At 39.3% G+C, this 57,671-nt stretch carries 44 protein-coding genes and 1 riboswitch (2 of these 45 cut by a window edge); of the genes, 19 read left to right on the forward strand and 25 right to left on the reverse strand.

The annotated features are described in order from the left end of the window. Positions 1–1,300, reverse strand: the 5' portion of a protein-coding gene (gene gltX, locus EHO65_RS15450; RefSeq protein WP_135775458.1) for a glutamate--tRNA ligase. It extends 263 nt beyond the left edge of the window; only the first 1,300 of its 1,563 coding nucleotides appear in the window; it begins with the start codon at positions 1,298–1,300; its stop codon lies off the left edge, out of view. Next, positions 1,287–2,237, reverse strand: a complete 951-nt coding sequence (locus EHO65_RS15455; protein ID WP_135775459.1) for an LIC_13346 family putative lipoprotein — start codon at positions 2,235–2,237, stop codon at positions 1,287–1,289. The genes gltX and EHO65_RS15455 overlap by 14 nt, the downstream gene beginning before the upstream one ends. 227 nt (positions 2,238–2,464) lie before the next feature. On the opposite strand from EHO65_RS15455, the gene EHO65_RS15460 reads away from it, so the two are divergent. The 3 genes from EHO65_RS15460 to EHO65_RS15470 all read left to right on the forward strand — a co-directional run bounded on the left by EHO65_RS15460 (position 2,465) and on the right by EHO65_RS15470 (position 6,946). Next, positions 2,465–3,850, forward strand: coding sequence for a DNA gyrase subunit A (locus EHO65_RS15460; RefSeq protein WP_135775460.1), 1,386 nt, complete (start codon positions 2,465–2,467; stop codon positions 3,848–3,850). Next, the gene (locus tag EHO65_RS15465) at positions 3,847–5,991 is read left to right on the forward strand and encodes a toprim domain-containing protein (RefSeq protein ID WP_135775461.1); all 2,145 of its coding nucleotides are present in this window, start codon (positions 3,847–3,849) and stop codon (positions 5,989–5,991) included. The genes EHO65_RS15460 and EHO65_RS15465 overlap by 4 nt, the downstream gene beginning before the upstream one ends. A gap of 178 nt (positions 5,992–6,169) precedes the next feature. Next, positions 6,170–6,946 (forward strand): alpha/beta fold hydrolase, encoded by a 777-nt coding sequence (locus EHO65_RS15470; RefSeq protein WP_135775462.1) that lies wholly within the window; start codon positions 6,170–6,172, stop codon positions 6,944–6,946. 28 nt (positions 6,947–6,974) lie between these two features. On the opposite strand, the gene EHO65_RS15475 is transcribed toward EHO65_RS15470, so the two are convergent. Then, on the reverse strand, positions 6,975–8,315 hold the full coding sequence (locus EHO65_RS15475; protein ID WP_135775463.1) for a flavin monoamine oxidase family protein: 1,341 nt from the start codon (positions 8,313–8,315) through the stop codon (positions 6,975–6,977). A 239-nt stretch (positions 8,316–8,554) separates the two neighbouring features. Further along, positions 8,555–8,681, forward strand: a riboswitch (adenosylcobalamin (AdoCbl) riboswitch). Between the two features lie 192 nt (positions 8,682–8,873). On the opposite strand from EHO65_RS15475, the gene EHO65_RS15480 reads away from it, so the two are divergent. The 6 genes from EHO65_RS15480 (at position 8,874) to EHO65_RS15505 (ending at position 14,174) form a co-directional block, all read left to right on the forward strand. Then, a complete protein-coding gene (locus EHO65_RS15480; protein WP_135775464.1) occupies positions 8,874–9,455 on the forward strand; it encodes an LIC13354 family exoprotein in 582 nt (193 codons plus the stop codon). Positions 9,456–9,492: 37 nt separating this feature from the next. Next, positions 9,493–10,350 (forward strand): LIC_13355 family lipoprotein, encoded by an 858-nt coding sequence (locus EHO65_RS15485; protein ID WP_135775465.1) that lies wholly within the window; start codon positions 9,493–9,495, stop codon positions 10,348–10,350. A gap of 71 nt (positions 10,351–10,421) precedes the next feature. Beyond that, positions 10,422–11,465: a nicotinate-nucleotide--dimethylbenzimidazole phosphoribosyltransferase gene (gene cobT / locus EHO65_RS15490; protein WP_135775466.1), complete on the forward strand. Its 1,044-nt coding sequence runs from the start codon at positions 10,422–10,424 to the stop codon at positions 11,463–11,465. A 55-nt stretch (positions 11,466–11,520) separates the two neighbouring features. Beyond that, the gene (locus EHO65_RS15495; RefSeq protein WP_135775467.1) at positions 11,521–12,333 is read left to right on the forward strand and encodes an adenosylcobinamide-GDP ribazoletransferase; all 813 of its coding nucleotides are present in this window, start codon (positions 11,521–11,523) and stop codon (positions 12,331–12,333) included. Beyond that, on the forward strand, positions 12,318–12,959 hold the full coding sequence (cobC, locus tag EHO65_RS15500; RefSeq protein WP_135775468.1) for an alpha-ribazole phosphatase family protein: 642 nt from the start codon (positions 12,318–12,320) through the stop codon (positions 12,957–12,959). Before EHO65_RS15495 ends, cobC begins: the two co-directional genes overlap by 16 nt. A 93-nt stretch (positions 12,960–13,052) precedes the next feature. After that, on the forward strand, positions 13,053–14,174 hold the full coding sequence (locus EHO65_RS15505) for a vWA domain-containing protein (protein ID WP_135775469.1): 1,122 nt from the start codon (positions 13,053–13,055) through the stop codon (positions 14,172–14,174). Positions 14,175–14,178: 4 nt separating this feature from the next. Here the strand turns inward: EHO65_RS15505 and EHO65_RS15510 are convergent, their stop codons facing one another. The 7 genes from EHO65_RS15510 to EHO65_RS15540 form a co-directional block, all read right to left on the reverse strand. Then, positions 14,179–15,837 (reverse strand): mucoidy inhibitor MuiA family protein, encoded by a 1,659-nt coding sequence (locus EHO65_RS15510; protein WP_135775470.1) that lies wholly within the window; start codon positions 15,835–15,837, stop codon positions 14,179–14,181. A gap of 8 nt (positions 15,838–15,845) precedes the next feature. Beyond that, positions 15,846–17,951, reverse strand: coding sequence for a mucoidy inhibitor MuiA family protein (locus EHO65_RS15515; protein WP_135775471.1), 2,106 nt, complete (start codon positions 17,949–17,951; stop codon positions 15,846–15,848). A 118-nt stretch (positions 17,952–18,069) separates the two neighbouring features. Beyond that, positions 18,070–19,362 (reverse strand): sterol desaturase family protein, encoded by a 1,293-nt coding sequence (locus EHO65_RS15520; protein ID WP_135775472.1) that lies wholly within the window; start codon positions 19,360–19,362, stop codon positions 18,070–18,072. Between the two features lie 136 nt (positions 19,363–19,498). After that, positions 19,499–21,064 carry an OmpP1/FadL family transporter gene (locus tag EHO65_RS15525; protein WP_135775473.1) on the reverse strand — a complete coding sequence of 522 codons (1,566 nt, stop codon included), beginning with the start codon at positions 21,062–21,064 and terminating at the stop codon, positions 19,499–19,501. Between the two features lie 279 nt (positions 21,065–21,343). Then, a complete protein-coding gene (locus tag EHO65_RS15530; RefSeq protein WP_135775474.1) occupies positions 21,344–23,185 on the reverse strand; it encodes a chloride channel protein in 1,842 nt (613 codons plus the stop codon). A gap of 9 nt (positions 23,186–23,194) precedes the next feature. Continuing rightward, positions 23,195–23,989, reverse strand: coding sequence for a hypothetical protein (locus tag EHO65_RS15535; protein WP_135775475.1), 795 nt, complete (start codon positions 23,987–23,989; stop codon positions 23,195–23,197). After that, the gene (locus EHO65_RS15540) at positions 23,989–24,849 is read right to left on the reverse strand and encodes a CPBP family intramembrane glutamic endopeptidase (protein WP_135775476.1); all 861 of its coding nucleotides are present in this window, start codon (positions 24,847–24,849) and stop codon (positions 23,989–23,991) included. Before EHO65_RS15540 ends, EHO65_RS15535 begins: the two co-directional genes overlap by 1 nt. A gap of 79 nt (positions 24,850–24,928) precedes the next feature. Between EHO65_RS15540 and EHO65_RS15545 the strand changes: the two genes are divergently transcribed. Together EHO65_RS15545 and EHO65_RS15550 are read left to right on the forward strand one after the other, a co-directional pair. Next, the gene (locus EHO65_RS15545; RefSeq protein WP_135775477.1) at positions 24,929–25,843 is read left to right on the forward strand and encodes a peptidoglycan DD-metalloendopeptidase family protein; all 915 of its coding nucleotides are present in this window, start codon (positions 24,929–24,931) and stop codon (positions 25,841–25,843) included. After that, the gene (locus EHO65_RS15550) at positions 25,843–26,943 is read left to right on the forward strand and encodes an SMP-30/gluconolactonase/LRE family protein (protein ID WP_135775478.1); all 1,101 of its coding nucleotides are present in this window, start codon (positions 25,843–25,845) and stop codon (positions 26,941–26,943) included. Before EHO65_RS15545 ends, EHO65_RS15550 begins: the two co-directional genes overlap by 1 nt. Before the next feature lie 44 nt (positions 26,944–26,987). Here EHO65_RS15550 and EHO65_RS15555 read toward each other — a convergent pair whose 3' ends face one another. The 6 genes from EHO65_RS15555 to EHO65_RS15580 are packed head-to-tail and all read right to left on the reverse strand — an operon-like array spanning position 26,988 to position 32,963. After that, positions 26,988–28,673, reverse strand: coding sequence for an NADPH-dependent assimilatory sulfite reductase hemoprotein subunit (locus EHO65_RS15555; RefSeq protein ID WP_135775479.1), 1,686 nt, complete (start codon positions 28,671–28,673; stop codon positions 26,988–26,990). Positions 28,674–28,703: 30 nt separating this feature from the next. Further along, positions 28,704–29,303, reverse strand: coding sequence for a precorrin-2 dehydrogenase/sirohydrochlorin ferrochelatase family protein (locus tag EHO65_RS15560; protein ID WP_135775480.1), 600 nt, complete (start codon positions 29,301–29,303; stop codon positions 28,704–28,706). After that, positions 29,300–30,076 (reverse strand): uroporphyrinogen-III C-methyltransferase, encoded by a 777-nt coding sequence (gene cobA / locus EHO65_RS15565; protein ID WP_135775696.1) that lies wholly within the window; start codon positions 30,074–30,076, stop codon positions 29,300–29,302. The genes EHO65_RS15560 and cobA overlap by 4 nt, the downstream gene beginning before the upstream one ends. Positions 30,077–30,085: 9 nt before the next feature. Continuing rightward, on the reverse strand, positions 30,086–31,327 hold the full coding sequence (locus tag EHO65_RS15570) for a sulfate adenylyltransferase subunit 1 (RefSeq protein ID WP_135775481.1): 1,242 nt from the start codon (positions 31,325–31,327) through the stop codon (positions 30,086–30,088). Then, on the reverse strand, positions 31,327–32,235 hold the full coding sequence (gene cysD / locus EHO65_RS15575; RefSeq protein WP_100704992.1) for a sulfate adenylyltransferase subunit CysD: 909 nt from the start codon (positions 32,233–32,235) through the stop codon (positions 31,327–31,329). The genes EHO65_RS15570 and cysD overlap by 1 nt, the downstream gene beginning before the upstream one ends. Then, a complete protein-coding gene (locus EHO65_RS15580; RefSeq protein WP_135775482.1) occupies positions 32,232–32,963 on the reverse strand; it encodes a phosphoadenylyl-sulfate reductase in 732 nt (243 codons plus the stop codon). Before EHO65_RS15580 ends, cysD begins: the two co-directional genes overlap by 4 nt. Positions 32,964–33,575: 612 nt before the next feature. Between EHO65_RS15580 and EHO65_RS15585 the strand changes: the two genes are divergently transcribed. Beyond that, entirely contained in the window at positions 33,576–35,543 is a 1,968-nt protein-coding gene (locus EHO65_RS15585) for a phosphoethanolamine transferase (RefSeq protein WP_135775483.1), read from the forward strand. On the opposite strand, the gene EHO65_RS15590 is transcribed toward EHO65_RS15585, so the two are convergent. Continuing rightward, positions 35,544–36,527: a lysophospholipid acyltransferase family protein gene (locus EHO65_RS15590; RefSeq protein ID WP_135775484.1), complete on the reverse strand. Its 984-nt coding sequence runs from the start codon at positions 36,525–36,527 to the stop codon at positions 35,544–35,546. It abuts the gene before it with no gap. A gap of 178 nt (positions 36,528–36,705) precedes the next feature. Between EHO65_RS15590 and EHO65_RS15595 the strand changes: the two genes are divergently transcribed. From EHO65_RS15595 to EHO65_RS15620, 6 genes are all read left to right on the forward strand, one after another. After that, positions 36,706–37,815, forward strand: coding sequence for a lipocalin-like domain-containing protein (locus EHO65_RS15595; protein ID WP_135775485.1), 1,110 nt, complete (start codon positions 36,706–36,708; stop codon positions 37,813–37,815). Between the two features lie 103 nt (positions 37,816–37,918). Beyond that, positions 37,919–38,932 (forward strand): ABC transporter permease subunit, encoded by a 1,014-nt coding sequence (locus tag EHO65_RS15600; protein WP_135678241.1) that lies wholly within the window; start codon positions 37,919–37,921, stop codon positions 38,930–38,932. Beyond that, complete coding sequence (locus EHO65_RS15605; RefSeq protein ID WP_135775486.1) at positions 38,929–39,969, forward strand: ABC transporter permease subunit; 1,041 nt, start codon at positions 38,929–38,931, stop codon at positions 39,967–39,969. Before EHO65_RS15600 ends, EHO65_RS15605 begins: the two co-directional genes overlap by 4 nt. Then, entirely contained in the window at positions 39,966–40,958 is a 993-nt protein-coding gene (locus tag EHO65_RS15610; protein ID WP_135775487.1) for an ABC transporter ATP-binding protein, read from the forward strand. Before EHO65_RS15605 ends, EHO65_RS15610 begins: the two co-directional genes overlap by 4 nt. Beyond that, complete coding sequence (locus tag EHO65_RS15615; RefSeq protein WP_135775488.1) at positions 40,955–41,917, forward strand: ABC transporter ATP-binding protein; 963 nt, start codon at positions 40,955–40,957, stop codon at positions 41,915–41,917. Before EHO65_RS15610 ends, EHO65_RS15615 begins: the two co-directional genes overlap by 4 nt. A 1-nt stretch (position 41,918) precedes the next feature. Continuing rightward, positions 41,919–43,979: an AsmA family protein gene (locus tag EHO65_RS15620; protein ID WP_135775489.1), complete on the forward strand. Its 2,061-nt coding sequence runs from the start codon at positions 41,919–41,921 to the stop codon at positions 43,977–43,979. A gap of 1 nt (position 43,980) precedes the next feature. On the opposite strand, the gene EHO65_RS15625 is transcribed toward EHO65_RS15620, so the two are convergent. From EHO65_RS15625 to EHO65_RS15635, 3 genes are all read right to left on the reverse strand, one after another. Next, on the reverse strand, positions 43,981–45,951 hold the full coding sequence (locus EHO65_RS15625; protein WP_135775490.1) for an LTA synthase family protein: 1,971 nt from the start codon (positions 45,949–45,951) through the stop codon (positions 43,981–43,983). Between the two features lie 80 nt (positions 45,952–46,031). After that, the gene (locus EHO65_RS15630; protein WP_135775491.1) at positions 46,032–47,942 is read right to left on the reverse strand and encodes a MutS family DNA mismatch repair protein; all 1,911 of its coding nucleotides are present in this window, start codon (positions 47,940–47,942) and stop codon (positions 46,032–46,034) included. Then, the gene (locus EHO65_RS15635) at positions 47,939–48,172 is read right to left on the reverse strand and encodes a hypothetical protein (RefSeq protein WP_135775492.1); all 234 of its coding nucleotides are present in this window, start codon (positions 48,170–48,172) and stop codon (positions 47,939–47,941) included. The genes EHO65_RS15630 and EHO65_RS15635 overlap by 4 nt, the downstream gene beginning before the upstream one ends. Before the next feature lie 163 nt (positions 48,173–48,335). Here EHO65_RS15635 and EHO65_RS15640 point away from each other — a divergent pair, with 163 nt between their 5' ends. Next, the gene (locus EHO65_RS15640; RefSeq protein ID WP_008594093.1) at positions 48,336–48,542 is read left to right on the forward strand and encodes a hypothetical protein; all 207 of its coding nucleotides are present in this window, start codon (positions 48,336–48,338) and stop codon (positions 48,540–48,542) included. Positions 48,543–48,614: 72 nt separating this feature from the next. Here EHO65_RS15640 and EHO65_RS15645 read toward each other — a convergent pair whose 3' ends face one another. The 5 genes from EHO65_RS15645 to EHO65_RS15665 form a co-directional block, all read right to left on the reverse strand. After that, on the reverse strand, positions 48,615–50,237 hold the full coding sequence (locus tag EHO65_RS15645; protein ID WP_135775493.1) for a caspase family protein: 1,623 nt from the start codon (positions 50,235–50,237) through the stop codon (positions 48,615–48,617). 317 nt (positions 50,238–50,554) lie between these two features. After that, a complete protein-coding gene (ilvC, locus tag EHO65_RS15650) occupies positions 50,555–51,556 on the reverse strand; it encodes a ketol-acid reductoisomerase (protein WP_086447694.1) in 1,002 nt (333 codons plus the stop codon). 92 nt (positions 51,557–51,648) lie between these two features. Beyond that, positions 51,649–54,420, reverse strand: a complete 2,772-nt coding sequence (locus EHO65_RS15655) for a SpoIIE family protein phosphatase (RefSeq protein WP_135775494.1) — start codon at positions 54,418–54,420, stop codon at positions 51,649–51,651. A gap of 82 nt (positions 54,421–54,502) precedes the next feature. Beyond that, on the reverse strand, positions 54,503–56,071 hold the full coding sequence (locus EHO65_RS15660) for a methyl-accepting chemotaxis protein (RefSeq protein ID WP_135775495.1): 1,569 nt from the start codon (positions 56,069–56,071) through the stop codon (positions 54,503–54,505). A gap of 175 nt (positions 56,072–56,246) precedes the next feature. Next, positions 56,247–57,671: the 3' portion of a methyl-accepting chemotaxis protein gene (locus tag EHO65_RS15665; RefSeq protein ID WP_135775496.1), read on the reverse strand. The gene runs 144 nt beyond the window's last position; only the last 1,425 of its 1,569 coding nucleotides appear in the window; its start codon lies beyond the right edge, outside the window — the gene reads right to left on this strand; the stop codon is at positions 56,247–56,249.

Raw genomic sequence — 57,671 nt, forward strand, 5'->3', positions numbered from 1 at the left:
ATTCTTGGGAAAGAATTTCTTTCGCTTCTCCATCCTCCACTTTTAGGTCAGATACGAAAAATTCTGCGATATAGTCAGGTGCCTGGCGTAAATTGTCCAAATATACTCGAACGCTATCTACTAGAGAATGTAACTCCATGTTTTTTGGATCTCTATATTCTGCCGGAATATCCGTTCTGTTTTCCAAGAATGGAGCCAAACTATCCGCCACCTTTTGGATAGGAAGTTCTCTAATATATTTATTAGAAAGCCAATTCAATTTGGACTTAGGGTTCATCGCTTCTGCGATCTGATCCAAACTGGAGAAGTTAGTCGCAACTTCTTCGTCCCCACCTTTCGGCTTTTTAAATACGTCAAAGGTAGAAGGTGATTTGGAGCAACGATGCACATCGAATGTTTTAGGAAGAATATCTCCAGGAAGATATTCCTGACCGTCAGGAGAGGTCCAGCCTAAGAGAGCCATATAGTTCAAGAATGTCTCAGGCAGATAACCTAAATCACGAAATGCTAATATAGAAGTTGCTCCTGCACGTTTGGACAATTTTTTACCGTCCATTCCTACGATCTCGGAAGCGTGAGCAAACTCAGGAACTGGAAATCCCAATGCCTCATAGATCAGGATCTGACGAGGTGTATTGGAAAGATGTCCCACCCCGCGGATCACATGAGAAATTTTCATGAGCCCATCGTCCACAACCACAGCATAATTATAAGAAGGGAAGCCGTCCGATTTTACGATGATGAAGTCACCGATCAGTTTTGTTTCGAACTTCACTTTTCCTTGGATGATATCATCAAAGATCAGGGTTTTAGAAGGAGTTTTGAAACGAACAGAATAAGGAGTTCCTGCTTTCAGTTTTTCCTGAACTTCTGATTCGCTCATGTTTGCATGAAGTCCATCATAAACGTATGGAACTCCCATTGCCTCGGCCTGTTTTTTCTTTGCCTCTAATTCTTCTTGGGTGCAGAAGCAGCGGTAGGCTTTTCCTTCGGAGATCAACTTTTCAGTATATTCTTTATAGATAGAGATCCTTTCGGATTGTACGTAAGGACCGTAAGGACCTCCCACATGAGGACCTTCATCCCATTCTATCCCTAACCATTTTAAGGATTCAAGGATGGTTTTAAAAGACTCTTCGGTGGATCTGGCTTGATCCGTATCTTCTACCCTTAATAAAAATTTTCCGCCTTGGGCTTTGGCGTATAAGTAATTGAATAAAGCGGTTCTAGCTCCGCCCACATGAAGGAAACCGGTAGGTGACGGTGCGAACCTGGTTCTAACTTCCTTATTTTCTGGCATTGTCGTAATCTTTTAAGAGGATGATTGGATAGTTCTTCAAATCGGCCGAGGCAGTAAACGGAATATTATTCGCAGCATCATAAAAATGCATAGATACGAATTCTTCCTTTCTCTTCTGTTTCCATTGGGATACGTTCTTAGAAGATAATAGATCTTCAGGAAGAATTCCCCAGGCCCAACGATATTCACCCTCTTCTCTGAAAGTCCAAACTGGAAGTCTACCTTCTATCAAATTTACGTACTGAAAGATTTGGTTCTTATAATCGTAGTCTGCATAAGGAAAACTTCTGCCACCTGGGCTTGTATAATCAGTGCTTAAACTGGTACGACTATTACGAACATTCTCCCAATTCAATTCTACATTCTTACCTAGGTTCCTATATTCTTTGGCAACCCATACGATCCCATTTTGGGAAAAATTATACAGAATTCCCCAATCGGAAACATTGAGTTGTTTAGGAGAAGATACTTGTGTCCCGGATTTGAAACCTTCTCCTTCCCAACTCCAAGAAAGAACACCTTGTGGATGAAAGGAAACTTGTTTTGGGTGAGAAGATTCTCCATCTTCTAATCTAGCAGAGCCGGAGAATAAGGAAGCTTTAAAACTTAATTTTGGAAAAACGATCCCTTTAGGAAGAGAAGTATGGAAATCTTCTTTAGTTTCCCAAAGATCAACTTCTCCAGTCCAAATTTTTTCCTTAGAAGAAAGAGTCTGTAATACTAAATATCTTAGATGACCAGGTTGGTTCCGGAAAGATTCAGAACTTGCCGGGATTGAACTGATATTCGAATAGATACGAATACTTGGAAGATCGGAAACTAAAGGTTTTTCTTCAGTCCATTCCGTCAAAAGAGAACAGGACATTAGAAAAAACAAATAGGTCAAACCTAACCAAAAGAATGTTGCTGTGAGATAAGATCGAGACTTCGGTTCCAAAAAAATACAGCCGGAAAAAGAGGATTTCTTGAAAAACTTTCCGTTTTCGTCCGAATCTTCAAGGAAAAACCGGGAAATTTTCTTTCCTTATCGGTGTTTCCCAACGAGAAAGTAAGAATTACTGCAACTTGAGTCGATTTCTTCCTAAAAAGTATGTACGAATTCGGGTAGTACGTTAAAAGGTTGACAGTAAAACCGTCCTAAAATCCTTTGGCAATAAAAGTCCCATGAAAGATTCCAATAAATCAGGCAAAGAAAACTTCCCAAAAATACCATTTGAGGACCAAGTTAACGACGATCAGAGAAAATACTCTCGATATGTCTGCGATTCCCGGGCAATTCCTCACGAAATCGATGGTTTAAAGCCCGTCCAGAGAAGAATTCTTTGGGCAATGTGGAATTCGGATGCTCGTAACCGATACACTAAGACTGTAAAAGTAGCGGGTCTCGCGATGGGATATCACCCACATGGAGATAGATCCATCCAAGATGCTCTTTCTCAGATGGCTCAGGACTTTACATTCGCAAATAATCATCCATTAGTTGCGGGAGAAGGTACTTTCGGAGACGTATTGGATCCGAGCGCAATCGCTTCTCCTCGATACACCGAGGTAAAACTTTCCGACTTCGTAAAAGACCTGGGATTTTTCGAAAGTTTACCTGATATAGATTACGTTAAAAATTACGACGAAACAGAAGACGAACCAATCCACTTCGTAGGAAAAGTTCCAATCGTTCTATTGAACAATATTATGGGAATTGCAACTGGTTTCCGTTGTTTTATCCCAGGCCATAAACTTTCTGAGATCATCAATTCGCAGATCAATTATCTCAAAACTAAAAAGCCTCTTCCTTTAAAACCTTGGTACAAGGATTATAAAGGCGAAGTGAAAATGGCTAAGACCGAAGCGGGCAATATCACAATGACCACTACCTTCGGTTTTACCTGGGAAGGAGATACTCTCTATCTTACAGATGCTCCAATGAACTGGAATAGAGAGAAGGTAATCAATCTTCTGGATGATATTCTGGAAAGAAAAGATTCCTGGTTGAAAGACTATGTGGATCATTCCAGCCAAACATTCCGTATAGAACTGAATTATAAGAAGGGTGAAAAACCTAGCGCGAAAGAGATCTCAGCGGTAATCTCCAAAGAAGATACCCAAACTCTTGCGAATAACGTGATCACTTACGATGGTCGTCTGAAAAACTTCGGACCTGAAGAGATCATCAAACGTTTCTGCGATTTCAGAAAGACCCACTTGATCCGCAGATTCAAACGTCTCGCAGGTTTGGAAGAAGAGAAAATCGCAAGAAACTCCGAATTGATCCGTTTCATAAAAGAAAAATGGAACGAAAAAGTAATCGGTATCAAATCCAAAAAGGATTTCGAGGATAAACTCCAAAAAGCAAAATTCGTATACTATGAATGGTTAGCTTCTATTCCAATCTACAGAATGACTTTGGAAGAAGTTCGCAAATGTGAAGAAGCCATTGTTGAAGCAAAAACCGCCCTTTCCAGATACCAAGGGCTTGTGAAAGAAGATAAAAAATTAACAGAATTCATGCTCGGAGAATTATCCGAACTGAAGGATAAATGGGACAAGGAATGAGTACTGCTAAAACCAAAACCGAAAAGAAGCCCGCGACCGGAGGGGAACGGAACTTCAAAAAACTCTCCAACGTAGAACACGTAAGGATGAGGACCGGAATGTGGTTAGGGCAAAACTCTGCTTCCACATTCGAGCAGCACTTTTTCCGTAAGAACAGCGGCAATTTATACGAGATCGTACACGAGGAATTGGAAGATGTTCCTGCCAAATTAAAATGTTTGGACGAAGCTTGTATGAACGCGGTGGACGAATACCGCAAGAACCAAAAGGACAAGGCTATCCCTGAAAAAGATAAGATGTCCAAACTTATCATCCAACTTTCTTCCGACAAGAAGACTGTAACGGTTGCTGACAATGGAAGAGGGATCCCGGCAAAAAATGCGGAAGGTGTATATCTGCATTTGATGTATGGAGAGAATTTCGACGATCACGTGAAACAAGATCACGTAGCCGGTCAAAATGGTGTGGGTATTTCTTTGGTAAGAATGGTTTCTTCTTACTTTAAAGTAAAAACCACTAACGACGGAAGTACTTTCAAAAAACTATTCACTATTCACGAAGACGCAAAAAAGCAGATCCGTTCTTATAAACTTTCTAAAGAAGATACTGAAAGAGCTTTTTTATATTTTGATGAGCATGGAAAATTCGATGATTGTCCTCTTCTCACAAAAGATCAGATCGAAAAATTAGTTCCGATCAGCAAAAAAACAAATATGATCGAAGCGATCGAAAAAGCTTCTAAAGAAGATCACGGAACTGCCGTCGAATTTGAGCTGAATCCAAAATATTTTAATAACTTAGATACTTCCTTCAATGTAGATCTAATGAAACAGTATCTGCAGGACATAGCAATGACCAATCCTGGATTGGAAGTTCAGTTTGTTCATAAAGGAAAGAAGGAAAAGTATAAGTTCAAAAAAGGTTTGGATGAGATATTCTCCCATTCAGATCTGACTTACTACAAAATGGATTACAATGCACCTGCTGCCGGATCCCAATTACATCTAGAAGCATACTTGGTAATCGGTCAGAATAAAAACCTAACTTGGGTGAACTCAATCTTTGCTCCTCAAGGCGGTTCGGCAATCGAGTATCTGGAAAACAGACTTTGCGACGAAGTCCGTAAAAAAAGCCAGATCGTTTCCTTAGAGAAAAAACTCAAAACAAGCTGTACTCGTAACGACGTAAGAAACTGCTTTCACATGTACGTGAACATGAGACTTTTGAATCCACGTTTTAAATCTCAGGACAAGTCTTATTTGATCAATGACTTGAACGAAGATATCCGTAACGCAGTAGACAAACATTTAGATAAGTTCATTAAAAAAACCGGATTATTGGAAGAAGTTAAACTCCAAATGGAGAAAAGGACTCAGCTAAAAGCTTTTGAAGACGCACAACGCGGACTTAAAAAAGCAAGTAAGATGAACATTCCTAAACTCATGCCTCCGACTGGAAAACCGAATGATCCGGGTAGAGTATTATTTGTCGCAGAGGGAGACTCAGCAATCGCCGGTCTTCGTCCTGCAAGAAATCCAAAACTTCATGGTTTATTTCCTTTAAGAGGAAAACCTATGAACTGTAAGGGTGTGTCTCTTGCAAAAGCAATCGCTAACGAAGAGTTGAAGAACATCGTAGCAATTCTAGGACTCCCGTTAGATCAGAAAGTAAAATCGATAGAAGAACTGAATTACGATAAAGTAAGTATCATCACAGATGCGGATTTTGACGGATATGCAATTCGTTCTCTAATGCTTTCTTTCTTCTACGAATACTGGCCTGAACTTTTTGACTTAGGACTCATTCATATATCTAGCGCTCCTCTTTACGAGGTGGATATTAAAGGTGTAGATTCCAAAAAGACTGAGACTATATTCTGCATCGATGATAAAGATTATGATGCTCTAGTCAAACGAGTCGAAAAATCCGGCGGTCAGATCGTCCGCAAAAAACGGAATAAAGGACTCGGAGAAACCGGAAAAGAAGCAATGAAGTTTGCAGTAGATGAGTGTATGACCAAGATCACTATTGGAAATAAGAAGGAAGCTTCTAAGATCCAGAACCTTTGGTTCCACAAAGACTTTGCAGAAGCAAGAAGGGACGCGATCTCCGAATATGCAATGAGTGTGATTGAAGACTAATTCAGTCCTTTCTATAGTTTCGAAAAGAAAGGCCCGGAATTTCCGGGCCTTTTTTTATTTTAACAGATTAAGCATAAATCTATTTTTTATTTCCACGATAGAAAACAGATTTAAATCGCAAGAACCGGGTCGCCTCTTCTTCACTCCCAAGCTATATTCCCTTCTTAGGAGAAATAGAATGCAAACGAAAGGAAACATACTCCTCATCCACGGAATGTGGTGTAGAGGAAAACATTTATCGCAAGTGCAAGAAATTCTAGAAAGAGAAGGTTATAATTGCGAATCCGTAGATTTGCCTCAGCATGAACCGGGAGCGGATTTGCGAAAACTTTCCAAATTAGGAATTTCCGATTATATAGATTTTTTAGAAAATACTTTAAATCGATTGGGTTGGAAAGAACCCATCTTATTAGGTCATTCTTTAGGAGGATTGTTAGCGCAACTACTGGCAACTCGAATCAAAACAAAAGCATTGATATTAATTACTCCAGTACAACCCATACAAATTAGCGGGCTTTCCTGGACTGGCTTAAAGACAATTTGGGAAATTTTAATAGAGCCTTTCTTTTGGAGAAAGACGAATCTCTTAAGCAAAAACAAATTTGCATACGGAATTTATAATAGTTTAAATGAATCGGAACAAAACGAGCTCTATCCTACGTATATTCCTGAATCCGGTAAAATTGCATTCCAAACTTTTTTGCCGTTCCTTGTTTATTCACAACCCACTCGAGTAAACTTTGAGAAGGTCCAATGTCCAGTGTTTGTAGCAGCGACTGGAAAAGATAGAGTCACTCCTCCTCGGATCGGTAGAAAAATTGCCTCGAAATACGCCGATTCTATAATGAAACTATATCCGAAACTTTCACATTGGGCGATTACGGAGAACGGAATCGAAAAAATTTTACTAGATGCGACCGGTTGGATCGAACATAAACCAAAACGAAAATCGTAGAAACTATTATAAACTTCAGATGGGTTTTTTAAACCAGATTCACTGCCTTGATCGCGGAGCTTAATGCGGCTTCTACTGTTCCGGTGATTTCTCCGGTATGTTCTCCTGCGAAGAAGATACGATCAAATGGTTTTCGTAGAATGATCTCTGATCCAAAACTTCCTGGTGGGAATTCTGCAATTCCATTCGGAACGTAATCCTTTTTAGTTTCCGTAAAATAGAATCTTTGGATCTGCAGATCTTTTTTCAAACCCAAACGATCTAGAGTAAGACGGATATATTCTACCTTTTGATCTTGGTTAGCAGAATCGAATACGGAAAATCTGTCTCCGTTCGCGATCACTCCTAAAACCTTATCTGAAGTATCAGACTTAGTACCTGCATCATATAAGAATTGAGCTGCTGCATCAGAATGAACTGCAAAAGGAGAAGATTCCCAAGGAGATTCTTTTAATACTAAAAATAATTTATAAATTTGAGAATAACGAACTCTTAATGCGGCGAGAAGTTTCTCTTTATCAAGACCCGGATTCCATTTTACATTAGAGATTTGGTTTGCAGGTAAAGTGCAAATACAAGTAGAACCGTTAAATTTTCTACCGGAAGCAGTAGTAACAGTAACTCCAGTAGAATCCTGGTCCACAGATAATACTGGATCAGAAAAAACAAATTCAGTGTTTTCTATATTCATCACCAAAGTTTTGGCGATATTCTCCATTCCACCTTCTATCTTACTATTCCTTTGAGGAAATTGTGCAAGATCGCTCAATACCTTCTCCGCTGACAGAACACGGATACTATCTCCGTAATGAAGAGAAAGTTTATGGCCAAGTAAAGTTAGATCTTCTGGACTAACTCCTTGATAGACTAGATAATTATAAATGCTGATTCGATCTAATGCTTGCTGCTGCGCAGTATCTAATTTAGAATTTTGTGATACTAGTTTGCTTAAGATCTCTTGAGATTTAGGAGAAAGTTCCCAGGCACCTGCTTTTTTATAAGTTCCTAAAAATAGATCCGGAACCAAAGGAGAAGATTGCAATTTTAATCCAAGTTCTCTAACTAGACTGCGAACAGTTTTATCTTCGGAAGAAACCCATTCTGCTCCCAAGTCTACAACATGACCGGAAGGATCTTGAATAGATCTTACTCTTCCTCCCACTCGGTCCGTAGCTTCTATCAGAGTTACTTTACTTCCTGTCTTTCCTAATATATATGCTGAATAAAGTCCTGAAAGTCCGCCGCCAAGTACGATTACTTTTTTTCCAGAGTTTGTATTCTGAGCGGATAAATTTCCCTTACGACTTCCCAACAAAGCTGCGGCAGTTAAAATTCCGGCTTTCAGAAAAGTGGATCGGGTAATTTTCATCGGATTCCTCTTTGGAAGTTTTATTAAAACTCTCTCTTATATTTTCGGTCTATGAAAGATCTTTCCCGAATTTTTTGCGGAGTAGAAGGTCTCATCAATCTGAAATTATGTACCGAACCCTTTCGATTCGTTCCTATGCTTTAAATATCGATGATTTATCCGGATATTGCAAGGATTAGATGACTTTTGCATCCTTATACTTTTTCCCTTGCCAGGGGAAGTGCTAAACCAAAACCTGGAATTACGCTTTCAGGGAGGAAGTCGGGTGAAAATCCCGCGCTGACCCGCAACTGTGATGTCCGTTTTAAACGGAATAAGCCAGATCTTCCCCGCGATACTTAAACCTCGAGGTTGGGGAGTATCGTAAATCTCGCTCTTTAGCGCATCAGCGCTTTCTGCGATGGGGCCCCGAAAGCTAAAATGTCGGGGCTCTCGAACGGAAAAAGAAAACCACTGCAAATACAAAATCGTTCGGATCTTCTTTAGATCAATGATCGACTAACGTTATTTTGCCTTTATTTCTTTTTCTGCGACATCCGGCAGAAATCAGGAGAGAAAATGAGAAAATTCAAGAAACAAGCGGCTTTGTTACTAACCCTCACTTCATTGTTCGCCTTTGTGAACTGTTTCGAATTGGGAGAGTCGAAAAAATCCGACGATCCGGCTACACTTGCATTAGTTGCGTTAGCGGGATTAAATCCAATTGCGGGAAATTATAATTACTATAATGGAACCGTCGACTATGCAGGCGGAACTTATACTGCACCGGGAAATGAAATTGTAGGAACATATAATATCTCTCTTTCTTTAGTCGCACAAACGATGTTCGATGCTACTTACGGTAATAGTTATTTATACGGTGAGATCCAGGAAATCGACACGAATAAAAAAGTGATCTATGTCCGTTTCCGTGGAGATTCCTCTTTTTCCCAAGGAAACTATGCTTGGTACAGATGGATCGTTAAAGACGGTAAAACTTATGTTTGTCCGGACCTTTCAGACGTTTCCACTCAGACAACTTTAGCATCCGCAAAAGACGATGATTTGAATTATTATTCCGACCCGAGCGATATTAATGCAGGTTGTGGCTTGAATAGCGGTTTCGATCCAGCTCCTTGGAGCAGGCTTGAACTGAACTAAAATCATATAAGAGAAACAGGTAGAACAGGATATTCATATGAAAATATTTCAAATTTCCATAATATTTGTCTGTTTCTCTTTAGTTTTTACCAATTGCGACGATTCAAAAAGTTCAGCCGGTGCAGAATCACTTCTCGCTTTAGGATTAGATGGATCCGGTTTCCTAAGCTCCTGTGACTTGAGAAATCCTGAAACAGGTAGAGGTATTTTTGTAGCTGATGAAATCGTTTCCGCTCCGACTAATAACGGAATAGGATTCAAAGATTCAGATTGTTCGGTAGACGGAATTCGTGGACAGGGAAAGTTTAACGGTTCCTTAGATGTTTATAGTATAGAAGATTCTGGGAGTGGATCGGCGATCATACTTCGTTGGTCTGGAGCCAAAGTTCTTCCTACAAGTGGGATCGATTTTATAGTCTACGAAAATCCGTTTTTTATCGGAGTACAAAACGATTCCAACACTTTTAATAATGTTTTTATGGAGCCTCTAATTGTTGAAGTCGGAAATGATTTAGCCAATTGGTGTGGTTGGGATCCTGAATATACGAATTCGGATCCGAACACTTTCGTAGGAAATCCGATTTACTGGGAAAGATTCGCAGGCATTACTCCTTTCAGCTATAATCAAGACACAAATCCTATGACCGTTCCGGAAGTTTTCGATACGGATATCGTTAATGGTGGTGGCGGCGGAGACGGCTTTGATTTAGCGGATTCTAATTTCGGAAATTCAGGGACCGGATGTACTGGAGGACTAAAAACGGATATCCAGGCGAACGGATTCACCTATATCAAAATATCCGCAGCTAAAACTATTTTAACTTCTCTACCGATCGATCCGGCTCATGCAAATCCCGATATAGACGGAGTCATCGCAAAATCCGTAACCCCTTAATCTAAAACTGAAACAAAGATTTTCCGACCTTTTTTCGGTTTAACGCTAAAATTCTTAAAAGTGAAAACAATATGATCCGCCCAAAAGATGTGCACCAATTGAACTTAGATAAATATTTACGTAATAAGATAGATACCAAGACAAAGCCATTAGGCGCCTTGGGAAAATTAGAAGATCTAGCCTATCGTATAGGCACGATCCAGAACACAGTGGACCCTGTATTGTCCAACCCTCATTTACTAGTATTTGCAGGAGATCATGGACTGGCAGACTCAGGAGTTTCCGCATTTCCCAAAGAAGTTACTTACCAGATGGTATTAAACTTTTTGAATGGAGGAGCTGCGATAAACGTATTCTGCAAACAGCATGGAATCAAATTGCTTGTGATAGATGCAGGCGTTTCCGGCGACTTTGAACAATCTCATCCTGATTTTATACCTGCAAAGATCGCAGCTGGAACTAGGAATATTCTGAACGAAGCAGCAATGACAAGAGAGGAATGTGAAGAAGCAATCCGTATCGGTGGAGAGATCGCAATCACCAAAATCCCCAAAGAATGTAATGTGATTGGATTCGGGGAAATGGGAATCGGAAATACTTCCAGTGCTTCTTTGCTCGCTTCGGTATTTTTAGATCGTTCCGCAGAAGATCTTACAGGAAGAGGAACAGGCTTAGACGACGAGTCCTTAGCACGTAAGAAACAAATCCTGGCTGAATGCAGAGCAAAACATAAAGTAAATCCAAAAGATCCGATTGAAGTTCTTTCCAAGTTTGGAGGTTTTGAGATCGCGATGATCTGTGGGGCTATGCTTTCTTCTTATAAAGAGAATCGTTTGATCTTGGTTGATGGTTTTATCGCAAGCTCTGCATTCTTAACTGCTTCAAGAATCGAACCTAAGATCGTTCGTAATGCAGTATTTGCTCATAAATCTTCCGAGCAAGGGCATAAGCTGATCCTGGAGTTTTTTGATGCCGATCCTATCTTAGATCTTGGGCTTCGTTTGGGAGAAGGAACCGGATGTGCACTTGCTTATCCTATCTTAGAATCCGCATTAGCGTTCTTAAGAGAGATGGCAAGTTTCGAATCCGCAGGCGTTTCCGAAAAAAAAGATTAAGCGAAGAGTAAATTCTCGCTGCCCGAATCGGAGGAATGAATAAGTTCGTCTTTGCATGTTTGGATTTATCCGCAAAGAACTGATCATTTTTCTTTCCTCCGTACGTTATAATACTCGTATCATTGTTCCGTCTTGGGTGGAACATTCAGACGAATATCTTAATTCTTCCTCCAGATATTTTCCGTTAGTAGGATGGATTGTCGGAACTGCAACATGGTTCGTACTATGGGTTGCCGACCTTTCCTTGACCTGGGAGATCAGTATCGTTTTGGCAATGGCGGTTTCTGTATTAGTTACCGGTGCTTTTCACGAAGATGGATTTACGGATGTATGCGATGGATTCGGTGGAGGTTGGACCAAGGAGAAGATCTTAGAGATCATGAAGGACAGTAGGATCGGTGCCTTCGGAACGATCGGAATTATACTCGTACTACTTCTTAAATTCGTATGTTATAAATCATTGGAAGAATTTTCCATCGAAGTTCTCTTCATCATAATACTTTCCTCTCACTCCTCCAGTAGGTTTTGGGCATTATTCACAGCAAAAACTCTTTCCTATGTGAGAGAAGATCAATTATCTAAAGCAAAACCGATCATCCAAACTTTAAAAACTTCGAATGTAGTTATAGCCGGTATTTGGGGATTAACTCCTTGGCTTGCATTCTTTCATAATGAGTATCTTCCTTCAGACCGAGTTTTTGGATTTTTATTATATCCATTCCTTTTACAGACGTTCGGATATTTATATCTCAGAAGTTTTTATAAAAAATGGTTAGGAGGATATACGGGAGATTGTTTGGGTGCAGTCCAACAAGTTACCGAACTATTATATCTGATCGGGATCGTCGCCGCATGGAAATCTTTTTAGTCAGACATACAACTCCTGAAGTAGAACCCGGAACCTGTTATGGAAAATCGGATCTTGGACTTCCTTCCAGCTTTGAAAAAGAAGCTGAGAACGTTCTGAAACTTCTACCCGAAAAAGTACATTCTATCCGTACAAGTCCATTATTCAGATGTTATAGTTTAGCAGAATATATCAGCAAACATCTAGAATCAAAATCAATTACTCCTGCTTGGAAAGTGGACTCAAATATCCAAGAGTTAGATTTCGGAGATTGGGAAGGACGTTTGTGGGAAGACCTACCTAGATCCGAAACTGATCCCTGGATGGAAGACTACGTAAACAGAAGACCTCCCGGAGGAGAAACCTACTCAGAATTAAAAACTAGGATCTTAAGATCTTGGGAAGAAGGTCTGCAAGAAGCAAGGACTTGGGAAAATCTTAAAAAAGAAGAAGGGGAAACCTCTGAATACAAAACAATTTGGGTTAGTCATGGAGGCCCGATTCGATGTTTGTCTTCTATCGTATTAGGTTTTCCTTTAGAGAATTCGTTTCGAATGGTTTTAGAATATGGATCCGTTTCTTGTTTTAAGATCCGCTTTGGAGAAATGGGATCCTATCCTCAATTCGTTTCTTGGAATAAGAAGTAAGCTCGCTAGAACGAATAAGACATAAATAGAAATACCGGATTGCTAAGGTGTTTTTATTTTTATCCGATAAGGAATATAGTATTCGAATCCCTCATGTTCTGTTTCCGAATTTTCAGATCTATTCTTCATAAAAACCTTTCGGTACTGGAAGTCCGCATTGTGAAATATAAAGAAATATTAAAGTATATTCTTCTCATATTATTACTTCTTGGTCCTTCTTTTATCATTTCGGATACATCGCCTGAACTCGCAGTCCCAGGGCAACCTGAAACTGCAAAACTATTCATCCTAGATGCAAGCGGTTCCATGAACGAATATCTCGGGATCTATCAAAAGGTCCATCTCGCAAAAAAGTACGTTCGCCATTATGTAGATAAACTTCCGGAGGAAACTGAAGTAGGTTTTATTGCTTATGGGAATCGACTCCCCGGTTGCCAATCTTCCAGACTTTATCAACCTTTAGAAAAAGGAAATCGTCCCGGTTTTCAAAATAAACTTTTTGGTCTCACTCCTTCCGGCGCTACTCCACTTGCAGAATCTATTCGAATCGCCGGAGATTATATCGTTCGCAGAAAATCTCCCACTGACTTGATCTTGGTTACTGATGGAATTGAAAGCTGTTATGGAAATCCGGAAAAAGAACTCCAGGTACTGCAGCAAAAAGGTATAAATTTCAAAATGCATATTTTTGGCCTAGGCTTGAAACCCGAAGAGAAAAGAGTCATGCAATCTTTGGCAAAAACCGGAAACGGAAGATATTATAATGTGGGAGAAGATAGCGATTTCTTTCTAGCGATGGAAGATCTTTTAAAACAAGAACCACTTCCTAAAAAGGCAGAACTAGAACCGGAAAAGCGCAAATCTAAGATCCGGATCGCAAGCATCGAAAAAAAACAAACAGATTCGGAAGAGAATTTTTATAGAGTGAAATTCGTTTTTGAAAACTCTGATTCAGAGAACCAATGTGTGATCTTAAATTTGAAAAGAAGAAGTTCAGCTTCATCCAAAATACAAAACTGGAATCCTCAAAGAGCTTCTGAACCGGAAAGAGTGGAACGAACGGAACAAATTTGTTTTCAAACGAGAAAAGGAGAAGGGGAATTTCAGATCTCAGCTCCGGCACATCTTCCTTTAAATTTAGAATTGGAACTTTGGGACACAAAAGGTATCCCAAGTTCCGTTGACAAAAGTGGAGAAATAAAACTTACCGAGTAAGATCTTAAAATGATCTTAAAAAATCCAAGTTTTGGTGATTCGGATACGTTACTCGATATTCCAACTTGATCTCTTTTTTTCCGGAAGGTGGGATCACTAAACTCCACTCAATAATTCCGGAGTTAGCGCGATATTCCTTGGAACCTGGAGTGCTCGTCTCCTGATTCACTTCAACCTTTACACTTGCAGATTCTGAAATAGGGATCTGTTCCCTTACGATTACAGTCTTACTTTCTTTGCTAAAATTTTCCAAACTTAGATAAACTTTCTTCTCCATTACTTTTTGAGTAGAAATCAGTCCCTCTTTCGTTTGGTTCCAATCCTTTCTATAAGAAAGTCTTAAACTACCTTCTGTCCCGAGAGAAACGGAAAGATTTTCTTTGGGAGAAACGTAAGAAACTTTTGTCCTACCAACAAGTCCGGAACTTCTAAATAAAGAAACTTCGCCAGGTAAAATCGGAAATTCTCCCATGTTTTGAAACTCAGCTTCCAATAAAGGAAACGGTTTATATCTAGGAGAAGCTATGGTTTTTACCTGGATAGGCGCGTTAAAAGATAACATTTCGAATTTTCTGGATTCTTTTTGCGAAGCTAAGGTGATCGTTTTAGGAAGCCTGAACAAAAATCCGCTACCTCTTTCGCTAGAGGGAGAAGGTTCCTCAGTAGAGGGAATATTAGACTCTTCATTAGGCATTTGAGCTGCACCCACAGCTTGGGTTTGATTAGTTAGAATTTCCTGTTTAGAATCCACTTCTACATCAAATAATCTTAATGGACGAAGCCGATCTCTTCTGAGAGAAAGATCCGGTCTTGTGGTAGAAAGTAGAAGTTGTACTCCTTTCCAATCTTCCCCGGATTCCTGTCGGATCTCTACTATGTATTCCAATTTCGCTTTAGTCAAAGAGTCATCCGCAGTTAGAATATAAGCAGGTCTCCAATCCGCATTCGGAACCAGATAACTCAAGCGAAGTTCTACACTTTTGGCCTCGGAACTCGTGTTTACGATCTGGACCCATGTAGTACGTGTACTTTTTTCCGCCTGGGATAATAAGAGTGAAAGTTGAGCTCTTGCTTCTTCCAGTTCTGTCTGTACTTTACGTTTGGATTTTTCTAACTTCTCCCAAGAAGCAAAAATAGAAACGGCCTCATCTCTGGTTTTTTTAAGATAAGTTCCCCAGTTTTTTCCATCCCCTTCTACCCTTCCATATAGAAGATTGCGGCCCACAACATCCGAGACTTTCTTACGCATTTCGGACAATAGGTCCTTTTCTGCCTTTAGATCATTCTCTTTTGCTAATATACTTTCCAGGTCCTTCTCTAATTGTTGCACTTTTTTTTGGAGAAGAGCAACTTCCGGATTGGAAGCTGCAGTACCTTCTTCTTTCCAAGTTCTGGAACCGGTGACTTCTACCTGGGGAGAAGTCACCGCAGCAGTTAAGGTTTCTTCCAAAAGAGAAACAGGCAAATAAGAAATCTCGATTTTATTCGTTCCGGGTTCCAATTGTATTCTTCCGGATCTTAGGATCTGAGCTGTTCCCTGATGAACAGTCACTTCCTTAATAGGAAGATTGGTTTCTTTTCCGAGTAAGGGAAAAGAAACCAGAACAAAAACAAAAGAAAATTGAACGAAAGATGAATACATTAAGTTTTTATAATTTTTCATGATAAGCCTCAATATGAATCCGAACCAGGAGTTTCTCTTAGGATATTGTCAGCAGGATAAGAGACTGTATATTCGAACTGGATTGTTTTACGGGAGTTTGCGCCTATCTCAAATTCATAAGTTAAAATTCCATCTTCCGTTTTAGACTTAGGAGTATCGGTGCCCGCGGACCATTCCACTTTCACACTGTCATCGTTCGTATAAGGAATACGATCAATCAGGCGAACAGGAACAGCTCTACGTTTATTATTTTTAATAGAGATAGTAACTCGATAACGGATATTTTTTTTACGAGAAATGATCCCGGACTTATCATCCAGTTTTTCCTGTTTTCTTTCCACCTTGATATCTCTATCAGGCCCAAGTTCCATTTTGATCTCTTGGCCCGGTTTCAACGTAGAGACGGTAGTAGTTCCTAATAAATTCTCTCCAGAATAGATTTCCAGAGGACCGGCAAGCAAAGGTTCTCTTTCCGTATTAGAAGAAACTACATTCAAGAAAACCCCGTCATTTGTAAGAGGAGAAGTTTCATAACCAGGACGAACTGTGATATTCCTTTTACGAAGAAATACTCGATTCAAAGTGCGATCAGAGGGAATTTTTTCCCTGGACTGAGCAATATATCTAAAATCAAATCCTTCGGAAGAAATTCCGGGAGCGATCAATTGGTTGGAATATTTTTTATCCGAACTCAGCTGTGAAGATCTATTCAAAAGATTTTGCACTTCGTTTTCGAGTTCTTTCAGTTCTTTTCTAGAACTTTCTCTTAAACCTGAAAACCTACGAAGAGCCTCCTTTCCGTAACGAATAGATTCTTCATAAGATCCTTGGTCGAAGGAATATTTTTGGTTCGCAAGTTCTCCTTGGAGTCTGTTCATATTCTCTTCTACACGAATTGAATTGGATCTATCTTTATAATTTCCTTCTATCAATGCACGGGATTGCATTAAAGGGTTATCATTCTTCTCTTGGTATTGAACATCATCGACTCTCTCTTCGGCCTTACTTCTTTGAGAGACCTTAGGTGAAGGAGCTTTTTTCTTGGATTCCTTTTTACTTTGGATCATAGCTCCTGCATTTGCAGAAGGTTTAGAAGGAGCATCATACTCCTTATCAGCGGGGGAATAATCCTCATCACCCGAATATACCGCTACTTCCTTAGAAGCAATCCTATATTCTCTATACTCAGGTAAGTCTATGTCTTGATTTGGATTTGCAGTGGAAAATTCTAATCGAACATTTTTCCAATCTTCTCCAGTTTCGTTACGAACTAAAGCATGCCAACCTAACTCGGCTTCTTGTCCATTTGAATTCAATTCTAATGTATAACGAGGATACCAGTTCGCACCTCGGATCAGATACTTATATTCAAAAGGAAATACATTTGCAGAATCAGATTCCACATCCAATCGGATCTCTTTTCTACGAAGTGTATCACCTTCTGCAAGGTGGGAGATCTTAGTGGTAACTATATAAAATTCTTCGCGGATACGATCTAGTTCTTCGAGCTTTGCTAATCTGAGTTTTGTATTATCCTCCGCTAGCTCTGCGTATGTTTTTCGGAAGGAAGAAAAATTTTCCGAGTCAATCTTCTCCACTACTCCATCTTGTTCTCGGATCGCAGGTTTGATTGATTTGATAGAAGCTTCCCAATCCAAAAGGTCTTGGACTTCTCTCGATTTTGTGCTTAATGCTAAGAGCAGACCTTCTTTTCTTTTTTCTAACTCTTCTGCTTCTTGGGATTTTTTTCTTCTAGAAGCTTTTTCCGAAACTCTGATGCCTTTGATCTTAAATTTTTTATTTGGATCAGTAAATGTAACGATCACACTCTTGTCCAAGGAAGCGATTGGGACTTCTCCCAATAAAACTTCTGAAACTCCAGCAGGAAGTTTTACCTCGGATTGCCTGGTGACATAGACTAAGTCGGAGTATAATAGAACAGAATCAATTCTTGCGTAAGAAACGGAGACTGGGGACTTGGAAGCCTTCTCCTCTTCCGTAATGGCTGTAGGAGTATCACTTGCTGAAGGATCGGATTCTTGGGCGTAAAAATTAGTCCCTAGCAAAATCAGAAACGATGCTGTAAGAACCGAGGAAGAAAAACGAGAAATCATAGGTTCTATGTGGATACTTGCCGAAACATAGTTCGTCAATTTATTTTCACGGCCATAAAAAAAGCGCCTTCATTGAAAAGGCGCTTTTAACTCTAAAAACTAGCTCAAAAATCCGGAACTAAACTGTTTTAGGCGTATATCCTTTGATGCTGAAAAACCTTTTTTGAGAAACCAAAAAGCCTCCCAATATAAAGAATGAGATCAATGCAACCTGCTTCATTAACTGAGGAAGATATTGTAAAGTCTCTACCGGAAGAACAGCGGTCAATTTTTCTACATGGGTGAAATCGAAAGGATACACATAGGTGAGCGCAGCGATAGAAGCCAGACGGATCAACTCGGAAACGATACCTGAGGTTTTCAATTCAAAGATCGCGCCTATATTCCAAAGAGTCCAAAGAACATAAAAACCTAAAGCACACATTTCAAACAGAGGTAATTCTTTTTTGAATTCTATATAAACCATAGAAGCGCCCAATCCAAAGAAGAATTGAGTGATAGAATAAGCTAATAATGTGTAAGGAATATGTGTATTAAATTTCTCGTACGTAGATCTATCGATCTCAGGAGGAACAACCGATTCTCCAAGATCTTTCGGTTTCCAACCTGGAGGTTTGATCCAAACTAAAAATTTATCCTTCCAATATTTGGTTTTCCAGGAAAGAAGGAATAGTTCTTCGAAATAATGGAACTGTGTCCAAAGAGGACTCCAGGTCTGCATTGGTTTTACGATCCCGAAGATAGGCTCTTCTTCTTCCTCTTTATAAGATCCGAACATTCTATCCCAAATCGCAAATGTTCCCGCATAGTTTTTATCTATATACTTAGGATCTCTTCCATGATGAACTCTATGTTGAGAAGGAGTGTTGAACACCCACTCGAAAATTCCTAATTTAGGGATCGCTCTCGTATGAAGCCAGAATTGATAAGCAAAATTGATTTGGATACAAAGAAGGAACATGATAGGAGGAAATCCCATCAATGCTAAAGGAAGATAAAAAGGAAGGGAGAACGTATTTTGAGTGACCCCTTGCCTTAAAGCTACTGTAAAATTGTAATCTTCACTTTGGTGATGAGCCACATGAGAAGCCCAGAAAATATTGATCTCATGCCCAAATCTATGATACCAATAATAGAAGAAGTCCGCCAGAACGAAACAAAAGACCCAACCTATCCAAGAGTCGTTTGAAATATTCAATATTCCAAATTTTGCATATACCCAGGAATACACAGCCATCAACGCTAGGGTGATAAACACCGTAAAGATCTGCATAAAGATCCCGGCCGAAAGATTATTAATGGAGTCCTTAAAACGGTAGAATGGTTTGTCTCCAAACACCGAATAAAGTAGTTCTACTACTATCAAAACGAAAAATACGGGAGTGATCAGTTCAATTATATTCTTTTCCATCTCTATTACCGAGTTTCGACTATCTCTGTAGCGATCATTCGGTCAAGAAAAAGAACCGAGGCGGTTTTTGAATTCCGCCTCAGATGGAGCTATTAGATAACAGATGTTATTTCATTTTCCCAGGAAAGGGAAAGGATTAGAAGAATAAGCTTACAGAGAAGGTCATGGACCAGATATATCCGCCGTAATTATAGCTTGGATTCCTTTCTGTCGGGAAAGTTTTATTGATCTCCACGTTTTTCAACTGTTGGTTTGTAATCGCTAAATCGAATATCACTGGGTTTTTCAACCTGTCCTTCAAGAAAGCAAAGTTTCTCCCGTTGAATATATAGGAAACCCCGACGGAATAGATCATACGATCATTATCCATCCAGTTGTTTTCTCCTGAATAATGAGGAACAGGAGAAGGTCTCTTTCCGATACCACCTCTGAACTTCAAGAATGGACGGAAAGCATACTCGGCTCCCATACGAACGTTGGTTGTATCATTGAAATTTAGAGGTTCGGAATATTTTTCTTTAATCCTAGAAAGTTTATACAAACTCCAGATCTCTCTGTTCACATCCAAGTTTAATTGAAGTTTTTCTGTAGGTCGGAATCCAATACCGTAAGACCAAACTCTAGGGTTGTACTGATCCAATAATGCTAGATCGAAATCCAATTGGATCCCTAAAAGAGTAGTCTGAGCACGAGCAGGAATCGGGTCCGCAGACAAATAAGTTTCTCTCTTATAGGAAACCCCAGCGCTCCATTTTCCGTACGTAAATTGGAGTCCGTAAGTAGGGTTGATGATAGGTTTTAATGTTAAAACTACTTGTGAGTTCGCTTGAACTGGATCAGGAGAGATCGGAACATCTTTTAACAAGATCGCACCGGAACCACCTGCAAGTGCAGTGATACCAACTCCGGCAAAAAGACGATCTTTCCAAAGTTCCACACCGACCCCAGCCATGATGGTTGGACGTTCATTACTTTTTCCTGATTGAAGGTATCTAGGAACAGTAGGGTTCTGATCGTTCACCACCATCAAGTTCCCGGAAGCAGGAACGATAGCGTTTAATCCAAAACGAATGGTTCTACCTATATCGAAAATTTCGTTTAGGTTCATCGTAAAACCCAAACCAACATAACTGTCGTCAGGGTTCTTAGTGTTCTCATTCTTAGGTGCGTTATTTTTTAATGTAGGATTCGCGTAAGTTCCTAAGAAAGACACTTCATGATAAGGACGGTTCGGGCGGAGAAGAGGTTGATAAGTAAACATCCCCTTTCCCATATTAGCAAAGCCGTCTCTGAAATTAAACCAAGCTCTTTTATACCACTTATCAGGAGGAGCACCTGCTTCAGTTTGAGGTTCAGTGTTGAGTAAAGGACCTTCTTGAGGAATAGGATTCCCATTCGCATCCTTAGGAACTTCTCCATTAGCTGCTGCTTCTTTCTCTTTTTCTTTTTGTTCCCATTGAGCGATGAACAAATCTGCTTCGTTCAATCTTCCCAAACCGGCAACGTTATAGAAAACTGCAGATGAGTTATTAACCGTAGCGGTAACTGCTCCCGCCATCCCGGCTGCACCCGCGTGAGCACCATAAATATCCCCGTAACTACCGGCAGTCAGCTCGGATGTGCCGACTCCTAATATCCCTAGGACTGCGAGGATAATTCTCGACCTGGAGATAATTTTTTGACTATAAGCTCTGTTTCGCATTTTCCTTCCTGCTTTGAACCAATTCCATAACTTACCCTAACCCATCTAGAATTGGCTGATCTCTTTATTACACATCAGTTATTTTTTAAAAATTTTCCGTATCTTAGCGGAAAGCCTAAAATTGTCCACTAAAATCAAAAAATGAGCCATTGGTCATTTTAATGCGTATATTGATAAAAATAGTTAAAATTGGAAGATAAGTATCGATTATTGTAAAAGAATGAACGCTACATATATTTTTGAGTTTTAAAGAAGGACCAAAAAACTCAGTTTAAGTGCCTAAACCGGCTTAGAAGACCGAGTCTTTTCAAAATATATCGAAATGATGTCAGCATAACGTAAATATCCCAAATATTTTCCATTCTCTTCCACCGGAATCTTATCCATCCCCCTATCTAAGAGGGTTTTGAAGGTATTCGCCAGGTTTGTATGGACGGAAATCGGAAGAATCGATGTATCAGCCACATCTTTCACAAGGATCAGGTTTTGGGTAAGATCTCTACCTTCTAAAAATAAGCGGCTTGTACGTAGGGAGATCATTCCGAAGTAGTTTCCATCTTCCTGCAAGACTATATAGTCGCTTGCGTTGATCTTAAGCGCTTCTTCTTCCAACTTAGAAAGAAGGGTAGAAGTTTTGACCTCCGCAATATTTCTAAGTTTGCCCCGAATATCTTGGATGAGGATACCTTCTAATAAGTCCCGATTCATATCCCAATCATGAGCTGGAGATTGGAAGCGAGTGTTCTTTTGGCTTTTGTACAAATTCAGTTTATGAGAGAGAACAAAAGTGATGATCGAAACAATCATCAAAGGGGGAAGAAGAGAATAACTTCCTATGATCTCGCAAATCATCACCATTCCTGCAATCGGAGCGCTTGCTATGCCCGCATAAAAAGCACCCATCCCGACTAGAACAAAAGATGCAACAGACACTTGGTAACCTAAGACTAAATTTGCAAATGTTCCAAGTGCTCCTCCTAACATTCCACCTATGAATAAGGAAGGTCCGAACATTCCTGCAGATCCCCCGGTTCCTATCGTAAATGAAGTGGTGATAATTTTTAAGAATGCGAGAAGTAAGAAAAAGAATATGATCTGCATATCTTGATCCAAATAAGAACTGTAATTTGGAAATTGAAAACTACCTTCTAAAACATCTTGTAATACACCGGCTCCAGTACCCAGAACTTCAGGTAAAAAATAACCTATGATCCCTACGGGAATTCCGCCTAATGCAGGCTTGATCCACGTGGGAAATTTCCAAGACTTGGACCATTCTTGCATGAATTGAAATACCTTAATAAGAAAGGCTCCATTCAAATAACAAACGATCCCTAAGAATAAATAGAAGATAAGCTCTTTATATTCTATAAATCCGATCTCAGGAACTTTGTAAACAGAACCGAATCCGTTAAAAGAAGAGTATGTTAAGAATGCGGTTACAGAAGAGATAATACAAGGAACCAATGTATCACTTTCTATATCTTCTCTGTACATCATTTCAACAGAGGTCAAGGCTCCACCTAGAGGAGCATGAAAGATAGCTCCAAGTCCTCCTGCAGTTCCTGCGAGTAATAATGTACGCCTCGCCCTTGCGCCTGCTTTGGTTATGTTAGCGACAAGCGAACCGAATCCTGCACCGATAAGAGAGATAGGGCCTTCTTTTCCTCCGCTTCCGCCGGATGATAATGTGAATATAGTCGCGATCGACTTGATCAGAGGGACTTTCGGATCTACTTTACCTTCTCTATTATGAAATGAATCTATTAATGAATCCGTTCCGGTTCCTGCAGAATCAGGAGAGAATTTCCAGATAATCCAGCCTGCAATCAGTCCTCCTAAAATAGGTAGAACCAAAAGAACCCATCTTCCTAAATAAATAGACGGGATCGGCTCCAAAGAAACGAAATATTCGCCCCCAGAATGTGTATTATGTAAACCGGATATTGATTCTAAGGAAATATATTCTGCCCAGGCAAGGGCTCTAGAAAAAAGGAGGGCCCCCAAACCGGAAACGATCCCGGTTAGGACGCAATACAAATATAAGGATCTTCTGCCCTTAATCGTGAAATAAGATGAAATAGGTCTTAGTCGGAATTTTGTTAAGATGTTTCCGAACATAAAGGATCCTTAAAATGATTTGGAAACCGAAATCTCCATGATCCGATTATGAGTATATGTATCTTGCCAACCGCCGACCATTCTATATAATCTAGGAATGATCAACAAACCGATGAACACAGGTGCTCCGGGAGAATCCAAAACATTTCCAGAAGCGGTAGGCTTTAAGAAGTAGGACTCAAGAGCGCTGTTCTTTTCCATAGTAGTGGTCGCATAATAATATCCAATCCCCGCCAGTAAAAGATCCAAACCTATATAACCAAACATACTTTTGATCCTATCCGAGCCTCCGTATACTGGAGATTTATAAGAATTATAAAAAACGGATGCAGCAGGTTGGATGAGAGCCAAAGACTCACTCCAAAAATAATTCTTACGATAAGGTTCGAACTTTGCCTCTTCCGAAACGTCAGCATAATTTGCAAGTCCACCAGTTAATTCTTTTTTAGTAAGTTCTTCTTGCAGAAAATTCCTAAAAACTTTTTCAGTTCCCTTTTTAGAAGATTCGATCCGGATTAAACTCATCTTATCTCTTTTAGCGAGTCCTAAAACGAATACATCCAATTGTAAGGGAGAATACCATTTAGTAGTATATCTAAATGCAAAACCTTTTGTGTTTTGGTTAGATAAAACTCTATCATACGTTAATCGATTTAACGCAGAAAGAAGCCTTGTATCATTTTCTCCAGGTTCACCTTCTAATTCAAAAACTTCCCCGGCGAAAATAGAGGAGAAGGAAGACAAAAGGAAAAATACGAATAAGGTCTTTAGGATTTTATGTTGAAAACTTTTTTTCATGTTCATTAAGAGATCCGATCCCCAAGCAGAAATCCGGCTAATAGCATGGATGCATTATAAGTGATATGTGCAGTTACTGGAACCCATATATTACCGGTTTTTAAATAAGAAATTCCGAATGAAAGCCCCACAAAGATCAGAAGGATCGGAGCCACATAAGATCCTCCGTTAAAATGTACCACTCCAAAAATAACAGAAGTGATAATTAGTCCGATGGAACCCAAGTTTTTTTCTTCAAAGTATTTTAATAAAAATCCTCTGAAGAAAAATTCCTCGAAAATTCCGGCTCCGAATGCAATCGCAAGCAATGTCCATCCTAAGAGCTTCCAATTCATGTAAAGATTTTTGGTTAGGATAATTTCCAGATAATTAGATTGGGGTTTGCCTATGATAAAAAAGATCAGGCTACTTGCAACATTCACAAAACAGAATGTAGCAAATCCAGTTGCGACACCTGCTAGTATATCTCTTCCATTTGCAGAATCGGTAAACTCGGCGGTTTCTATCCTAGAGATCTTTCGGATAAAAAAGTAAGAAGGAACTAAAAAACATAACCCCCAGATGATCCTATCCAAAGACAATAACCAAGGGCGTTTAGTTACTACAAATTCGGTATATTCTCTAACTGCTTTTTCAGCGGAAGCAGGTTCATTCCAAACAACTTCGGAAGGTACTGTGTTTACTACTTCCTTTGCTTTTGTAAAATTTTGTTTCGAAACTTTTAGCGATAAGGTACTCTCTACTTGGAATCGAGTAACCTTCATATAGGAATACATACCGATGAACAGTACGAAAACCTGGATCAGACCCATGAGCAGAACATCTCTGCCAGGCGCTAGTTTTTGATCTTCCTTTTCTAAATCCATTCCAAAGGGCCCTTCCAATCATTTATGGGGGATTTTTTGCGTCATTGTTTTTTTATAATCTGCCGACTAGAGAAAAGATATGCCTTCCTTCAAAAGACATCTCATAACTTTGTTAATCGCACTCATCCTAATCTCACTAAACGAGGTTCACGCGGTTTATGATCGCCTTCCCTTAAAAAGTTTAGAATATTCAGACACGAAGATCATCCGGGTCAGAGAAGAGATAAAATATAACCTTCAAATTTCAGTTTCCAACTTGGACCAAAAGGATCTGGTACATCTCAGATTCCTAGTCTACAAAGTTGGACCCAAAGATACTTTTTTTAAGATCATGGCCAGGACCGGAATGGACTTGGACACTCTTTCTTCCGTAAACGAGTTAGCTTCTCCCCAAGACATCTACCCTGGTATGGAACTTTTGATCCCGAACATGAGAGGTGTTTACGACTCGGAAGAACATTCTCCTGACGAATCCGGACGCAAAAAAGTCGCGGCCCGTTTTCGGATCTCCCCCAAATTCTTATACTATGATGACCTCAGAAAATCTTGGTTCGTTCCAGGAAGAGGATTACCTAAAGAAGAGAAAAACTTTTTTTATGGATTAGTATTCTCCGATCCGTTAGCAGAAGAAGGAAGACTGAGTTCCAAGTTCGGAAGAAGAAAAGACCCTTTTACTAAAAAGGATACTTTTCACGGCGGGATCGATCTAGCTGCGGAAGAAGGAACACCAGTCTATGCGTCTGCTGATGGAGAAGTTTCATTTTCAGGAGCAAGAGGCGGCTATGGAAGCCTAATCGTTTTGAAACATGGATTAGGTTACGAAACCAAGTACGGACATTTAAGTAAATTATTGGTAGCACCCGGTACAAAGGTCAAAAAAGGACAATTGATCGGAGAAGTCGGAATGAGCGGAAGAGCCACCGGATTTCATTTACATTTTGAAGTATTGAGAAATAGTTTGAGACAGAGGCCCATATTTAAGGGTCATGTCTAATGTTCTATCGATCTCTTTCTAATCCTGCTATTCGGATACTCATTCCTTCTGTTCTTTTATTCCTAATTTTCGGGATCTTTATTCTATTCGGCTGGACCAAAGTAGATCCTACTGATTACGACCCAGATGATATCATTCGCCAAGAAGAAAGAGATATATTATTTATCTCTAATGTAGTTAACGAAAAATCCCCAATAGAAAAACCGTACGGTCTTGCAGTCGATTCCAAGGGATCCATTTATACGGGTTCTTCCGATGGGAATATCTATAAAATCAAGACTGACGGACAAACGGAACTATTTGCTAAAACCTCCGGAAGGGTATTAGGAATTGTATTCGATGGAAAAGAAAATTTAGTCGCATGTGTTTCAGGACTAGGACTTGCATTTTACGATTCCAAGGGAAATGAGAATGTACTTCTCAGAGAAGATTCGGAAGGAAATCCATTAACCAATCTATTCGGTTTGGATATCGCTTCCGATGGAACGGTTTATTTTACTGAAGTTAGTCGAAAGTTTTCGTATGAAGATTCTTATTTAGAAGAATTGGAATCCAAACCGAACGGTAGAATTCTTTCTTATGATCCAAGAACCCAAGAAGTAAAAACGATCTTAGAAGATCTTTATCATCCAACTGGGATCAGTTTATCTTCTTCGGAAGAATTTTTGGTTTTTGGAGAAAAATATAGACATCGTGTTTCTCGTGTCTGGTTAAAAGGAAAGAAGGCAGGAAAGGATCAGTTTTTGATCGCACATCTTCCTGGAAGCCCCGCGCTGATCAGCTCGGACTCTCAGAGAAATTTTTGGATCGCGTTATCTTCTCCTAGGCATATTGCAATCGATAAGATACAAAACTTCCCACTTTTGAAAAAGGCGATTGCCGCACTTCCATTCTTCTTTCGGCCTTTAGAAGGAGAATTAGCATATATTCTTTCTATGAATGAAGAAGGGGATATTAGTCTTTCTTTAGTAGATAATACTTCGGATAAATTGGGATCCATTACTTCTGCTTTGCAGTACGGATCGGGAGTGTTGCTTGCAGGATTTTCTTCTCAGAAAGTTTGGAAGTGGAAGTTTGAAACTTTAGAAATGTTTTTCTAAAGTCCAAAAGCGCCCCGATTGGAGCGCCTTTTGTTAGGTCGGATTTACATTGCTCCTAATAATTCCCTGAACTTATCCAAGGAATATCGAGCGGCAAAGTCCCCGAATCTTTCGTTCGGACTTCCTTCTTTTTTCCAAACTTCGAATGCTTTCTCTAGTTGGACTGGAATGTCTGCAAATGGAACCTTTTTAGCAACATAGTCGCCTACTTTAGTTCCTTCCGGATTTCCTCCAAAGAATAAGGAATATTTTCCACCTGCTTGTTGGCCAACGATACCTATTTCCGCAGAATAAGGTCTTGCGCAACCATTAGGGCATCCAGTCATTCTCACGATAGGAGCTCTATCATTCAGGTCCAACTTATCGATCACTTTTTGGATGGATTCCAATAGTTGCGGGAAAGTCCTTTCAGATTCGGTCAATGCCAAACCGCAGGTAGGAAGTGCAGGACATGCAAGTGCACGATCATACAAAGGTTTAGGAGAAGCAGGATTAATATTATATTCTTTTAATTTAGATTCTAACTTCTCTTTATCTTCTTTTTTGATTCCCATCAAAACCAAATCCTGATCCGCAGTTACCTGCACGTTCAGTTTGAAACCGGAAATGATATCTTTCAAAGCAGTCTTTAACGGCTTTTCAGGAAAGTCCTTAATCCTTCCGGAAAGAGTATGGAATCCTAATGCAAGAGTTCCATCCGCTCTTTCTGTCCAACCGAGATAATTAGGAGTTTCCCATTTAGGAAGTTTACGATCGATATCGAATTTTGCACCTGATCTACGTTCTACTTCGGAACGGAACCATTCCACACCCTTCTCAGCTAAAACATATTTCAGACGAGCATGTTTACGGTTCGTACGATCTCCGAAATCTCTATGGGAAGTTACGATACCTTCCGCAACGGAGATCAGATCTTTTTCAGGGATCCAACCTAGTAAGTCAGCCGCTCTAGGATAAGTCTCAGGTTTATTGTGGGTCATTCCGAGCCCGCCGCCTGCGAAAGCGAAATAACCGTCTATCTTTCCGTTCGCATCCAACGTAGCGGCGAATCCCATATCGTTGGTGTAAAGATCGACAGAGTTATTACCTGCAAGAGTAACGGCTATTTTGAACTTTCTAGGGAGATAAGTGGTTCCATAGATCGGATCTGGTTCGTCCTCTTTATTAAGCTGACTTTCACCTAACCATAATTCGGCGTACGCGTTACTCTTATATTTAAAATGATCGGATAATAATTGAGCGATCGGATCCAATTGGCTAAGCTCTTTGTTTCCCCAAGGGTTTAATGCCTGAGTCACATTACGCACAACGTCACCACATGCTCCCATAGTGGAAAGATTCACCTTATGGACTGCTTGCATGATCGGTTTAAGATCTTTAAGAAGGATTGTGTGCATTTGGATGGACTGTCTAGTAGTTAAACGTAAAGCGCCACCGCCGAATTTATCGGCCAAATCGTCCCAGACCATGTATTGGTCAGAAGTAAGCCTTCCACCCGGGATCCTTCCACGGATCATAAAAGAGGTTGGGTTCTCTATAAATTCTCCGGCGTCGTCTTTCCTACGGTCCCTGTCCTTTTGCTGGTACATTCCGTGGAATTTGATCAATTGTTTGTCATCTTCCTCGAATCCATCTGCACCTGTTTCAATAGCAGTACCGATCTTTCCTCTTAGTCCCTTAGAGGCGGTTTTAATATGTTCGACTTCGCTAAGTTCTTTTTGTTCTGACATCGATCGTATTCGTCCTTTTGGATTAGCTTCCTATGATTTCGTATCCGTTGATAAGTATTTCTGTTTAAACTCGCTCAGCAAAAATTTGAGAGCGGTTTTCCTTTCTTCCGGATCACCTAATTTACGTTTGCTCAAATTACGGATTTCTAATAAATTTTCGAGTTCTTGATCATGATCCTTAGGAAGAATCTCTTCAAGAATGGTACGGATGGTCCCTGCAAGTCCAGCGAACCCGCCTTGAGTGGAAACCGCCACACGGATCGGTCCCCTATCAAAATATGCAGAAGAATAAAAATCACAAAGAGAAGGATCGTCCGCACAATTGATCCAAATCTTTTTTTGTTTTGCGTATTCAACTAAGTCTCGATTGGTCTGTCTATCGTTTGTAGCAGAATATACCAAATCGAAACCATCCAGATCGGAAACATTAACTTCTCTCGTTTCTATCTTTGCGTCTTTAATGGAAAAAAGTAAACGAACAGTTTCCGATTTGAATTCTTTAGAGATAACCGTGAGTGAGCAGCCAGTATCTTTCAAGTGTTGTAGTTTCTCGAGGGCCACATTTCCTCCGCCTACTACTAACACTTTCTTATTTTCTAATTTTATAAAAACCGGGAGAAGTTGGTTCATAGTTCTTCTCCTTGAGAAGCAAATCCTTGAATGTCTAGTTCAGGGTTTTCGCCGATCAAATGAACAACAGGACCAATATAAATAATTCCAGGTCCTGAACTTTGTTTGGATAAACCTTCTTCTATAATTTTACCCAAACTTGTTACGGTTGTCTTTTGATTTTTTAAACTGGCATTTTCCACCAGAGCTACCGGAAGAAGAGAAGAAGCTCCGTTATCGAGCAATTTTTTAGAGATCTGTACAATGGAAGAAGTTCCCATAAACAGAGCGATTGTTCCCTTGAACTCGGCAAACCATTTCCAATCGGTATCTTCTTGTAAAACAGTATGACCGTCCATGATCAGGACCTGTCTAGATAATCCTCTATGAGTTAGGGGAAACCCTGCACCGGAAGATCCGGCACTCAAAGCACTTACACCCGGAATGATCTCATATGGAATTTTATGTTTTCTTAAAGTGAGTAATTCTTCTCCGCCTCTACCGAATACGAAAGGATCTCCTCCTTTCAAGCGTACGACGGTTTTACCCTGGAGAGAATATCTTATGATCAGATCTTGGATCTCTTCCTGAGTTGCAGAGTGCTGCCCTGCCCTTTTACCAACATAATGGACAATGGAAGAAGAAGGAAAATATTCCAAAAAGGAAGAATCTAATAAAGCATCGTACAGAATTACTTCTGCTTTTTCTAATATTCTCAGGGCTTTTAAGGTCATTAGTTCCGGATTTCCGGGACCCGCTCCCACCAAATATACTTTTCCCACTTCGGTATTCATCAAATTAGATCAGTAGGCTCCTACGATCATCCCAGCACCAACTGTATTATTGGTACCTTCATCCACCAAAACGAAACTTCCCGTTCCACGATTTTCAGAATAAGGATCGAACGCGACAGGTTTGGCAGTTCTAATCTTGATCCTTCCGATCTCGTTCAATGCAAGTTGAGAAGATTCTAATTTTTCGTGAGTTTGGATATCTATCCTAAAGGAAATTTCCTTAACTGCGGACTTTACGGATCCTGTAGTTTGTCTTAAAAGATATTTATTTCCTGGAACCAAAGATTTGGCGTCCATCCAACAAAGTTCCGCTTCCAGATCTTGAGATACGGTTGGCTGGTGTTTATCAGTTACAATCATATCTCCACGGCTGATATCTATTTCATCTTCCAGAAGAATAGTAACAGACATTGGAGCAAAAGCTTCTTCAACTTCGCTTTCGTAAGTGTTGATAGATTTGATCTTAGAACGTAATCCGCTCGGAAGAACTACTATATCGTCTCCCTTTTTGAAAACGCCACTTCTAACCTGACCGGCATATCCTCTGTAATCATGATGATCTTCCGTTTGAGGACGGATCACATATTGAACCGGGAATCTAGGCTCGTGTTTAGTCTCATCCACTTCGATTTCCAGGTCTTCTAAGTAACCCAAAAGAGTTTTACCTTTCCACCATGTCATATTTGGAGAAGTATCTACAACATTGTCCCCGTTAAGAGCGGAAATTGGTATGAACTCCAACCCTTTAAAATCCAGATCGGAAGCAAAGTTTTTATAATCTTCTACGATCTCCTCAAAACGTTCTTTGGAAAAGTCCACCAAGTCCATCTTATTCACGCAGATAACTACATGAGGGATTTTTAATAAAGAAGCAATATAAGAATGTCTGTAAGTTTGTTCGATCACTCCCTTACGAGAATCAATCAGGATGATTGCGAGCTCGGAGTTAGAAGCACCGGTCACCATATTACGTGTGTATTGGATATGTCCCGGTGCGTCCGCAATGATGAACTTTCTTTTTGGAGTAGAGAAATACTTATAGGCCACATCGATTGTGATCCCTTGTTCTCTTTCTGCTTTAAGTCCGTCGGTAAGAAGAGCTAAATTGATCTGACCGTTTACTTGGCCTGTTTTTTCGATCGCCTCTAACTGATCTTGGAATACCGATTTGCTATCGTACAAAAGACGACCGATCAATGTGGATTTTCCGTCGTCTACACTTCCTGCAGTAATAAAACGTAATAAGTCCATCAGAAGTAACCGCCTCTTTTACGTTCTTCCATCGCAGCTTCGGAACGTTTATCGTCCAATCTAGATCCTCTTTCCGTAGTTCTAGAAGTTTGGATCTCACGAATAATATCATCTAAGGAATTTGCTTCAGACTCAACTGCGGCTGTACAAGTCATATCGCCGACTGTTCTAAAACGTACAGTTTTCTCTTCTACCTTATCGGAAGAATCTAAAGTAACAAATTCTGAAACAGGGAATACTACATTCTCTCTCCAGACGATCTGTCTTCTATGAGAAAAATATAATGAAGGAAGCGGGATATTTTCAGATTTAATGTATTCCCAAACATCCAGTTCGGTCCAGTTACTGATAGGGAAAACCCTTACGTTCTCTCCTACATGGATCTTTCCGTTATAAATATTCCAAAGTTCCGGTCTTTGTAGTTTAGGATCCCAACTTCCGAATTCGTCACGTACGGAGAATACTCTCTCTTTAGCACGGGCTTTTTCTTCGTCCCTTCTTGCACCGCCTATACAAGCGTCAAATTTGAATTCTTCGATAGTATCTAATAATGTAACCGTTTGGATCGCGTTCCTGCTTGGGAATTTCCCTTTTTCCTCTACAGCTTTTCCTTGGTCTATAGAATCCTGAACGTATCTAACGATCAGTTTTTCTCCGATACGATTCGCAAGATCATCACGAAATTGTAATGCTTCAGGAAAGTTATGTCCGGTATCAATATGTACCAAAGGAAATGGGAATTTTCCAGGACGGAATGCTTTCAGTGCAAGATGGACTAAAGTGATCGAGTCCTTCCCCCCTGAAAATAAAAGCGCAGGTCTCTCGAATTGGGCGGCAACTTCCCTAAGTATATAAATGGATTCCGCCTCTAGTTGTTGGAGATGCGACAATCGAGTTCTAGTCGTCATACTTCTGATCCTTTTTTTCTTACCAGTTTTCCATCCACCCAATGCAGTCCGCATTCTTTCGTGGATTCATTCTCCCACCACCAACGGCCGGCTCTAAAATCTTCGCCTGCCATGATCGCTCTTGTACAAGGAGCGCATCCGATACTGGGATATCCTTTATCATGGAGAGGATTGTATGGAATATGTTTATCTTGGACGTACTGTTGTACGTTCTCCCAAGACCAATCCAGAATAGGATGGAATTTCAAAATATCCCTTCCAGTATCCAACTCCACTTTGGTCAAATTTTCTCTGGAACCGGATTGATCGTTACGAATTCCGGTAATCCAAATTTTAGCTCCCTCTAAAGCTCTGTTCAAAGGGACAACTTTGCGAATATGACAACATTCTTTTCTATTTTCTATAGAATCATAGAAGGAATCAGGGCCCTTCTCATTGATCAGATCTTCTACCGCTTGCGCATCCGGAAAGAATGTTTGGATACGTTTGCCATACATTCCATTCGTACGTTTATGAAGTTCGTAAGTTTCGGTGAATAACCTACCTGTATCCAAAGTAAAGATACGAATTTCCAAATTTTGGGAATAAATTGCGTGAGTGATTACCTGATCTTCCAAACCGAAGCTGGTCGAGAACACTGCTTGCCCCGGAAATTCTTGGGAGATTTTTGCCAAAGAATCTTCTAAGCTCAGACCTTTTAATTTTGCTTCCAGATCGGATGGACTCATCGAAATCGAACCTTTTTATATTGGACTCGCCCAAATTGAGGCTGACCAATATAATGTACCAAAGTTTTATATATTGGACTATTTGTAAAGTATAGTTGATGCTATATTACAAGGTTCCCACTGGAACCGGTACAGAATAGAGAATTTTTATAGAATATAGAAATTCTCCGATTTACTTTGAGAATCTTAGATCTCTGCCGAATTTACTGCCTATTCTATTTTTCACTAAATGTTGTTTTCGGTTATGTCGCTAAATTTTTGAATGCATGTAGTAGATCTGATTAAGTTAGAATTTGATTTTAGAATAATTTATTTCTAAATCCTCGGAACTTTTTATACGCCAGCTACACAATCTTTCAAAAAACAAAAAACTTAACCATCTATTTACAAAGAACGTCTAACTCCTCGTATTCGATTGAGAATGGATCATCCAAATTTTTTTATAGGACTCGTTCAATTTAAAATTTAGAAGAACGAATTAGAATCGATCTTAATCACAACTGAACATCGGTCTAATATTCATTTTTTATAACTTTCTTTTTAGTCATTGAGAATGTATGATATATTTGGTGTAATTGACGAATTACATATCCTTAGGAATTTTGGATAAAGATGGGAACTATAAATAAAAAAAATATACTAGAGATGTTCTCCCGTTATTCTGTCTGGGTTCTGCCTGCAATAATACTAATTTCGGACATCATTGTCAGAGATGAGATATTACCTACTTTCAAACCCTTACAGTGGGCGTTTTATTTTCTCTCATTTATCTATTCAATAATTCTATATTCTGCAGCGATCATTCTTCTCAGAATACTCTACCAACAAAAATCTAAGATAGCATACTATATCGTATTCTCTCTGATCTTATCTTTTTATGTAGGAACATTATTAGGTTCTTACGGATACTATGCGTATACCGGGATTATGCCTAACTTCTTTGTGTTCTCTTTTATATTCCACGAACCGTTGAACAGTTGGACAATCGTGGAAGGCGGATTTACTAAATCCTCTTTAGTTTTCGGACTTTTAGCCTTTATAGTATTAGGAGTTTCTCTTTGGTTCACGGCAACCAAGGAACCTCTGAAATACAAATTCCAAATACCTGTACGGATCGGAGTAGTGATCGTATTTTTAGCGATTAGTGGTTTCTTACATAATAATACAAGATTTAACGATCAAGTATATGTCTCCGATACCAATACAATCGCATTCGTTTGGAGAAACTTATACAACCACCTAACAGGAGATAGTTTAGGATCTGCCGGGTTACAATCCAGGAATAAACCTAGACTTCCTCAAATAGGTTCTAATCCTAAATTCAATGTTCTATTTGTAGTAACAGAAAGTTTAAGAAAAGGAAGTTTAGGGGTATATGGTTACGAAAGAAATACCACTCCTTTCATGTCCAAATTCGCTCAAACAGCGGATCGCAGCCAATACTTCTTATTTAAAAAGGCTTATTCAAATTCCAGTTCTACTCTTCTTTCTTTTCCAAGTATATTAACTGGTGTCTCTCCTTCACAACCCGTTCCGATGACTCATACTTATCCTTTGTTCTGGGAGTATGGAAAATCCGCAGGACTTTCTACATTCTATATCACTAGCCATAACCTACAGTGGAATAACTTTGAAGGATTTTTCAAAAACTCAGGGGTCGATTTCCTTTGGGATAAAGAAAGAAGTGGCTTAAAAGTATTCAACGATATCGGTATCGACGATAGAGAGACCGTAAAAGAATTTAAAAGATATCTTACCGAATTTAAAACCTCAGGCAAAAGATTCGCCGGAGTTTTGCACTTCAATACGAATCATTTTCCATACATAGTGCCTGAAGAATCCAAGTTCTTTCCAGTAGATTCAGTTCCGGATCAGTATGATAACTCTGTTCGTCATATGGATAGTCTTCTGGAAGAAGTATATGCCTATCTCAAAAAAGAAGGTTTCTTAGAAAATACTGTAGTGATCTTTACCTCAGATCATGGTGAATCTCTTTTCGAGCACGATTATCTAGGACATATAGATAGCAATTACGTGGAAACAGTTGCTATCCCGATGTTGTTATACATTCCGAATTCTCTAAAAGAATCAGTAAACTTACAAGCTCTTAGAAGGAACACAGATAGGCCAGTTGCAAACACGGATCTAATTCCTACGTTCATAGATATTTTAAATCTGGAAAATAATTCCGCGATTAAAAAATATTCTGCAAATCTGGAAGGTAAATCTTTGCTCAAAGATATTTACGGAGATCGCAGGATCATCATAACCAATAATAACGAGATATCTTTATACAAAGTTGGGATCAGTTATATTAAGGGAAATTATCATTATATAATGAATCTGAACTCTAATCCTTCCAAAGAACGTCTATTTGATCTTTCTAAAGATCCGAAAGAGTTAAAAGATCTTTGGGCAGAAGTAAGTGAAGAGAGTAAGATCCATTTCAGAGAAGTAGTAAAAGACTGCAGTATTTGTGTGGAATTATTCACATCCCAAGGTTTAGAGTATCTGACTTCGGAAGAAGATCTGGAAACTGCTGAGCTAAAAAGAAGTTCTACTAAACCTGCTGCTTTTTAATTAAACCTTAGATCTTTCGGAAGATGATTTAAATCCTTCCCAAAACTTTTCTAATTCTTCTTTATTTTCCGGTTTGGTATGCCAACGTCTATGCAGCCAGAAATAGTCTCCAGGGTGTTTGTAGACTTCTTCTTCCAAACGTTTTACCCACTTGTAAGTAAATTCTCTCTCCCATAATTCCGGGTCCTTTCTAGGATCCAGATCTGGTCTTTCGAATTCTTCTACATGAAAATATAATTTTCCAGTCTCATCGTACCAACTGCTGCAGAATAAGATGGGAACATCAGTCATTCTAGAAAATGTTGCAGGGCCCAAGAAAGTAGAAGCCATATTCCCTAAAAAAGGAAAGAACGATCCTGTTTTTCCTGCGTCCTGATCTGAGATAAAAGCGACTAACTTTCCTTGTTTCAATAAAGTCAGTGCCTTTCTTGGACTTTCATCCGTGTAGACTAATTTAATTCTTTGAGAAGCTCTGTTCTTTTCGATCCAAGCGTTTGACCAAGGATTGGATTGTCTTTTTGCAAATACATACAGATCATTTTTAGGAGCTGTATAACAAATGGAAACCCCCATGGTCTCCCAGTTACCCAAATGACCTAAAACTAAGATCCCACCCTTTTCAAATAATCGAGTATGAGTTTCTTTATCCGGTAAGAAGGTCACCCATTTATCTATGAATTTTTTATTCATTCTGGGTTCTTCACAGAACTCATTAGCCATATGAGAAAGATTTCTGAGATTATGAAAAATGTATTCTTGGATCTCAGATTCGGATATTTTTGGAAATGCAGTTCGTATATGTCTTTCGATCCTCTTTTTAGTGGCACCTGTCGTTTTGGCCAGGAATCGAATGATACTAAATAGGATCTTTCCCCTAAGAACATAAGGGAAAATAGAAAGGATACCTACCAATATTCTTGCGGATACGTACTGTAGGAATTTTTTGACTTTTTGTCTTTCGCTTCTTGGTTTAGGATTCACCATAACATCAATCCCGCGTTTAAAAACAATTCCAGGATCACACGACTTATTCTTAAATTTAGGACCTTCTCCAAATCTAAAAATAAAAAAAACGAATCGATTGAATACTTAAAAAGAAAAAGAAACCATGGTCGGGTCTAATTTCTCAGGACTTTGTCCGACAGAATAAAAAGGACGATATATGCCCTTCCAATTTTTAACAAATAGAGTCGTAAGACCTAAAAGAGCCTCCGGGATCCTAGTTTTAGTTCTGTTCTCATCTATATTCGTCTTCTCGAGTGGAAATGGATTCGCTGCTCCTAAAACCGACGGTTTTAAATTTCCCCAAGACCATTTTTTCCATAAAGGATACAGAGTAGAATGGTGCTATTTTATTGGTATCTTAGATACGGAAGAAGGTAAAGAATTAGGATATGAGCTGAGCTTCTTCCGAGCGTACCTTGGACCTAAAGTCGCATTGTATCCTGTCCACTTTGCTATCTCTGATCTGGATGACGAAAAACATAAGATCTCCCAAACGATCGAAAGAGAATTAGGCGGAGTCGCCGGCCAAGACAAGAGCAATTTATGGAGCGGCGATTATCGTATGGAAGTCACAGGGCCGGCAGATTTTAGGATCTCAGCGTTTCCTAGAACTGACTCAGGCTTTGGTTTAGAATTAGAGTTAAGTACCAAAGCAAAGAATATTCTTACTCATGGGAAAAACGGAAAATCACTTAAGAGCAGAAAGAATCCTAAATTTTTCTCCTATTATTACAGCATTCCTCGGTTAGAAACCAAAGGTTCACTTTATCTAGAAGGAAAAGAATATCATGTTAAATCCGGCACAAGTTGGATGGACCATGAATGGAGCAGTCCAGAGGGAACCGAGGCAGCTTTCGATCTTTCTTCCAAGGACATTTCCTGGGACTGGATCTGTATCCAAATGGAAGACGGTTCCGATATAATGGCCTTCAATTTCAAGAACAGATCGGGAGATGTGGAAACATTCGGGACCTATCGTTCTCCTGACGGAAAAGTAATCTCCTTAGAAAATGAAAACGATCTGAAATTTGTTCCGGAAGACAAAACCTGGAAAAGCGACCAAACTGGGAATTCTTACAAATTGCGATGGAAATTAATTTCCGAACGATTTAATCTGAATATCTCGCCCAAATTCGAGGAGCAGGAGTTCGACGCAAGATCTAGCACTGGACTAATTTATTGGGAAGGTGCGGTTAAAGTCGGCGGAGATATAGAAGGAAAATCCGTAAAAGGAAAAGGTTATCTGGAACTAAAACCTTTCCGTTAATTGCCGATCTAGGCCGGAGAAAAAACCTTTATCCCTGGCAAACGGTATGGAAAATTGTTCGATGCCCGAGGCGGGTCGCGACTTTTAACGGACTTTAATCCGAATGAGAAATTATTTTTTAAAAAGGATCTTTCTGATCGTTCCCACAATCCTCGGAATTACTTTCCTGGTATTTATTTTATCCCATTTGGCTCCGGGTGGACCCTTAGAAAGAGAGATCGCAAAGTTAAGAGGATATGGCAACGAAGATGGTGCCAGATCTTCCTTAATTAATAACGAAGAAATAGAGATCCTAAAACAAAAACTACGTTTGGACAAACCACTTCCGGTTGCTTACTTGTACTGGCTTTGGGATGTGGCAAGTTTGGATCTCGGAGAATCTAGATTACATTCTCGTCCAGTAAACGAACTCATCTTCGAAAAGATACCGGTCTCCCTTACATTCGGACTTTCCGGATTTTTACTTTCTTATTTAATCTGCATTCCATTAGGAATTCGTAAAGCGATCCAAAGTGGGCAGGCATTCGATAGTGGAACTAGTATCATCATTCTGATTGCGTACTCGATTCCTGTATTTGCACTTTCCATGTTGCTATTATATTTATTTTCCTCCGGAGAAGTGTTTTCCGTATTTCCTCTAGGCCATGAATATTCTGACAATTACGATGACTTGGATTTTTTTGAAAAGATCATAGATAGAGCAGAGCATATGTTCTTACCGGTACTTTGTTATGTTTCCGGATCTTTTGCGATGCTGACTCTTTTAATGAAAAATTCTCTTTTAGACCAGATCTCCAAAGAGTACGTGAGAACTGCGATCTCCAAAGGTTTATCTTTTAAAGATGCAATTTATAAACATGCTTTCAGAAACAGTCTAATCCCGATCGCCACAGGATTCGGTTCTAATTTAAGTTTGGTATTAGCGGGATCCTTGATCATCGAGCTGGTATTCAGTATAGATGGAATTGGATTACTCGGTTTCCAAGCAGTCACTGAAAGAGACACCAACCTGATGATGGGATTACTACTAATCCAGAGTTTTCTTTCTCTGATCGGAAATATCCTCTCCGATCTATGTTATGTTATCATCGACCCTAGGATCAATTTCGAAGCATGAACTCTTTAGCCAAAAGAAGATTCGAAAAATTCAGATCCAATACAAAAGCTTGGATCTCTCTCTGGATTTTGGGGACTTCTTATATCATTTCCTTATTCGCACCAATAGTTGCAAATAATCAACCTTGGATTGTTTCTTATGATGATTCTTGGAAATTCCCAATCTTCTTCCGTTATACTGATAAGGATTTCGGTGGATCCGAATATTCTCCTATAAATTATAAAAAACTAAAATTGAGAGAAGATTTCGAAGACGACGATGATAATTGGATCTTGTTCCCTCCAGTTCCATACGGATATAACGAAGACAATTTAGAAACGATTGAAGATGACGAAAATCCTCCTTCCTCCCCTAGCCTAAAACATTGGCTTGGAACTGATGATAGAGGAAGAGATGTATTCACTCGGATCTTTTATGCGTACAGAAACTCCATGAGTTTCGGACTCATACTAGTAATTATAGAATTCCTATTTGGAACCATCATAGGTGGGATCCAAGGATATTACGGAAAAAGGACTGATATCATATTACAAAGGATCATCGAAATTTTATCTGCTATTCCTTTCTTATATTTGATACTGATCATGGGTTCCTTTTTCGGCCGAGGATTTATAGTGTTGGGGATCACTTATTCCGCATTAAGCTGGATAGGGATCAGCATGTATATGAGAGGTGAATTCTATAGGGCCAAGGCTCTTACTTATGTGGATGCAGCTAAAGCATTAGGCGCTAGTTCTTGGAGTATAATGAAAAATCATATTCTCCCTAATGCGATCACTCCACTTGTGACCTTCTTACCTTTTGCACTTATCAGTTCGATCTCCATCTTGAGTGCTCTGGACTTTTTAGGTTATGGAATTCCGGCACCAAATCCTTCTTGGGGAGAAATGATCAGCCAAGGAAGAGATAATCTGAGAGCTTGGTGGTTGATCGCATTTCCTTCTTTGTCTTTGGCGGCCACTATTCTTCTTTCTTCTTTTATAGGAGAAGGGATACGTGATTCTTTTGATTCTAAGGAGAAGGTAACGTACGAATGAATTCGGAAGCTATTCTCCAAGTATCTAATTTAAATCTAGAACTTTTCAAAGAAGGAAGGTTCGTACCATTATTAGAAGATATCAATTTCGAGATCCGTAAAGGAGAAGTTCTTGCACTCGTAGGGGAATCAGGTTGTGGAAAATCTGTATGCGCTGCTGCGATCACAAAATTACTTTCTCATGAATCGTTTAGATATGCGAATGGAAAGGTCTTATTCCAAGGAACGGACCTTCTTCAAACAGACTCTGAAACTTTAAGAAAGATCCGAGGAAAAAAAATCTCATACGTATTCCAAGAACCCTTCTCAGCTTTAAATCCTTTAAGCAAAATAAAAGACCAAATGACAGAAGGATTTTTAGAACACGGGCTTGGGACCCGTAAAGAAGCGGAAGATAAGGCCGAATATCTTCTTGGAGCAGTAGGAATTACCGACATAAAATTAAGGATGAATTGTTATCCTCATCAGTTGAGCGGAGGGATCTTGCAAAGAGTTGGGATCGGAATGGCATTGATGTGTGATCCGGAACTTCTGATCGCAGATGAACCTACTTCTGCTTTAGACGTTACGGTCCAGGCCCAATTGGTGGAACTCCTACTAAGACTCAAAGAAAAAATGAACTTATCCGTATTATTCATCTCTCATGATTTCGGTTTGGTCAGCCATATCGCAGACCGGATCTGTGTATTATACGCAGGAAGAATTGCAGAGCTTGGAACAGTGGACCAAGTTTTGGATGAACCAAACCATCCTTATACAAAAGATCTTCTGGATTCTTTACCTTCTCATTTTTCCCAAACTGGAGTTTTTAAACCGATAGAAGGAAGATTACCTTCTCCAGGAAATTATCCTAAAGGTTGTCATTATTCAGACAGATGTGATTTTGTATTTTCTCACTGTAATACTGTAAAACCTATATTAAAAAGTACGAATGGATCCGGACATCTCTCAGCATGCTTCTTAAATGAGAAGACGGAGCTTGCAGGATGAAACTTTTAGAGATCAAAGACCTGAATGTAAGCTACGGAAAAGACGGCTTTTTTGGTGGAAGAAAATCAGTAATCAAAGCGGTAGAAAATGTAAATTTAGAAATGGAAGAAGGAGAAACCTTTAGCCTAGTAGGAGAATCCGGCTGCGGAAAATCCACACTAGGCAGAGCAATACTCAGACTTCTAAAATCGGATTCTGGGTCTATATTCTTCAAAGGAAAGGAAATCATAGATCTAAAAGAAAAAGAATTTTTACCTCTCCGAAAACAGATCCAAATCGTATTCCAAGATCCTTATTCTTCCCTAAACCCAAGAAGAAATATTAAAGATATTTTAACTGAAGGTTTGTTTATCCACGAAAATTATACGGACGAACAAGCGGAAAAGGAGGCAGCCGATATTTTGGAAAAAGTAGGGCTTTCTCCCGAAATCCTAAATAGATATCCTCATGAATTCTCAGGGGGGCAAAGACAAAGAATAGCGATCGCAAGAGCTCTTATCCTAAAACCTGAATTTATACTTTTTGATGAAGCAGTTTCCGCTCTAGATGTTTCCAACCAAGCTCAGGTACTTCTTCTATTACAAAAATTGAAAGCGGATTTTGGTCTTTCCTATCTTTTTATCTCTCATGATCTGGGGATCGTAAAATCTATCTCGGATAAGATCGCAGTCATGTATTTGGGAAAGATCGTAGAAATAGGCACCAAGTCCCAAATTGCAGAAAGACCTTCTCATCCTTATACGAAAGCATTATTCGGAGCAGTATTCGAAGTTGAAAATCGAAAGATCCGAAAAACTCCTCTACAAGGAGAAGTGCCAAGTATATTAAAAAAACCGAAAGGTTGCCATTTCCATACTCGATGCCCTATCGCAAAAGAGATCTGTTCCGAAACTATTCCGGAATGGAAAGATCTAGGCGAAGGTCATAAGTCCTATTGTCATTTTCCGGACGGAAAATAAAATGCGCTCCTGGGATGTACTCAATCGGTATTTAGAAGAAAATAAGATCCGCTATATCTCCGCTCTCGGATTTTTCGTATTATTATTCATACTGATCGTCTATATTCCTTTCGTTCAAAGAAAGGACGTTTATAAAGAATTTATATTAGATCGTCTACGAAGTTCGACCGACTTGGACATCAAAGTTGCGGATTCGGATCTATATCTTCTTCCTTTTCCCGGAATCGAACTGAATCAAATTGAGATCCGAAAAGATAATGTACTGATCGCAGTCAGCGATAAAGTAGATATAGATATATCTTGGTTCGGCTTAATCAAAAGAATGATAGAGATCAGAGATATTTCTATCAATGGTGGATCTCTTCATCTAGAAAGGAGGAAGGATGGATCTTTCGATATAGTAGAATATTTGAATGGAAAGAAGAAGGAGACAGAACAGAAGAGCAACGTAAAAGAACTTCTGGATGATGTAAATTCCAAGATCGGATTCTCCACTGAAGACTTTTTAGCAGTCAGTTTAAAGAATATCGAAATAGATAATTTCACTTTAGTATATAACGAACAAAATCACGAAAAAAAATATATAGTATATTTCAAAAAGTCCCAAGTTTCCGTTTCTTTCTATGGAAAGGATGTGGATCTTTTATTCCAAGGAAGAATAGACGATCAACCTATCGATCTGGAAATGACAGGCGGCCTGCAAAACTTCCCAATCAATTGGGAAAAATTACAATTCAGTGCAATCTTAAAAACGGAAGAACTCTCTCTTTCATTACTTAGAGAAATATTTAATATTTTTCCAGCAGGGGACTTCTCCAAAACAAAACTTTCCGGAAGAACGGAAGTCGTAAAAGAAGAAGGTACCATCTTCAAATTCAAAGTCCGAAATCAAGTTAAGGATCTTGCATATAAAGGAGGACTTCCTTTTGGGAATATCAGATTGAACGTGGACTTCGATCTGGATTTGATCAATAAAAAGGTAGCCTTTCCTTTTATAGAAGCCGTTTGGGAAGGGGTGGCAAAAGCCACAGCAAAAGGAAGCGTAAACTGGAAGAACAGAAGTTTAGGTCAGTTCGATATCAAAGCAGATTACGGAGACTATCATAATCTTTTAAAATTAGGAAAACTATTCCATGTAAGAGAAGATCTTTTTGATCCGAATTCTCCTCCCGGTATCTTCTATTTTACCGGGGAATTAAATAATATTTTCGCATTCAAACATAGATTCGCTCATATAAAAATGGAAGCCAAGTATGTGGATCCGCTTCTTTCTATTCCGAATTTTCATGCGTATATCTATAACGGAGAAATATTAGGAAAAGCCAAAATATATCCGGATATACCAAAGATAGAAGTAGAGGGAGATGCGCATAGACTCCAAGTAGATAAGGTCCTTCTCCCATATTTATCCGAGAAAATTATGGAAGGTGAACTTTCTAGTTGGTTCTCTTTCGAAACCCAGATCAGAAATCATTCCAGAGATTCCGTGACCGAACTTTTTGCAAACATGAAAGGGATCGGAAATATCACGATCAAAAACGGTGAGCTAGTCGGTTATGCAAACTTTATGGTGCCGGTCTTAAATACTCTTGGTAAAATTATCGCATTCAAAGGTGTAGACGGACGAGAGTTAAAATTTGAGACCCTTAGATCGGATGTAAAAATTTCAGGCAATGAGATGTACTTTCCTAATATGAAACTGGAAATTGCGGATAGCGGAATGGATGTGGATGGAAAAGGCACTGTCGGTTTCGATCAAAAAATCGATATGAGACTACATCTTCGTCTAGGCGGAAAAATTATCGGGAAAGGGTTACAAATCCCAATCATTTACGCAGGAACTTTCGGAAAAAGTATACCTTATGTAGATCCAATTTGGCTCGGAAGTGTATATACCGGTATGACACTTCTCGGCCCTTATCTGATTGTTGTCGGCGGACCTTACGCGGGAGGGGTCGCAGGGTCCGTAATTGGAGAATATGTCCGAGATCTTTGGGACGGTGTTACCGGTCTATTCGGTGGAAGTAGTTCAGACTCGGACAAAAAACAAAAAGAGAAATAAATTAGTACTCTTTTCTTTCCAACTCTTCCTTAGTTGGAAATACCAAATTCTGATTCATCAATTCATGACTTAGATTCAAGAATGCTCTTGCTTTATTAAAATGAGAATCACAGATCCGGGCTTCCGTATCACAAAGGTTTACTTCTTCCCTTGGACCCTTTGCGGAATATTTTAAGTTACGATTTCCATCCACAAAATGGATATAGAATAGATCGGACTCGATCCAACCGATCAAATTTCCATAGGCAAAGTACGCAGACTCTGTCTTTTTAGGAGCAAGCAAATTCCTTCCCATAGCAGAAAAGTAAGCTTCTTTACCAACAAGACCCAAGATCGTAGGAATAACATCCAATTGAGAAGCATCTCTATCATCTATAGCAGGTAGAATTTTCCCCGGGGAATATATTAAAAACGGAATATTCCTATCTTCGTAATAATCCAAATAACGATGGTGAGTATGATCCGCTACAAATACAAAAATCGTATTATCAAAATACTTGGATTTTTCCGCTCGGTCCATAAAATCCTTAAGAGCCCAATCCGCATAGTGATACACGTTTAGATATTCGAAGTCTCTCTCATCATCTTTAAAGATCCTGAATTTAGGATCTGGAGCCCGGTACGGATAATGTGTGGATAAGGTAAGAGAAACTCCTAAAAAAGGTTTTTTTGATTCTGAAATTTTTTCGTGCAGCACCTGAAGCACATCTGCATCATCATATCCCCAAGCTCCTATCTTAAATCGATTCAACTTAGCGATCTCTTTTTCGCCTAAAACAGAATCAAATCCCCAATGAGGCATTAAAGTTGCTTTATTATCAAAACTTAAATCTCCACCGGTTACGAAGAATGTATCGTATCCTAAACCTTTGAAAATATTTCCTATCCCGGAAAAATTGCCTAGTACTTGGTGAGTTCGAACAACCGTCAGTCCCGGTCTATCAGGCAATCCGGTAAGAATGGACATCATACCATTAGTAGTTCTTCCACCTGAGGCAAAAAATCTGGTATAAAATCTTCCTTTTCGTAACAGTTTATTAAAATTAGGAGTGAGTTCTTTTCCGAATACTTTTCCATCACTGATCGGATCTATAAATTTTCCGGTCCAATTTTCCAGAAGGATCAAAACTATATTCGGGGGTTTCCCGTTGTTTGTTTGTTTCTGTTTTCTTAATAAAGGATATTTTTTTCCGATAAAATCAGCACCTTCATAAGAGATCTCTTCTCTAACTATACGAACAGATTCTTTGGTTTCTAATTTTAAATAATTCGGAATGGATTGGCTTTTTAAATCCATGATGGAAGTAAATACACCATTCAATGCAATATTGTTTACGAAAGAATGTCCGGAAACGATTGCATTACTCGCTCTCAAAGGAGTCTCTTGAACACCTCCTCGGATCGCGAAAACAACGAGTACTAAAACTACAAAAGAAAGAATAGAGTCCCTTTTCCAAGATTCAGGTTCATGTTTGTAAGGATTAAATTTTAAGAATAGATAAGTAGATAAAGGTAAGAATACCAAAACTAAAAGGGAAGCCACCACAGCTAAGAAAGGATTCTGTTCAAAGGCGGATCTTAAGATCACACCCATATCCTTTCCAATGAATACGAAACCTTCATAACCTATATGTTTATTCGCATTTTCGAAATAAACTATATCAGCTATCAAATGTGAAAGCATCCAAACGCTGATCACGATCGGAAAGTATCCCCAGAAAAAGTTGAAAAACTTAAATCGATTTATATAAGGAAGACAAGAAAGAAAAGCAAACGGTCCTAAGATCATTCCGATCACGGAAATATCGAACCTAAGTCCTACCAAGATTGCCCACAAAACATCCTTGGTTTCCGCACCTTCTAATCTATAGGAATACACCCAAAGAAAAGCTGCTTTATAAAGAATTAGAATTAGAACAAAGTAGATGGCATATCCGCCGATCAATTTAAGATTGGTTGGTAAACGTTTCATCTTTTCCAATTGATTAGAATTTTAGAGAGCCTGTCGGGCAAGACAAAAAAGAGAGATACGGCTACCAACCAAAGTCTTATTTAGTCTAGGTCCAAACCTTCTAATCTTAAAACTTCCAGAGCGTTACTGGACTGTACTATACCGGATCTGATCTTATAATCGAAAGTCATCTTGCCGTTCTCAATTTCTTCCCTGAAGTGAAACAAAGAAAGTTCGGGTAAGTCCGCCAATTCAAGATCATGAGTTGTAATAATTCCGAACACACCGTACTGTCTTAATTTTTTCAATATTCCTTTGCAGGCAATTGTTCTTTCTCTTGAATTCGTGCCTTTTAGGATCTCGTCCAATAGCACTAACCTACCTTTCTGAGAATTTTTAATATCTTGTAATATTCTTCCCAGACGTCTGACTTCCGCATAAAAGAATGAGATACCCTCCTCTACAGAGTCTTCATTTCGGATACTGGAATGTACGTCTAAGATAGGAGTTATAAATTCGGAAGCGGGTACTGGTCCTCCAGCCATTGCAAATATTCCTGAAATTCCCAATGCTCTTAAGTAAGTGGTCTTTCCAGACATATTCGATCCGGTTAAAAGAAGAAGTTTTCCTGGTTGCATAGGTTCCAGATCGTTCGCTACTCTTTTGTCGGAAGGAATTAACGGATGTACAAGATTTTTTGCATGAATCGTTGTATTTGATTTTTCTAATATAGGAAAAGTAAATTCCGGCTCTATCCAGCTTAGATTCGCAAGTGGGAGCAAAGAATCCAGCTCGGCAAGATCCGACATGGATGCCTTTAGAGAAGTGCCGTTTTTATTCCACCAAGAAGTATACCTTCTCCAAATCCAAAGATCGAAAAAGAACAAAATATTCAATAATGCGTGAGCTAAAGGAGACTGAGTATAAGCGGCTAAATTGGAAATTTTAAGAAATTGTTTCCAAGAGTTTTTGAGTTCTTTCTGATTCCAATTGGAAAGAAAAATTTCTCCCTTTGTTCCGGAAAGATTAGAAGAACGAATATATAGTAAAAGTTTTCCTAATTCCTCCAATGTTTCCGAATCTTCTGCGATTGGCTGGAGCATCTTTAAGGATCTATTTCGATAAGATCCGAAAAATGCAGAATGAAGAATGAAGATCCCGAATCCCCAGGTTTGTCCGAATAAAAAACTTCCTAATACTAAAATCCAAACAAGAGCGAGCCAAACTGGAAATAAAACTCTGAGCGCTCCAGCCACTTTTCCAAAAGAAGATTTCCAAAAATCATTTGGCTCTTCTTCAAATAAATTGAACGGAAAATCTGTCTTATTCTTTTCGGAACGTTCCGGTTGAAGACTACCGATCTTAGGAATATAAGAAGGAAGTTTTTCATCTTCTCCCTCTCTTCTTGCCGGAAAGGAAGCTTCATACAATCTAAACTGCCTGAGCAACTTTTGGAGTACTTTTGCTCTTTTAGAAAGACCGATAACTACAGTTTGTCTCGCCATTACCTTTGATTCTTCGGGAGTTTCCAAGAAATATTCTAAAAACTTGGAAGTTCCTTTTTGTATGACAGTGGTGTCTATTCTGGAAAAGATCCCCTTCTCTCCCAAAAAATCCAAATCCTTTGTCCAAGGCGGAAGGCCGGTCTCTAATACAAGATTCTTATAATATTCTCTTTTAGACTTTGGATAATGTTTTCCATCCAATTGGATTCTGGAGATCTGAGCTGTTATGAAATCTGACCAAACATTTAACCTTCTAATCTTCTCCCTTCTCTTTTGATACGCGGATAATAAACGATAGAAGACTGCTAAAATGAGAATGGAAGGTAAATAGTATAGATCAGAGACAGTTCGAAGAAGATAAACTCCAACAATCCAAACGATAAAAAATAAGAAGGAAAGTATTCTGAAAGTGGATAATAGGGAAAGAGCGGATTCTTCCTTTTGGATGATCCTGCCAAGGCGGGAAATTTCGGATCCAAGTCGACGGACCCTGTTTAGGGCGTTCATACCGCTAAAGTAACGTTCTCGTAGTTTTCGGTCTCTCTTTTGTATATTTCATGGTCCAAAAGACGGACCAAGGAACCAACATCTTGCATCAACCATTTGGAAACCGTTTTACCTTTTTCGCGGCCCAAAATTTTGTCCACGTAGACGTAACCGAATAGATCTGTACCGTACTCGTATACGACGAATCTTCCCGATCTTTTGCCGGTCCTATTTTCCAGACGGATCTGCATTTTACCGAATTTACTCCGCACTTTCTTTTCGTACAAGAAAAAAAATATCTCAAGTATTTTTGCAAAGTCCCGAAGTACAGTTTGGGAGAAAGCTTCCTTTCCAAGGATGGAAAACCGGAACTTTCTCCCTTTTTTCCCAAATGGGGTCGCACGGAGGCGATTTATGATATATCCCGAAATGGATCCGGATCTACGGAGTTCCTTCGCAAAAATCGGAAAAACCTTTGCTAATCTTACAAACGACACTGCCTTACCCGAATTCGGTTTAAAAGCGGGGAATTTGCTGGATCGAAAACAAATGAAAATTTTAATCGAGATCCGAAAAAGAAGAATCAATTCCAAACAATGGAATAGCTTCCAAAAAGATTAAAACCCAAACCAGGAACAAAAAAAGCCCCTCGATCTCTCGAGAGGCTCTTCCTGAAAACTAAATATTCTGTTCTTAATATTTAGTTTTGGTAGAAGGAAGTTTCACATTCAGGATAATATCCACTTCAGTTACTTCTCCCTCTCTCACCTTAATATCAGCATTATTCAAGTTCAGATCTTCTGCGAAGGTAGCCTTGATCTCATACTCTCCCGGTTTTAAGTTTGTAAACCAGAAGTTACCGTTTTGATCAGTATTTAATTTATTTATACCAGTCACGCTTGTAACGGTTGGCATGAAGATCGGCTGATTGATCACAGGGTTATCCAAGGTTCTGTAGAATACTTTTCCTCGGATCGCTCCGTAGCCTGTCATAGAAGTAACAACTTCCAGATCATTTCTCTTATTAGGAAGAACTGCCTGGGTTTTTTGAACTTCAGGATAATCATCCGCTTGGATGGTTACCTTGTGAACTCCAGCCGGAACACCTTTAACGGTTAAAGTGTAAGTTGCACCTGCAGTGAGTTTACCCATTCTCTTAGTTGCGCCCCAATAGTTAGAAGATTCAGTAGTGATCGTCTTATCCACTTCCTTATCGTCTATGAGTACTCGGATAGAACGATTTCCCACCCTCTTCTTACCAGAGGTAATACGGATCTCCGGAGGAAGATCGGACACAGCATATGCTCTGTCTTGGATAATAGTGGTTTTGATTACCAAATCACCTTTCAGATTTGTAGGAACAACTGGAGGCTCTTCATTAGTGACCACCGGGGTTTCAGGCTCCGGTTTAGGAGGTTGAACATCCGGAATTGGAGTAGGATTCACAGGCGGTTTAACAGGCTCTACAGGTTTTGGAGGGTCCGGCTTTTTTTCTCCGGCTAAGAAGATACCAGACGCGTTACCCGAAATCTGAGGTACTTGTTCGTGATCGTACTTTTTAGCCATATTCACTGTTTCATCTTTAGAAGCGAAGAAGGCTTCGAGCGCAGTGATCACATTGTCTTGGTTTAAGTCCCCACTAGAAAGGGCCTTTCCGAAATTATAAGTAAAGATCCCGTGATTGATTGTTCCGCCAACTTCGATCGCAGTTTGGTTATCATCCGCACTGGAAATGATCGCTTTGTCTTGGAAGAAAAAGTCTTGGGAGTCTTGTTTAACTGTTCCATCACTTCCTTCCGGAATTGGAACATTAGCAGAACCTCTGGTTGCCTTTCCTTTTTTAGCGATACCTCCGGAGAAGCAGCAGTCGAAAACGAAAACAGTCTTAGGAGATTTGATCGCTTCTAGATAATCATTCAACTCATCGTCGGAAAGGTGAGGCCTATCATAACAAATGATCAAGTTCCTCATTCCGTTCTTTGCTTTTTCATCTCTTTGAAAAGCACCGTGACCGGAGAAATAAAGAAATACCGTATCATCCGCTTTTGCTTTAGAAGCAAGAGCCTTAATTTCTTTCTGTATATTGTCCTTGGTAACATCTTTACCCAAAACAATTTTGATCTCATCGAATTTTCCTACACGTTTGATCTCATCGTGTAGATATTTGGCATCGGCCTCACAAAGATTTAACTCCGGAATTCCGGCTTTGTTTCCTTTATAGTTAGATCCGAAGATAAGGCCTAACCTTTTCTGTGCGAATACATCAGTAGAAAACAAAAAGAGGGAAATTCCGATTATGGAAATTAAGGATTTCAATCAGAGCCTCCTGGCTTGGGTGTCTCAAAATAGCAAAAAGCTAGGCTTTGTCATTATTTTTTTGCCCTAAGGATAGATACCTTCCTAGAGCGAGTACCGGACGTAAGACCGAGGATTTTCCGATTTTTTTTCCAAACTTAGAATGATTTTAGGGGGTTTGAGCAAGAAATTTCCAAAATGTCCTGGGGGTTTTCGAACAACTATTGATTTTTAGGGATCTTTTCGATTACCTAAGAGACGGGAAGAAGTCGCTGAGGCTACCAAACAAAAAAGGCCGGAAAATTCCGGCCTTTTAACATCTAAATATTAGGATTTTATTATTTACTTAGCCATTTCATCATGCTGCGTAATTTTTTACCTACATCTTCGATTGGATGTCCTGCGTTTTTCTCTCTCATCTTGTTGAACTCAGGATAACCAGCTTTGGTTTCTGCGATCCAAGCTTTTGCGAACTTGGAACCGTTTGCTTTTTGAATATCCGCAAGAACATCTTTCATACGAGCTTTAACACCGGCATCGATGATACGAGGTCCGGAAACATAGTCTCCGTACTCTGCAGTTCCGGAAATGGAATAACGCATACGAGCTAATCCACCTTCGTAGATCAGGTCAGTGATCAATTTAACTTCGTGTAAACATTCGAAGTAAGCGATCTCAGGATCGTATCCTGCTTCAGTAAGAGTTTCGAATCCTGCCATGATCAAGTTAGAAAGACCACCACAAAGAACTACTTGCTCTCCGAAAAGATCTGTTTCTGTCTCTTCTCTGAAAGAAGTTTCAAGGATTCCTGCTCTTCCTCCACCTACTCCGGCTGCGTGAGCAAGCGCTCTTTGTTTTGCTGTTCCAGTTGCGTCTTGGTTTACAGCGATCAAACAAGGAACTCCACCACCTTCTACATATACTCTACGTACCAAGTGTCCTGGTCCTTTTGGAGCAACCATATAAACGTCTACAGTTTTAGGAGGTTGGATGAATTCGAAATGAATATTGAATCCATGAGAGAAAACTAATGCATCTCCGTCTTTCAGGTTAGGCTCGATATCCGCTTTATAGATGTCGCCTTGGATCTCGTCCGGAGCAAGGATTTGGATAATGTCTGCTTTTTTAGCTGCTTCAGAAACGGAAAATACTTCGAAACCTGCTTCTTCAGCTTCTTTCTTGGATTTAGATCCTTCTTTCAGACCGATGATAACTTTCAGTCCGGAATCTTTCATGTTCTGAGCTTGTGCGTGACCTTGGCTTCCGTATCCGATTACGGCGATGGTCTTTCCTTTTAATACGGAAAGGTCCGTATCTTTATCATAGTATAAATTAGCCATTGTGGCACCTCGAGTTCCACCTTTGGAGTTCTAAAAAGGCGTCTTTTTTACAAAACATTGTGAAATGGCCGATTCCACAATCTAAATTTGTTTTAGTAGCCCTTCGATTTCAATAGTTCGTCCAGCTTTCGGACTCCAGGGCTTTCTCCATCTATAGACTCTGCTGCTTCCAAGATCGAACGTGCCTCATTAAAGCGACCTAATAATCTATAATTGTCCGTAAGGTTGATCAGGTTCGCAAGACGATGAGGTTGGGAGATACGGACCTTCTCCGCAGCTTGGCTAGACTTTGAGTATTCTTTTAAATGTTTATAACATACTGACAGTAAGAACCAGATATTAGGAGAATCTGAATCAAACTCTAAATATTTTTCAAACCAACGAGAAGAAGGATCATATTCCTTTCGATCATAATAAACTTGTCCCAATAATCTAGCGGCAGCTTTGAAAGAAGGGACAGAATGTAGTGCTTCTTCTAATAATACAACGGCTGTACCTATCTCTCTTTGCTGTAATAGAGCCTTGGCCTCGGTATATTTTCTGAGAATGGACTCAGGAATACTAGTTTTGGACTCGGTTATATTCGGAGAAAGTTTTTCGTGAAAACCGATACGGATCAAGGAAAGATCATCGGATAATGCACCCAAACTATGGATACGATCTATTAAATTATCCAGATCTCCTTTGGATTCCTCAACGGTTTTGAGAAACATATTTTCGTCTGAATTCATGATCCAATTCACACCATCTTCGGTTAAATTGATATCGTCCCTTCCATCCGAGCCTACATAAAGAATATCCCCTGGCATCAGATCGAATTCCAAAATTCTAAAACTCATCTCGGAAGGAGAACCTAGTTTACGTAAAGTTAATTCTCTTTCTAAAAAAGAAGCCTTTCCATCTCGGAGAAGTACTGCCCACGGATGTTCCGCATTAAAATAGTACATCTTTCCTGTCTTCTCATTGATCAGACCTAAAATGGCGGAAGCCATCATCACTCCGTCGAATGTTCTGAAAATATCATCCAACTCTCGATAAGATTCTCTTACCCAATCTTCCGGAGAAATGTTCAAAACCTTTCCTTGGCTCGCAGATCTTGCCATGATATTGTTCATAGCTGTTCCGAGTACGATGGCTCCTCCTGCTCCTTGCATGGATTTTCCCATCGCGTCCCCGTTTAAGAATACGGACCATCTTTCTTTTTCAGAACCGAATAGAAGATTTCCGCTGATACAAATATCTCCTCCGATCTCGGATTCTTTATTCTTAAAAACGAATTTTTTCTTTTGTTCAATATAGAAGTTAGTCGTAACCGAACTAGCCCTATTCCAGTTCGTCATTAAAGGTTTACTTAAAAGAGAAGTTAAAAAATAGTCCCCATCCTGCTGCACCTTAAGTGAATGGATCTCCTCCATTTTTTCGGTTACTTCTTTAGTGCGGGCGTCGACCTTCTCTTCCAAAGTGTCTGCGTACTCTTCTAACTTTGTTCTACCTTCTAAGATACTTCCCACCATCTTATTAAAAGATTCGGAAAGATAACCTATCTCATCTTGAACGAGTACTGGAATTCGTATCGTAAGATTTCCTAAATTTACTTCTCCTACTCCTCGGATCAAAGTGTTCAAAGGTCGCACCAAACTTCGATTGAAGAAGAATGGAAACAAAACTAAGATCACAAACACAAGAGAAAGAGTTAAAAATACCAACCAACTATTCGTCTCATCCAAAAACTTTCTATAATGTAGATAAGGAAATGCTACTAGAAGGGTTCTTTCTCCTACTTCATCTCTTAGATAATAAGAATAAAACAGATCATTTGGAGAAGGTACGTAATCTTCTGAACTGACCTTGGGAAGATTGGTAATTGGAGTTCTTTTTAGGAAATTCCCTGATTTCCGATTTTCTAAAATTTCTTTTTGAGCCAGATTTAAGTTCGGTTCTATGCCTGCAGATTTTATCAAAACCTTGGGTTTATTGGAAGAATCTCCTAAAGAAACTGCATATGCGATAGAAGAACCTTCTGATTTGCCAGTATTTAGAAATGTCTGGGCTTCCTTAATACTGATCTCATCAAACAAGGATTCATTTTTGAGATTTACTACTGTAGAAAAAGCCTGGGCAAAAACCAAACAAGTAGCCACGGTAATCCCGATAATCTTGGTCATAAAAGAAGTTTTATCTACTGTATTATTAATAAATAATATAGTCAGGGTAAAATATCCCAAGATCATAAAACCAACATACAATTGTTGGAACGCATTAAAAGTAATTACACCAGATCTAAACAAAAGATTTGAAACTACTGGGACTAAATAGGTGACATCCATTCCCAGGGACATCTGTACTAAGGCTTTTCTTTCTTCTTTTTCCGCTCTGATAATTTTTCGGACCTGGATAAGTATCATAACCAGAAGGAAAGCGAGTAAGGAAACCGCAAGGAGGTTGCCTACTTTTTGCTGGTAATTGTATATCTGTCCCGTAAAATCAAAGAGCGGCTTATTCGTAAATATTTGATAATATGAATATGAAATCGTAATTAAGGAGATCCCAAGTAGTGATCCGATGACATACTTTGCTTCTTTTGGATGATCGTTTCTGGGATATAAGTATGCGAATATACAAAGGAAGATCGTGCCGAATACAGCTGCCGGTCCAGTAACTAGCCTATGATACGCCGCCTCCGGAAACGGAAGAATCGCCGAGAAGAAAAATCCAAAGTTAATCAAAAATACGAAAAGAAAAAGATAAGAGAACGCGCTCGTATAATTCGCCTTCTTCTTTAACGCAGCTAAAAAAGCAAAAATGATAAAGGTAAAGATGGAACAGATGAGCGAAGAGATCGCCCATGAGTTAAAATAAACCATGGAGCGACTTTTCTAATCCCCAGTGTTTAGAATTCAAGATTTTTCCGTACAAACTAGTTCGGAAATTTTATCAGAAGGACAACTAACCTTTCGAAGCCAATGTTTGGGCTTCAGTTTCCAAAATTTTGATGGTTTCCGCTAACATTTCACTCTTTCTTAACAGAGAATCCATAGAACTTTGCAAAGAAGATACGGAAGTCATGATTGCATTCGCTCCAAGAGACTGTTCTTTTGAACCGGATTCAATATCAGAAGATAAATTTCTTAAAACTGAAAGGCTGTTCAAAAAACGATCGTTCACTGTTTTCTGTTCACTCAATAATTGATTCAGTTGTTTAAAACTATCCAAAAAGTTTGTGAACAAAGTATCTTGTTCCTTCACTTTTTCATTCGCAGTATGAGCGGACTTTTGCCCGTCTTGAACATACCTAGTACTTTCATTTATAATTTTAGAAATACGATCTGCGTTTTCTGAACTACTTTCTGCAAGTTTGGAAACTTCAGTTGCAACAACTGCGAATCCTCTTCCTGCGGCCCCGGCTCTTGCAGCTTCGATGGATGCATTTAAAGATAGAAGGTTGGTTCTATCTGCAACATCCGACATGATCTGATTCACTTCTCCCACGGAGCGGAAGGAACTTCCTAAAGATTCCAAAGAAGTTCTAAGACCATCTACGAATTCGCTTACTGCTTTTCCAGCATCCAAGACTATATCCATATTTCTGTTTAAGTCATTAGAATGCCCGGAGATCCGATCAATCAAAGTATTCAGATTTCTACTTTCTCCTAATAAACCTTCGATCTTTGAAAATTGGTCTTTTACTGTTTCCGCAGATTGTTCTGTCTGAGCCAAAAATTCTTCCATTGTAGAACTAATCTCTTCAAAAGAAGCTGCATGATTGCTTATTACTTCTGAAAAATCATCTGAGAAGTCTTTTAACTTTTTGGAATTCTCTCTTAGAGAAACGGCGGACTCGGTCATTCTGATTCTACCGTGTTCCAGATCCTCTTTTGACTTTTCGATAGCCTGGGACTTTTCTTCTTCCACGCTTTTTAACTGCAGAAAGATTCGGATCACCGCTACTACAATGAATGCGGTAGTCATTAAGAATAACATCTTGGTGATCTGTTCGGACATCGCGGCATAACCGGGAGTTATAGAAACGATGCTATCTTCTGTAAAAATAACTCCAGTATAAGCCGCATTCACTGTTACTAAACTCTGGCAAAGGATGGTTAAAAACCCAGTCAGATATACGAATCTAGGAGAAAGTAAAAGACCGGCATACACTATATAGATAACATTAATTGTGTAGAGAACGACTTGTTTGATTACGTTCGAAGCAAGCTTGGCATCTTCCGTAGTAGCACCAATCATTACCAAACAAAGAACGACGACATCAGCGACTATAAAAACCTTTCCTAAAAAGGGAGATACTCCACTCCCAAATCTATTTTTAAGGAATGAGTATGTGACATACATCACCATCACGGAAGTCCCTAGAATATAGAGAGAGTTTTGGAATAGGGTACTTCTTTTGTATCCCATAGCGATGGAAGCAAAGTAGAGTAAAGTGAGTCCGAATCTGATTCGATTGATCGTGATCGGACCCTGAGCGAGAATTTTTTCCGTTTCGGAACGTGCTACCATATTAGAAAAACCCGCCTTAGGAACATTTTTATTAACTAATATCCAAGACGGTAAAAGGGTGAATAAATCGATCCTTTTTCGGATTTTATTCGTGGAAAATTTATTGCAAAAGAAAGTTAACGTTTGGCTTTATTTAATAAGTCCCTAATATATCCGATCATTTGACTGATATAGATCAATGCTCTTTTCCGAGCAGCTCCGCTTCTTCTTCCAATACCCGGATTGTATCAGACAAAAGTTCGCTCTTTCTTAATAAAGAATCCATCGAACCCTGCAACTCGGATATCGCTCCCATAATCATAGAAGCTCCAGTGTTTTGCTCGTTTGAAGAAGTCTCTATCCCCGCAGAAAGTTTACGTAACTCGGAGAGACTAGCTAAAAATTGATCATTTATTTTGATCTGGTCTTCAAGAAGCCCATTCAATTCGTTGAATCTACCTAGGAACGTTGCAAATTGATCCTCTTGGTTCCTAACTTTCTCCGATGTTACCGAGGCCCTATTTCTTCCTTTATCTACATAATCATTAGATTCACCGATTATCTTAGAGATCCTAGCTGCATTTTGTCCGCTGCTCTCTGCAAGTTTAGAAACTTCCGTTGCAACCACTGCGAAACCTCTTCCCGCGACCCCAGCTCTTGCTGCCTCTATAGAAGCGTTTAGAGAAAGTAGATTGGTACGATCCGCAACATCAGCCATGATTACCGTAACTTCCCCCACAGAACGGAAAGATTCTCCGAGAGATTCCAATGATTCCGAAAGACCTGATACAAATTCGGTCACTTCTTTACCTGTATTTAAAACGGAATGAATACGGCCATTCAACTCGGAAGAATAACCTGAAATTTTATCGATCAAAGTTCTTAGATTTTGGCTTTCTTTAACAAGTAATTCTATCCTTCCGAATTGGTCCTTAACACTAGATGCAGCACTTTCAATCTGAGATAAAAATTCGGTTAAAGTACTTCCTATCTCATCAAAGGAAGCCGCATGATTATTGATCACATCGAAAAATTCATTTGAGAAGTTCCTTAAAGATCTGGATTTTTCTCTTAGAGAAACCGCGGCAGAATCCATTCTCTCCTTACTTTTTTTCAATTCGTTTCCAGATACGATGATAGTGTTTAATTTTTCCTCTTCTGCGTCCCGCATAAGCCCGAATATGTTGATCACACTTCTAACGATAAAAGATATCACGATCAGAAAAATTAATTTTAAGATCTGCTCGGAGGGAGAAGCAAATCCTGGAGAAAGTACTTCTAACGGTTCCTCAGAGAATACAACTCCATGGAGATAACAATTTAATACTACTACACCTTGTGCAACTGCCGATACAATCCCAGTAATAACTACAAATTTTGGCAACAGGAGCAATCCTGAATATACGATCAATATTACATTAATCGCATATAATATGATTTGCCTGATGATCCCGGAAGACATACTTTTATCCGTAGAGGCTGCGAAAAACATGACACTTGCAAGTATTATCACGTCCATAAGAACTGAAATCATCCCGAGCGATTTTGGGATCTTTCCATTTCGATAAGAAAAAAATAAATTCACCAAAGAGACGATCGCCATTGAGATCGTTCCACCTAG

This window comes from Leptospira andrefontaineae, from assembly GCF_004770105.1.
Lineage (GTDB): Bacteria > Spirochaetota > Leptospiria > Leptospirales > Leptospiraceae > Leptospira_B > Leptospira_B andrefontaineae.

Excerpts from the sequence above, each read along its gene's own strand:
- EHO65_RS15655 (WP_135775494.1), bottom strand. The coding sequence starts at position 54,420 with ATGGTTTATTTTAACTCATGGGCGATCTCTTCGCTCATCTGTTCCATC.
- cobC (WP_135775468.1), top strand. The coding sequence starts at position 12,318 with ATGGAAATCTTTTTAGTCAGACATACAACTCCTGAAGTAGAACCCGGA.
- EHO65_RS15465 (WP_135775461.1), top strand. The coding sequence starts at position 3,847 with ATGAGTACTGCTAAAACCAAAACCGAAAAGAAGCCCGCGACCGGAGGG.
- EHO65_RS15640 (WP_008594093.1), top strand. The coding sequence starts at position 48,336 with ATGATATATCCCGAAATGGATCCGGATCTACGGAGTTCCTTCGCAAAA.
- EHO65_RS15580 (WP_135775482.1), bottom strand. The coding sequence starts at position 32,963 with ATGAGTCCATCCGATCTGGAAGCAAAATTAAAAGGTCTGAGCTTAGAA.
- EHO65_RS15625 (WP_135775490.1), bottom strand. The coding sequence starts at position 45,951 with ATGAAACGTTTACCAACCAATCTTAAATTGATCGGCGGATATGCCATC.
- cobA (WP_135775696.1), bottom strand. The coding sequence starts at position 30,076 with ATGAATACCGAAGTGGGAAAAGTATATTTGGTGGGAGCGGGTCCCGGA.
- EHO65_RS15595 (WP_135775485.1), top strand. The coding sequence starts at position 36,706 with ATGCCCTTCCAATTTTTAACAAATAGAGTCGTAAGACCTAAAAGAGCC.
- EHO65_RS15470 (WP_135775462.1), top strand. The coding sequence starts at position 6,170 with ATGCAAACGAAAGGAAACATACTCCTCATCCACGGAATGTGGTGTAGA.
- EHO65_RS15475 (WP_135775463.1), bottom strand. The coding sequence starts at position 8,315 with ATGAAAATTACCCGATCCACTTTTCTGAAAGCCGGAATTTTAACTGCC.
- EHO65_RS15540 (WP_135775476.1), bottom strand. The coding sequence starts at position 24,849 with ATGGATTTAGAAAAGGAAGATCAAAAACTAGCGCCTGGCAGAGATGTT.
- EHO65_RS15630 (WP_135775491.1), bottom strand. The coding sequence starts at position 47,942 with ATGAACGCCCTAAACAGGGTCCGTCGACTTGGATCCGAAATTTCCCGC.
- EHO65_RS15545 (WP_135775477.1), top strand. The coding sequence starts at position 24,929 with ATGCCTTCCTTCAAAAGACATCTCATAACTTTGTTAATCGCACTCATC.
- EHO65_RS15485 (WP_135775465.1), top strand. The coding sequence starts at position 9,493 with ATGAAAATATTTCAAATTTCCATAATATTTGTCTGTTTCTCTTTAGTT.
- EHO65_RS15600 (WP_135678241.1), top strand. The coding sequence starts at position 37,919 with ATGAGAAATTATTTTTTAAAAAGGATCTTTCTGATCGTTCCCACAATC.
- EHO65_RS15585 (WP_135775483.1), top strand. The coding sequence starts at position 33,576 with ATGGGAACTATAAATAAAAAAAATATACTAGAGATGTTCTCCCGTTAT.
- cysD (WP_100704992.1), bottom strand. The coding sequence starts at position 32,235 with ATGACGACTAGAACTCGATTGTCGCATCTCCAACAACTAGAGGCGGAA.
- EHO65_RS15555 (WP_135775479.1), bottom strand. The coding sequence starts at position 28,673 with ATGTCAGAACAAAAAGAACTTAGCGAAGTCGAACATATTAAAACCGCC.
- EHO65_RS15525 (WP_135775473.1), bottom strand. The coding sequence starts at position 21,064 with ATGCGAAACAGAGCTTATAGTCAAAAAATTATCTCCAGGTCGAGAATT.
- ilvC (WP_086447694.1), bottom strand. The coding sequence starts at position 51,556 with ATGGCTAATTTATACTATGATAAAGATACGGACCTTTCCGTATTAAAA.
- EHO65_RS15480 (WP_135775464.1), top strand. The coding sequence starts at position 8,874 with ATGAGAAAATTCAAGAAACAAGCGGCTTTGTTACTAACCCTCACTTCA.
- EHO65_RS15520 (WP_135775472.1), bottom strand. The coding sequence starts at position 19,362 with ATGGAAAAGAATATAATTGAACTGATCACTCCCGTATTTTTCGTTTTG.
- EHO65_RS15505 (WP_135775469.1), top strand. The coding sequence starts at position 13,053 with ATGTTCTGTTTCCGAATTTTCAGATCTATTCTTCATAAAAACCTTTCG.
- EHO65_RS15570 (WP_135775481.1), bottom strand. The coding sequence starts at position 31,327 with ATGGACTTATTACGTTTTATTACTGCAGGAAGTGTAGACGACGGAAAA.
- cobT (WP_135775466.1), top strand. The coding sequence starts at position 10,422 with ATGATCCGCCCAAAAGATGTGCACCAATTGAACTTAGATAAATATTTA.
- EHO65_RS15515 (WP_135775471.1), bottom strand. The coding sequence starts at position 17,951 with ATGATTTCTCGTTTTTCTTCCTCGGTTCTTACAGCATCGTTTCTGATT.
- EHO65_RS15535 (WP_135775475.1), bottom strand. The coding sequence starts at position 23,989 with ATGAACATGAAAAAAAGTTTTCAACATAAAATCCTAAAGACCTTATTC.
- EHO65_RS15590 (WP_135775484.1), bottom strand. The coding sequence starts at position 36,527 with ATGGTGAATCCTAAACCAAGAAGCGAAAGACAAAAAGTCAAAAAATTC.
- EHO65_RS15605 (WP_135775486.1), top strand. The coding sequence starts at position 38,929 with ATGAACTCTTTAGCCAAAAGAAGATTCGAAAAATTCAGATCCAATACA.
- EHO65_RS15460 (WP_135775460.1), top strand. The coding sequence starts at position 2,465 with ATGAAAGATTCCAATAAATCAGGCAAAGAAAACTTCCCAAAAATACCA.
- EHO65_RS15495 (WP_135775467.1), top strand. The coding sequence starts at position 11,521 with ATGTTTGGATTTATCCGCAAAGAACTGATCATTTTTCTTTCCTCCGTA.
- EHO65_RS15615 (WP_135775488.1), top strand. The coding sequence starts at position 40,955 with ATGAAACTTTTAGAGATCAAAGACCTGAATGTAAGCTACGGAAAAGAC.
- EHO65_RS15610 (WP_135775487.1), top strand. The coding sequence starts at position 39,966 with ATGAATTCGGAAGCTATTCTCCAAGTATCTAATTTAAATCTAGAACTT.
- EHO65_RS15620 (WP_135775489.1), top strand. The coding sequence starts at position 41,919 with ATGCGCTCCTGGGATGTACTCAATCGGTATTTAGAAGAAAATAAGATC.
- EHO65_RS15660 (WP_135775495.1), bottom strand. The coding sequence starts at position 56,071 with ATGGTAGCACGTTCCGAAACGGAAAAAATTCTCGCTCAGGGTCCGATC.
- EHO65_RS15530 (WP_135775474.1), bottom strand. The coding sequence starts at position 23,185 with ATGTTCGGAAACATCTTAACAAAATTCCGACTAAGACCTATTTCATCT.
- EHO65_RS15510 (WP_135775470.1), bottom strand. The coding sequence starts at position 15,837 with ATGAAAAATTATAAAAACTTAATGTATTCATCTTTCGTTCAATTTTCT.
- EHO65_RS15550 (WP_135775478.1), top strand. The coding sequence starts at position 25,843 with ATGTTCTATCGATCTCTTTCTAATCCTGCTATTCGGATACTCATTCCT.
- EHO65_RS15635 (WP_135775492.1), bottom strand. The coding sequence starts at position 48,172 with ATGCAGATCCGTCTGGAAAATAGGACCGGCAAAAGATCGGGAAGATTC.
- EHO65_RS15560 (WP_135775480.1), bottom strand. The coding sequence starts at position 29,303 with ATGAACCAACTTCTCCCGGTTTTTATAAAATTAGAAAATAAGAAAGTG.